Below are 46,933 nucleotides of genomic sequence, written 5' to 3'. Positions count from 1 at the left end.
GTTCCTTATCGTTCGGGAAGCTTTTTGATTTTACATCGCTGATGTAGTTTTTAAAAGCGCCGTTCATTTGCTCATATAAATTAGAATACTGGCGTAAAAAACGCGGCTTAAAATCGTTGTTGATACCCAGCATATCATGTATTACCAAAACCTGGCCATCGCATTGGCCGGCACCTATACCTATAATAGGTATTTGTACACTTTGGCTAACTTCTGTTGCCAGTTTGGCCGGTATTTTTTCAAGTACAATGGCAAAGCAGCCAAGCTCCTGTAACTTAAGCGCATCTTCACGCAGTTTCTGGGCCTCAACTTCTTCCTTGGCGCGTACGGTATAGGTGCCAAATTTATAGATAGATTGCGGCGTTAAGCCTAAGTGGCCCATTACCGGGATGCCCGCTGTAAGTATACGGCTGATAGATTCGGCTATTTCTACGCCTCCTTCCATTTTAACGGCATGCGCACCAGACTCTTTCATGATCCGGATAGACGAGTTAAGCGCCTCTTTGGAATTACCCTGGTATGATCCGAAAGGTAAATCGACAACAACCAAGGCGCGTTTGGCCGCACGGACCACTGATGATGCATGGTAGATCATCTGGTCGAGCGTTATCGGCAGCGTGGTTTCGTGCCCGGCCATCACGTTTGAGGCCGAATCACCCACCAGGATGATGTCCATACCGGCTTCATCTACAATGGTAGCCATCGAGTAATCGTAGGCGGTAAGCATGGCAATTTTTTCGCCACGGTTTTTCATCTCCTGCAGAATGTGCGTGGTGATCCTTTTTACTTCTTTGTTTACAGACATAGTTAAATGTGTTAAAGAAAGCGCAAAGGTAATTTTTTTTATTTCGGATTTCGGATGTTCAATTTCGGATTTAGTAAGGCTAAATGAAGGTTAATTCAAAATAAAAATTCTAAAATAAAAAAATCCGAAATCCCAATTCCGAAATCCGAAATATTCTTGTACTTTTGCACCGTGAATCCGGAAGTTCCTTACTTCAATATTTCTATCAGTTTTCACGGGGCTTTGAACCAGGCGATCCGATTTAATAATCCATTCAATTTTTTTGCTAAATGACGCACTTCACCAAATTACCGGCAGTACTTTTATTGGCTGATGGCACCGTATTTTACGGTAAAGCCGCTGGAAAGATAGGTACTACTACCGGCGAGATCTGTTTTAACACAGGGATGACCGGCTACCAGGAAATTTTTACCGACCCATCCTACTTTGGGCAAATAATGGTTGCAACCAATGCGCACATTGGTAATTATGGCATAGCCGATATCGAAGTTGAATCGGGTAATATCCAGATTGCAGGTTTGGTTTGTAAAAACTATAACATTGCTTACAGCCGTAAGCAAGCTAACGAATCTATCCAGGATTACTTCCAGGCACAAAATATTGTGGGCATCAGCGATGTGGATACCCGCCAGATAGTACGCCATATCCGCGATAAGGGAGCCATGAACGCAATCATCTCATCAGAGATATTGGATATCGAAGAATTGAAAGCCAAACTGGCCGAAGTGCCTTCGATGGACGGGCTGGAGTTATCGTCGCAGGTATCAACCACCGAAACTTATACTTTTGGTAACGAAGATGCCGCCTACCGTGTAGCAGTACTTGATTTGGGTGTAAAGAAAAACATCCTTCGCAATTTTGATGATCGTGATGTTTACGCCAAAGTTTTCCCGGCAAAAACTACTTATGCCGAAATGGAAAATGACTTTGCTCCAAACGGTTATTTTATATCAAATGGACCCGGCGATCCGTCGGCCATGCCTTACGCTATTGATACGGTAAAAGAAATTTTAGCTGCTGATAAACCGATGTTTGGTATTTGCTTAGGCCACCAGTTGCTGGCTTTGGCTAACGATATCCCAACCAAAAAAATGTTTAACGGTCACCGTGGCTTAAACCACCCGGTAAAAAACATCATCATTAACCATTGCGAGGTAACATCGCAAAATCATGGTTTTGGTGTGATACCAGAAGCTGTACGCGCATCTGATAAAGTAGAAATTACCCACGTGAACCTTAACGATCAATCGATAGAAGGTATCCGTGTAAAAGATAAAAAAGCATTCTCGGTACAATACCACCCGGAGTCATCTCCTGGCCCGCATGATTCAAGGTATTTGTTTGATGATTTTATCAACCTGATGAAATAATTCTTTTCAATTTGAAAATTTGAGAATTTGAAGATTTTTGAAAGCCTTTTGAGTGAGAAACTTGAAAGGCTTTTTTGCTGAATTTATGAGCTAATAATCAACCTATGCAAAGTTTTGAAAGGGTTTGGCTTAAGATGATTCAAGCGGGCATTGCTACGCTTCTACTGGTGTACCAATAGCTACCGCGGGCAGTGTAAACATAAACTCGGTACCTACTCCCGGCTGACTGGTTACCCATATTTTGCCGTGGCATTTTTCAACCAGGTCCTTACAAAACAGCATGCCCATGCCGGTGCCCGATTCATTTTTGGTTCCAACCTTACTGTTTACCTTGCCTTTAAACAGCTTATCGCGCTGATCGGCAGGCATGCCTACACCGGTGTCCTTTACCTTTACAATAATCCTTTTGTTATCTTCCATCGTTGCCGAAATCTCTATCGTATCACCCTCACGGCAAAATTTCAGCGCATTGGTGATCAGGTTACGGATAACGATGCGGACGGAGTTTGGATCGGCCCAGGCAGATAAATTGGCAGGGATGCCATCCAACAGGGTAATACCTTTTAATTCGGCTTGCTCATGATAGGTTTCAATTTCTAAACTTACCAGCTCTTTTATCGAAAAGTTTTTTACCGATGCTTCAAAGTTTTCCATCTGGCTATTTATCCAGAACAGTAGGGTATCCAGGAAATCAGAGGTGTATTCCAGTTTTTTTAATACGCCGGGTATCATTTCCAGCAATTCCTCGTGGCTGATGCTATCATCCTGCAACAAGCTGAACAGGCCGCGTAGTGTGCTTAGCGGAGCCCGCAGGTCATGCGCTAAAATGGATATCAGCCGGTCTTTTAAAACATTTAAATCGTTCAGTTTTTCGGCCTGGTCGTCAATATTGGTTTTTTGTTTCAATATCTCGCTGTTACGGTCCTCAAGCAATGCGTTAATTTTTTGTTGTTTTCGTTTTTGCCGGTAATAAATACCCACGGTTACAATCATCCCCACAATGATGATAGAAAATATGGCATTAACCAGCCGCTGGCTTTTTATTTTCTGTTGATATATCAGGTCGCGTTCACGTTGCTGCTGGGCAAGCTGGCGCTTCTTTTCGGCAAAGCCCAATTCATAGTTATATGATGTCAGCTTTTGAATGCTTTCATTATCGTTAATTTGATTTTTAAGGTTGATGTATTCATTTAACATCCGGTTGGCGTCCTCAAATTTGCCAAGACCGGCCATTGCTTTGTTAAGTTGTAAAGCAGAGTTTGAGCGTACCGATATATTGCCAAGCTTAATGGCCTGTGCCTGGCCATCCACGGCGTATTTGTAGGCATTTGTATAATCGCCTAACAAGTTATACACGGTGGCATAACCATTTAAAGCATAGGCCTGGTTATACACAATCTTGTATTTTTGGGCTATCCGTAATGATGTATCCAGGTATGATTTGGCAAGCGGAATTTGATTTTTATGTGCATAACACATGCCCAGATCTGTATAAACCGAACTTAAGCCGTCTTTATCATCCTGCTGTTTGGCGGTTTTTAATGATTTTGATAAATACACGATAGCTTCATCATACTTATGTTGGGCAAGCAGCACTTCGCCAATATTTTCATTAATAGTACCAACAGCCTGTTTGTTGTTGGTGGCCTCAAATACCTGTATGGCCTTTTTAAAATATTCAAGCGCGTTCGGGAACACCTCCATATTTTGCAATACCACCCCAATATCATTATAAATTTCGGCTGATGTTGTTACATAGTTGTTTTTTAAAGCGATAAAAAGACCCTTGTAGTAAAAGTCGAGCGCATTTGAAAGCTGGCCCTTGCTAAAGTAAGTTATCCCTATGTTTTTATAACAATCTGTTAAAGTAGGTTCGTCCTGGTTGCGCAGGCAAATCAGGCGGGCTTTATCTAAATAGGCTAACGCAAGTTTGTATTCGGCCAATTGGTTATACATCCGCCCGTAGGAGATGTATGCTTTGCTAAGGCCTTTATCATTATGTAAGCTTTTGAATATGGCTATCGCTTCGTCAAAATTCTGTTTTGCTTGCTTGGAGTTGCCTTTAAAATAATTTACGTGCCCTGTTTCCAGCAAGCCATCCGCTATGCCTTCGAGGTATTTAATTTTGCGCGATAGCTCAACGCCTTTTTTGCCATAATAGTAAGCGCTATCAGGGTTCGATTTAAAATAGCCCGATGCTATTTTATTGAGTTTATTAATAGTAGCGGTGTCTGGATTTTTTTGATATGCAGACGCGGGCAACAACAGGTTTTTAATACTGTCAACTTCGGGATGCAATTTAGCAAATGCCGGAAGGCTTAAGAATATAAAAAAGACCGCCGATATTAACCCCCGTGTACCATGATTACCTGCAATATGTTTTTTAAATCTCAAGATCAGTAAATAGTTAATGCTTTATACGAAACAAACGGCTTAATTGGTTTGATTTATTTTAATTAATAAATATAGGGTATTTTAGTAGTGGGCTTAATTAATTCACTTTAATTAATTTTAATGCTTTAAAAGGAGCAATGAAAAAGAATATCGACCTCAACTTAAATGCTGACGAAAAGGCAGTACTTAAAAGCCAAAAAATAAAGATAAATGCGCTGGCCGGCTACGCTCCTGATGAAATAGCGGCTATCCTGAAAGCTTCGCCCCAAAGGGCTAAAGAGATTTCTGCGCTGATGGAATTTCAAAGTATCCCATCGTTGGGCATTAACTTTGCATCCGAGCTTATTGAACAGGGCTACTATTCATTAAAGCAGCTTGAAGGTAAAGATCCAGTTGAGCTGTACAACGCATTTGAAAAGCACTGCGGCACCTGGGCCGACCCCTGCGTTGAGGACTCGTACCGTTTATTGGCCCATTATATTTTACACCGCGACGATAGTAAGCGGTGGTGGCATTTCACGGCCGAACGCAAAGCCTACCGCACCCAACACGGCTTCCCTGCCGACAGGCCAACGCGCCCCTGGTACGATTTACCACAATACCCTAAAATGAAACAGTATGCCGATAGCCTGAACAAAGATACAGCTACTGTTAAGTTGTAATTACGTAGTTGCAAGCCCTAAGTCTTGTCGAAAAATCTTTATCCCTAAATGACTTAGAGTTTGAGACTTTCGACTTAAGCTCTAAGTCATTTCAGGACAAGACAGTTTTATCTTAATTCTTGACTCTTATTTCTTGACTCTTTTTTTAATTGTTATTTTTATTTGGATTTATTCTAAATAAGGATTTACTTTGCTCTTGTTCAATGCAGATCAGAGTTCAACTTTTAAAAGAATATTGCATAATGAAGAAGATTTTTTGCCTTTCAATACTGTTCGTTACATTTCAAACCACTTTAATCAAAGCCCAAGCGAAACCGGAGCAGGATAGGAAGGCTATATTGGCCCTGGGTGGCTTTTACAAAGTAACCTTTGACTATGCCGAGACCTTTTCGCCCGATACGGCTTATAAAAACCATGCTCCATATCATGCTGTAGGGTACGAATGGGCGGTAGTGGAGCGGGTATCGCCCAGAAAAATAGTGATCCAGCATATCCTGGTTACCGGCGATTCGTCGGTTATTAAGCACTGGCGCGAAGACTGGGTTTATGAAGAAACTAACCTGCTCAATTTTGATAAAAGCAACTCCTGGAAAAAAGCAAAACTAAATCCTGCTGATGCAAAAGGGCGTTGGGTGCAAAAGGTTTACCAGGTTGATGATAGCCCGCGATATGAAAGCATAGGTACCTGGCTACATGTTGATGGCCGCCACGAATGGCAATCAACATGCGATTCGCCCTTGCCGCGCCGCGAGTTTACCAAACGCAGCGATTATAATGTATTACGCCGGGGCAACCGCATTTATTTAACAGATAAAGGCTGGATGTTTGAGCAGGACAATCAAAAGATAATCCGCAGCGAAAACAGTGACAAGCTGCTGGCCCGCGAGAAAGGCTACGAGGAATTTACTAAAGCAGACGAAAATAAATTTGCCTTTGCCCAAAAATGGTGGGCAAGCCAGCAGCCCTATTGGACAGCCGTTCGGCAGGTGTGGGACGATGTTTATGCCCAACCGGACGCCCTTAAATTAAAAGGAAAAGTTGATGGCAAGCTGTTGTTTGAACGGTTGTTTGAATTGGCAGACCAGTCTGTTAAAGAAAAATGGACGCCGGAGCAAAGTAAAACTGCTGCCCGCAAAGTAATTGAGGTATACGTTGAAAAAACAGTTTAAAATATAAAGTCCTGCTCTGTAGTAATAAACGCCGTGATGGCTTTTTTACAGGGCAGGCACAAATTAAATCAGCTACCTATGTGCGACGCAAAAGTTTTGAGCCAGGTTGGGGCATCGGTTATTAGCCGGTGCCAGGAGTGCCGTTGTATTTTCATCTGGAATAATAATCTTATCCTGAGCTTTACGCCCGAGCAGTTTATACAATTCCGGGATTTTACGATCGAGCTTAATTTTGAGAATTATACCTTCCCCTTTCCCGACGGGCAGGAACGTATGGTAATGCGTACCCCGGTAAATGATGTACAGTTCACCTTCAGCAGTGATGAATGGGAAGATTTTCATGCCGCCATGGAAGAAGCCGCTTACATGCAGGAAGTATACAGCCTGATGGAAGGAGGGGAGTAGATGTGCAAATGATTTGAAAATTTGAGAATTTGAAGATTTGAAAATGAAAAAATCGAAAATAATGAATTAGCAAATCCGAAATGGAAATTCCGAAATCCGAAATCAAAGGTTACACCAGTACGTCCACTTAACTACCAGCTGGCGGTTTTTAACGGTATAGGGCGATGGAATGGAGTTATCCCCATAAACAATAAAAAAATCTGATGCCGGTTTGTAGCGCCATTGCAGGCGTACGTTGGTATTGATGTTTTTTACCTGGCCGTTGTATTGTACATAAGTGGTAAAATATAGGGTGTTGCTTAAGGTGATATCTGCCTTTGGGCCAATCAGCCAAAATTGGGTATCGCCATAAGGCTGGGGCAGGCGCAAATCATTAAATGAGGAGTTTACAAACAGGTTAACATAAGGCTGAAAGCGGTAGCCCAGTTGCGCAATCAGGCTGGTGCGGTATCCATCGTAATAACCGCCGTGTAGGCCCTCTAACAAATAGGTGAATAAGGCCTGCGGCTTTGATGCAAATTGCGCATCAACCGTGTTCCAATGATGTTGCGAGCCGATAGGCAGCGGTGTTTTGCCTGTATTGGTAGGATCAAAAGGCACCAATAATTTGATATAGGTATCAATGCCCGATACCGTAAATGTACTTTTGTTACGCAGCGTCATGATATAGGCTAAGGTGCTTTCATTGTCGGTGCGCTTAAAGTTTTCGTCAAAATAATAGTTGCTGGTTAACTGAATGCCATGGATAAGTACATCGCCGCCCTTGGGGAAAAAATTATGTAATATCAGCGGGCTAATTTTATTATAGCCAACCCTGGGTACGTAGCCAACCCCCGCAGTATAGTTTTTGCCAACATACTCATCCTGTAAATAGGCCGTCCAGTATTTGCTTAGGTACTGCACGTGGGCTGCTGCTACCAGGTCGTGCCCCTTAAGGCCGGGTGTAAATGATTTTAGGCCTAAAAGCTTGCCGGTCCATAAATTGCTTGGCGAGGCCAGGTTGTACTCCACCCCAAAGTTACGGTTATAGGCATTGCCCGGGGTTGATGTCCCTGTAGCATCCTTATTGATAAACATAAAGCCGATGTTTGAACGGCCAAAAACGCGGCGCTGAAGCGTGAGCACGCCATAGTTTTGGGCAGGGGTAAGGGCATCGTTTGATGTTCCGGTTTGTATATCCATCAACCCAACACGCCAGTCTTTATCCAGTTTGCCGGTAAGCCTGGTGCCAAACCTAATGGGGGCATTAAGCCCAATCCTGCGCGAAAAAAACGGCCTTATATCGGCGTAGCCGAAATTGGCAAACAGGTCGCCGTTCTCTAAAAAAAATTGCCTCTTCTCGGGGAAAAACAGTTCGTACCTGTTCAAATTAACCACTTGCTGGTCTACATCAACCTGCGAAAAATCGGGGTTAACGGTAAGGTCGAGGTTAAGGGACGAGGTAAGGCCAATTTTGGCGTCGCCGCCTATTTCTTTTTTCCAGTCGGTTTTGGTTCCGGCGCTATAATCTTTTGAGATGCCGGTGAGCGCGTAAGGAATAATAGAAATGTTGGTGCCGGCATCGGGCGGCAAATCGTCCCAAACCAGCAATCCGGTATAAGCCAGCGAGGCGGTAGGGAACTGCCTTGGTACCGGTGCCCAGCTCGATTTTTCGGTCGTTATCAGGTCGTTGCGGCTAAAGTTGATACCCCATTGGCCAACACCTTTTTTATAACGGATACTTTTAAAGGGAATGGCTGCTTCAAACACCCACTTATCAGGATAGTTTTTTACTACCGATATCCATTTGTTATCCCAGCTCAGGTCAACCTTGCCACCCTCGTACATGGTACCATCCCATTGAGCGCCGGCGGCGTTGGCGCCAAAGCTAAAGCCATCTGTACGGGCATCAAATGGGTCGAGAAAAAATATAAAATTATCGTTCTTTTGAAAAGCGAAATCGCGCTTCAGCGATTCAACCATGTATTCGCCCGGCCCGGCAGTGTAACAAACGGCAATAATGTACAGGTTGTTGTTATCAAAAGTCATCCGCACTTCGGTGGGTACTTTGGCCCGGCTGGTATCCATGGGCGTTACCATAAAAAAGTTGGTAGCCGAATCGGCATTATGCCAGGCCTCGTCCATAACGCCATCTATAGTGATGGGCGCCGTGGTTTTACGAATATGATATTGAAAAGCCGAGTTCTTTTTTTGCGCCAATGCAGCAAATGGCACCCAAGATAAAACCAACAATAATGATATAATTTGAAAGGGCGACAGGTGTTTGCTTGGCTTCAACAGATTTTGGTTTTGTTTGGAAATGCTTAAACACAAACCAGCCTGCATTTTACCGCAGGCTGGTATATTTTTCCGAAAGATAATAATTAAGAGAGAAGAATTAACGTAGAAATAATTTCCTTTTCAATTACCACAAGAGCTTTCTGTCTTGACTCTTGATTCTTTTTTACAAGTTAACTATCATCGCCTTGCCAGCATATTTAACCACTTTATCGGCTTTCGCGGTAACCTCCACATCCGAGCCGTGTGCCCCTTTAACCAACACAATGTTAAATGTGCGGTTTTTCAGCATGCCCTTAAAATGGCCTTTGGTATCAGATATGGTTAGTTTACGGGCTTTATCATTCCAGGTAAAGTTAGTAGTGGCAAAAGCGCCTTTTTCGTAATTGTAGTTTTCGTTTTCGTCTTCGTACAACTTAAAGGTACCATCGGCACCAGGGTAAATCCTTAGCTCGATGTTATTGGCTGGTTTTTCGGTAGCGTACTCCATGTGCGGGCCCATTGGGATGATAGAGCCAGCTTTTACATAAAGCGGCAATATTTCGATTGGTGCGGCAGCGCTGATGGTTTGGCCACCTTCAAGCACTTCGCCAGTCCAAAAGTTGTACCATTTGGTTGCAGCGGGCAGGTAAACCTGGCGGGCTTTGGCTTTTTTATCAGCATTGGCCGATGTATACAATTGCTCGGTAACCGGGTTAACCATCAATGCCGGGCCAAACATAAACTGGTCTGGTATATTGTAAACTTTATCATCGTTCCTGAAATCGAAGGCAAGTGAGCGCATCATGGTATAGTTATCGAGGGTGGTGCGGCCGGCTAACGAGTAGATATAAGGCAACAAACGATAACGCAATTTATCAAAGTTCAGCAGAATGGCTTTAGTATTGTCGTCCCAGTTGTTGCTGAACAAAGCACGTTCCCCTTTACCGTGAATCCTGAAAATGGGGCTGAAAGCGCCAAACTGGAACCAGCGGGTAAACAGCTCGCGTTTATCCGGCTGCGACCAGTCGGCCGCTTTCCAATGCCAATGGTAACCACCAATATCAGATGTCCAGTAGGCAAGCCCCGATGCGCAGGCATTAATTCCCTGCGGAACCTGGTTTTTGAAATCTTTAAAGGTACACTCAATATCGCCGGACCATAAAGTAGCCGCATTGCGCTGCTCGCCTGCAAATGACTGCCTTACCAAAAAGAATGCGCGTTTGCCCGGAATATCCCTGCGCCAGCCTTCATAAACGCCTTTGGTATGTTGTAACGAGTAGGTGTTAAAATAGTCGATCCCCTTGCCTATGCTGAAATTGCTTTGACGGCGGGCATCCTGCAAAGCGCCATTATCAGGCTCGCACTGGTCAATCCACCAGGCATCAAAACCGTAGCGTTTTACCAGGCTATCACGCGCCTGGTCCCAATACAATTCGCGGGCTTTAGGGTTATGGGCATCGTAATAGGTATCAAAAGTGTGGGTAACCACGTTATCCCAGGTAATGTCGGTTAAGCCGCCCATTTTTTCCAACGCATCGTAGTTGGGGGTACCTTTGCCAAATACCGGCCATATCGAGATCATGGCATGGATGTTTGCCTTGTGCAGTTCATCAACCATTTGTTTTGGGTGAGGGTAACGCTCGGGCTTCATCACGTGCGAGCCAATTGGCAATGGATCCCAGTAATACCAGTCCTGTACAATTACGTCAACCGGGATGTGGTTATCGCGGTATTTATCTTTCACAGTCAATATTTCTTTTTCGCTCATGTACCTGTCTTGTGATTGGAAAAGCCCGAAAGCCCACTTGCCAAACATTGGCGCACGGCCGGTTGCAGTACGATACGAATCGATAATATGATCAAAAGAAGGGCCGTAGAAGAAGAAGTAATCTACCTGTTTACCGCTTTCGGATACGTATTTAAATTTGGTATTATCAGCCTCGGCGCCATAAAAGTTTGATGCCGAATAGTTGTCCCAAAGCAAGCCATAACCTTTGGTTGATAACAATACAGGGATGGCGCCGGTAAGGTACTTGATAAGCAACTCCTGGTTGCGGCCTTTATAGTTGATGGATAAAGAATCCAACGGGTGGCAGCCTAAACCGTAAAGCGCCTCGTTTACCGGCGATGTAAATTGTGTGCTTACATTATAGGTACTGATGCCGGCAATAGTTGCGGGTGTTATCGTTTTATTTTCGCTGTCTTCGGCGGTAATTACGTTGCCTTTTAAATCGGTATAAGTGATGGCGTTGGTGGCCTTGTTCACTATAACTTTCATTTTTGCCGTGGTAATGATTACCTCGGTTTTAGTTGCTGTTACCTGGTAGGCAGTAGGTGTTTTCCAGCTGTTAACCACCACCAGGGATGGCTTGGTTTCAAAGGCGTCAAAAATGGTATATTTTACTTCGATAATATCGGCACTGCGCACAAGCACCTTCATCAGGCCTTTATCTAAAGAAAAGGTAACGCCATCGGTCCCTTTTTTAAAGGATTTAACGGTGGCGTTTGCATTAAGTGTGGCCATAGCGCCTGCCAGCAAAATAAACAATGCAATCGATTGTTTTATTTTTGCATTTAAGGTGGGTAACATTTTAAACATATTGAACAGCAGTAAATTAGTTTATAATAAGTGTAGGAATAACACCTGTTTTGAAAACGTGAATATAGGTACTTTTTTTAATTGAAGAAAAAATATTTGCAGTAAGGCGAAGACTCACCCGCCAGCCCCGCCGTTGGCGGACGGCACCCTCTCTCCCATTATGCCTGTAGTCTCCAGACTACAGGCATAATGGGAGAGAGGGTATTAAAGTAATGTTGTTCTTCATCGCGTTGGACTGAACTACTGTAGTTTTAAACTACAGGCATATTGGCTCGAAATCAGAGACTTCGAACAGCGGAGGGTATTTGTTGATAGCTAAAACATTTTAGCATTTGTGATGCCGATGGAGGTGCCAGACATAAATATTCAGCTATTCAAGCCCCTCTTTACGCGCAGCGAAGAGAGGGTGACGAGCGCAGCGATGTCGGGTGAGTATTAACCCGCGTTCAAAGCCGATATCTGTTGGTAGCTAAAACATTTTAGCATTCTTGATAGCTATGCTGAGTTTTTAACTCAATCGTATAAGCAGGCTCAAAGCTTCTGCAAACACCACGTAGTCATGCACCGAAGGTTTTGTACATTGGTTGTTTTTATCGGCTCGTAAAGCGTACCGTTTAACGCAAAGCCGTAGCGCAGCAGGATCTGTTCATCTACCAGGAAACGTTCAGAGCCGTCGGGGAGCAGGAAACGGTTATTGTTATCAACAGGCTTCACCAGGTTTTCAATCCCGATATCTGATGCCAGCCTGGCAAAAAAGTAACCGCCGGGTTTAAGCACCCGCCAAAGCGAGTGTACCATGTTGTCGAAGTGTTCGATGCTTTTTGCAAAATGTAAAACCGCGCTGCAAATCACCAGGTCGAAAGTGTTATCGGGATAAGGCAGGTCTTCAACACCCGATACCGCGAAGTTTGACAGGGGATTAGCCGGCGCTAACGTGGCCGATAATTGCTTAACCGCATCAACAGCCGCCTCGCTTTGATCAACTCCGTAAACGTCAAACCCGTTTTGTAAAAAGTAAACCAGGTTTCGGCCGCCGCCGCAGCCGGCATCCAATACGGTTTTGCAGTCATCAAACCGGCCTTTCAATAACTGATCGAACAGGTAAATATCAATATTGCCAAACGTTTGCTGAAGCTGATTTTGCATGGCGAAAATTAAGAATAATATGAAAATTACTTAACTTTAATTATGGCTACAGATATGTCAATCTTCATGCAGTTTATGCGTGGTTTTTTACTGCCATTGCCCGGTGTTACCGAAAAAATGTGCTTTGAAGATCCGGCCTTTTATGTAAATAGTAAAATTTTCACCAGTGTAAAATTAGGAAAAGAGCTTTTGGGTATCCACACCACCGAACGTGAAAAGTGGATGGAGCGCGATCCTCACACATTCTTTATTACTCCGCATTATCTCAATTACAAATACATGCTAATATGCCTTGAAACGGTATCTCCGGATGACGTGAAAAACCTGTTGATAACCGCCTATCTTGCCCGGGCAACAAAAAAACTGGTAAAGGAATATGAAGCAATGATATCAGCCGGGTAAATACTGCTTTTAGCTTAACTTGTTACCAAAACACAACGCCGATTTAGCGTTAAAACAACTACTTTTGCCTACCTACTTGACTATATGATAAAATTGTACCTGAGCTGCTTTCTCGTCCTCGCTATAACTATAAATGCCGCCGCCCAAACTCAAAAAACGGTAACAAAAGATACAACACACCTTAAAACCGCAATTGTGCGTGGTTACCTGAGCGAACAGCCTGTGTTAAGTGTGCCCGCTTCGGTAAGTGTATTGGGTGCTGCACAACTAAAATTACAGCCCGATAATTCATTTGTTACGGCGTTAAACACGGTTCCGGGTATCCGGGCCGAGGAGCGGTCGCCGGGGAGCTACCGTTTATCCATCCGCGGGAGCCTGTTACGGTCGCCGTTTGGGGTTAGGGACGTAAAAATTTATTTTGATGAAATTCCCTTAACGGATGCCGGGGGCAATACTTACCTGAATGCTATTGATATAGGCAGCATAGGCAGTATCGAAATACTAAAAGGCCCCGATGGCAGTTTGTTCGGTGCCAACTCGGGCGGAGTAGTTCTGCTAAGTTCCATTAACCGCTATAATGATAGTAGTTACTTAACGGCGGGCGTAAATACCGGCAGCTATGGCTTATTCCATGAAAAGGTTACGCTTCAGCAGCGGTCGGGGGCAAATTTGCTTAATATCAGCCAAAGTTTTCAAACCTATCATGGTTACCGGCAACATAGCGATACGCACCGCAATTATATTCAACTTGCTGATAAATGGAACTATAGCGGTAAAAATGAGTTAAAAGTGCTGGGTTTATACTCCAACCTGGCCTACCAAACGCCGGGAGGTTTAAACCTGGTGCAGTTTACCGCCAACCCTACTTTGGCACGCCAGCCAACACCTACTTTGCCGGGTGCAATACAACAGCAAATTGGTATTACCACTAAACTGTATTTAGGCGGATTGAGCAACGAATACCATTTAAGCGACAGGATCAGGAACGTACTATCTGTTTTTGGCAGCCATGTTGATTTTGCCAACCCATTTATTACCAATTATGAGCAGCGCAGCGAGAATACTTATGGTTTGCGTACTTATTTTGAACTGGCCGGCAATCACCAGGAAAACCTGGACTGGAAAGCCGACCTGGGGATAGAGTGGCAACAAACCAATTCACAGATCAGCAATTACGGCAATAAAAAGGGGGTAAAGGATACTACCCAAACCAGCGATAACATTCATACCAATCAGCATTTTATTTTTGGACGGTACTCGGCAGATATATTTAAACGCCTGCACGCAGAAGCCGCGCTGAGCCTGAATTGGTACGATTATGATTTTAAAAATATTTACCCGCTTAACCAAAGCGGTTTTACCAACCGTAATTTTACGCCGCAGTTAATGCCAAGGCTGGCCTTAAGCTATCAGCTTACCAATAACTTCATCTGGCGGGCATCAGTAAGCCGCGGCTACTCTACACCAACCACTGCCGAGGTGCGGCCTACCGATAATATTGTAAATACCAGCCTGCAAGCCCAAACCGGCTGGAACTATGAAACCGGTTTCCGCCTGCGCAACCAGGACGAGACTTTGCTGCTTGATGCATCCGTGTTTTATTACCGCATCAGCAATGCCATTGTACGCCGTTTAAATGCCGACGAGACGGAGCACTACATTAATGCCGGTGGTACCAATCAGCCTGGTTTTGAGCTGTCATTTACGGATTGGATCATCCGCCAGAATAGTACTCATTTTATCCGCGGTCTGCAGTTTAATGAATCATATACTTACAGTGGGTTTACTTTCCGCGATTACACGGTTACCAGCACCAGCTATTCGGGCAACAGGTTAACGGGGGTGCCAAGGCATGTGTTTGTATCCAGCCTACAGCTCAAATTCCCGGCAGATCTTTCGTTGTTTGCGCAACATAACTACACTTCAAAAATTCCGCTGAATGATGCAAATACGGTATACGCCGGGCATTATAACCTGTTACAGGCCAGGGTTAGCTGGCAACCGACAATCGGTCGTAAAACACGGTTAGAGATTTTTGCTGCCGCGGATAACATCCTGAACCAAAAATACAGCCTCGGCAATGATTTAAATGCAGTAGGGAACAGGTATTATAATGCTTCGTCCTTAAGGAATTATAATGTGGGGATGAATATCAGGCTGTGATTTCACCGATGGAAGATGATTTCGTGGTTTTTGTCTGAACTCGGATTAAACAGATTTGTCAGATTTTTTGGATTTTGATTTTGCGCGGTCATGCATGGCAATTCTGGTAATCCTTTAATCCTAAAAATCACGGTTCAGATGAAATCCGTGTTTTTTATCTGAACCATGAATTCTCAGGTAATTTTAAAAAATTGGTTCGCGTAACGAATTCAGAACATTTTCAAATCCTCAAATTTTCAAATCTTCAAATAATTCATCTGCACATCTGAAATCTGCACATCCGGCAGCTTAAATGATCCCCATCCTGTTAGAATCGAATTTGATGAGTACGAAAAGGAGGATGGTAAAACTTAATAAGGATGAGCCGCCGTAACTTATGAATGGTAGTGGAATACCTATAACGGGTACTATCCCTATCGTCATCCCAATATTGATCACTACGTGAAAAAAGAGCACCGATGCCACGCCATAACCATAGATGCGCGAAAATGGCGATCGCTGTCGCTCGGCAATAAAGATAACCCGGAGAATGAGGAAAATATAAAGGCCTAATAATGCAAGTGAGCCCGCAAAACCCCATTCCTCACCTATGGTGCAAAAAATAAAATCGGTACTTTGTTCAGGCACAAACGAGTATTTGGTTTGGGTGCCATGTAAATAGCCCTTACCCCACATTTTACCCGAGCCTATGGCAATTTTTGATTGGTTTACATTATACCCTTTGCCCCGTAAATCGGTAGTGATGCCCAAAATGATGTTGATACGGTCTGTTTGGTGGGGTTTTAATACACTGGTGTAGATGAATTTTACGCTGAAAATAAAGGTGATGGAGATAGCAAGCCCTATCAGCATCGTACTGATGAGTTTGCGGTTACGCCTGAATAAAAAGATAACCAGGGCAGTAAAGGCCACCAGGGCAATGACGATATGCAGGGGATTAAACAGCAGGGCCACCACAAAAAGCGTAATCAGCAAACCGGTTACGATGAGAAAGTACGGTGATAAGCCTTCCCGGTAGAGTACAAAGATAAGCGAACAAAATACCAGTGTTGAGCCTGTATCCGGCTGCAGCATAATCAACATCATCGGTAAGCCAATGATAGCTCCCGCCGCCATAAATGATTTTGGATCGGTAACGCGGATATTCGGCCCGCTCAGGTACCGGGCCAATAACAGGCATGTAGCAAATTTGGCAAACTCCGCCGGTTGTAGCCTGAAACCCCCACCAATGTTTATCCAGGCCCGGTTACCGCCAACATTACGGCCAACAACCAGTACAACAATTAACAAAAGTACTGTTACAACATAGAAAGCCGGAGACAGGGCACTGAAAAAGCGACTTTCTAATAGCAGGATGATCATGCCAATTACTACAGCCACAATGATGTATATAAATTGCTTGCCATAATTGGTGGCGCCATCTATTATACTTGGATGCCTTTCATCAAAAACGGCAGCATGAATGTTGAACCAGCCTATGGTACACAGGATAAGGTATAGGAACACCGTAACCCAATCAACATTAAAAAAGAAGCTGCGCTGATTTGTATTGTTGTTGTTCATGCTATTTGCCAGCCCCCCTGCCTGCTAATAAATTGCCCCAGCTATTCGGTTTGTTATTGTTTGCCGTTTTTAAACGTGCTGCCTTTTTTATGGAATCGGCCTTGAATTTTTTTATCGAGTCGGCTTTTACCGCGCGGATACTATCGCGCATGCGTTCCTTCTTCAAGTCCATGGCGTAAAGTGTCAAATCGGGCATGCGGTTGGCATTGGCAAAATAATCAACCGTAATGCCCGATTCGCGTGGTGATATTTTGCCGCGTAAATATTTTTCGACAATAAAACTGGCAATAGGGGCGGCCCAGTGCGCACCCTCGCCCGAGTTTTCTACAACAACAGCAATGGCTATTTTAGGGTTCTCGCGGGGCGCAAAGGCCACAAACACTGAGTTAGCCTCGCCGCGCGGATTTTGCGCAGTACCCGTTTTACCGCACATGATAATGCCCGGAATTTTTGACCGGCGGGCGGTTCCATCTTCCACCACAGCCTGCATTCCGTTAATAACCGGCTCAAAGTATTGTGAATCTATACCCACATAGTTTCTTTTGGTATACTCGGCCTTAATTACGTTTTCGGTACCAATGGCTTTAATAAGGTGTGGTTTGTAAAAAAAACCATGGTTGGCAATGGTACACTCCAGGTTGGCCATTTGTAATGGGGTTGCCAATAGCTCGCCCTGGCCTATAGCTAAAGAAATGATGGTGCTGGCACGCCATCCACCTTTTTTATAAACGTTGTCGTAATGTAGGGGCGTTGGCACGTTTCCGCGACTTTCGGCAGGCATATCAAGGTCCAGCCGGGCGCCCAAACCAAATTTCATCACGTTGGCCCTCCATTTTGTAAATTCGGCTTCGGTATATTTTGCTCCGCTGCGTTCCAATATCCGTTGAAACACCATCGAAAAATAACCATTGCATGATTCGGCTACGGCCCTGCCCATGTTAACTGAACCGTGAGCTTCGCCATTGTTACATGGTACCAGCCGGTTGCCAGCCCTGTAATGCCCGGTACAATAATAAGTTTCGGAAGGGGAGATGATGTTTTCCTGTAAAGCTATCAAAGCGCTTAACGGCTTAAATGATGAGCCTGGCGGATACTGAGCCTGTATAGGCCTGATGAAAAACGGCTTATACGGATTATTATACATTTTAGCAGCGTTGTTACCACGCTCGCGCCCAACCATCAGGTTAGGGTCGTAACTCGGGCTGCTTACATAGGCCAGTATCTCGCCGCTTGATGGTTCAATCGCTACAATACTGCCCAGCTTATTTTGCATCAGCTGCTCGCCGAGTTTTTGTAATTCGATATCTAACGAGGAGGTTAGCCGCTCGCCCGTGCGGGCCACCGTATCAAAAGCGCCATTGGCGAAAGAGCCTTTTTGTGCCCCACGCGAATCAACCATCATGTTTTTAACACCACGCTGTCCGCGTAAAACATTTTCGTAAGCTTTCTCCACACCGGTTATACCAATATAATCGCCCAGTCGATAATAACCGTTTGAGCGTTTGATATCGCGGTCCTGTGCCTCACCAATGTAACCTAAAAATTGCGCTGCAACCGAATCGGGATAAGTACGTACTGTACGGGGTAATGCATAAAAGCCGGTAAAGTCGTTTATTTTTTCCTGTATCGAAGCAAAGCGTTCGGCCGATATTTGTTTTTCAAAAGGGGAGTCTTTATTAGGCGAATATTTAATGGCCTTTATCCAGCGCTTGTTAAAGCCGTCCTTATCAATGCCCAACAGGTTACAAAATGCAACGGTATCAAAGGGTTTTACATCTTTGGGTGTTACCATGATATCGTAAATAGGCACATTTTGTACCAGTATTTTGCCATTCCTATCTAAAATAGGACCGCGGGCAGGATATTGGATAAAACTACGGATAACGTTTTTGGTAGCGTAAATAGCGTAGCGGTCGTCAACTATCTGGATATAGTAAAGCCTGGCCAGCAGCGTTAAAATTATAGCTACAAAAATACCGGTGATGACGTAGCGACGCTCGAAAAAATTATTCATTTACGTTCTTTCCTTTTGAAAAATAGCAGGCCCGAAACAAGTATCAAAAATACCGTAAATATTGAACTTAAAACAACACGGCTTAGTGTGTATTGTATTTCAGAAAACCGGAATACTTCCAGGGTTAGCAGGAAAAAATGATGGGCAAAAGTAAGTATCACCGCATAAGTGAAAAACCACCTGAACCCCATAATGCTCAGGGTTGGTTCAGGCTCGTTGTCAAACCCTTCTTTTTGCACGGTTATGTTGATGAAAAGGATGCGAACAAGTGCCAGCACAACGCAGGCCGAAGCATGCAGGCCGGGCGTATCATAAAAGGCATCTACCGTAAGTCCTAACAGGAATGATAATACAAACAGCAGCACATTCGGTATTTCGAAAGGCAGCAGCAGTATAAAAAGGATATAAAAGTACGGGGTAGACAGGTTGTAAAAAGTGATGTTTTTAAGCAGGAATGCCTGCATAAACACCAATAACAGAAAGCGGATTACATTGATGATGATAGTGCGGCCCATTATTTAATTGCTGCGGCCTCCAGTCCGGCTTGTTCCTGTGCGTATTTGTTAACTACCACGTATATGTATTGCAGTTTGGTAAAATCAACTGATAGGCCAACCTCTACATTAAGCAGCAAGCCGCCTTCTTTGGCATGCAGGTTGGTTACCTTACCAAAAGGGATCCCCGTTGGGAAAAGCGAATAACCCGATGTTACTACCATTTCGCCCATGGTGGGTTTGGCATCATTTTGCAGGCTTAGCAAACCCTTACGCGGATTAAGATCGTTTCCCCATATAAATGAGCCAACAGATTTATCTTTTACCAGCATAGCGCTAAACTGGCTTTTTGAATGCAGCAATGATTTTACAATAGCATAGTGGTCTGTTACGTCGGCTATCATACCCACCACACCGGCGCCGCAAATTACACCCATATCTTTGGTTATGCCATCCCTGCTGCCCTTGTTTATGGTGATGTAATTATTGGATTGATTGGTTGAGTTATTGATAACACGCGCTACCAGGTAAGTGTACTGTTGTTTGTAAACAGTATCAGTAACTTTATGCTCTTCGGTAGTATCAACATAAAATGATGTTTTAAGCATTCCCCGTAACCTTGCGTTTTCACGTGCAAGGCTGTCGTTTACATCCTTTAAAGATAAATATCCCTTAAACTCGCTTACCTGCCCGAATAAACTGCCGGTAACCTGGTTTTGCGAACTGATAAAAGTAGCCTTTTGAAAAGAGTTGTATTTGATGTAGATAAGCAACGCGCTCACCTCAAAAATCAGGAATAAAAAAAACGCGTTATACTTAGTGATAAATATCAAGAGGTTACGCATCGGCTTTTCAGATTGGAGATAGAATCAAGAGTCAAGAATTAAGAGTCAAGATAAAAAAAACAAACGTAGCTGTCTTAATTCCTGACTCTTAATTCTTGATTCTCCTTTACTGCATTAAAAATTTAAAATTACCTATGTTTTTAAGGGCGGTTCCTGTGCCACGTACTACGGCGCGTAGTGGGTCTTCGGCTACGTGAACTGGTAGTTTGGTTTTGGCTGCCACACGTTTATCAAGGCCGCGCAATAGGGCACCACCACCGGTTAGGTAAATACCAGTCTGGTAAATATCTGCCGAAAGTTCGGGCGGGGTAATTTCCAGCGCTTTTAATATCGCTTCTTCTATTTTGGAGATAGATTTATCAAGGCAATGTGCAATTTCGGTATACGATACCATGATCTGTTTTGGCACGCCGGTCATCAAATCACGACCTTGTACTGCAAAATCAGCCGGTGGATCTGCCAGCTCGGGCAGTGCTGCACCAACTTCAATTTTAATTTTCTCGGCAGTACGGTCGCCAATCATGATGTTGTGCTGCCTGCGGATGTATTGAACAATATCCGAGTCGAAGTTATCACCTGCAACGCGGATTGACTGATCGCAAACGATACCCGATAAAGCGATAACCGCAATTTCGGTAGTACCACCACCAATATCAATGATCATGTTGCCCATAGGCTCTTCCACATCAATACCAATACCTACCGCGGCAGCCATTGGCTCATGTATCAGGTAAACCTCTTTGGCGCCTGCAATCTCGGCCGAGTCGCGCACCGCGCGTTTCTCAACCTCGGTAATACCCGATGGGATACAGATAACCATACGTAACGATGGGAAGAACCATCCTTTACCCTGGTTTATCATWTTGATCATACCGCGTATCATGTGTTCGGCAGMGTTAAAGTCGGCAATTACACCATCTTTAAGCGGGCGAACGGTACGGATATTATCATGTGTTTTACCCTCCATTTGCATGGCCTGGCGCCCAATGGCAATAACCTTGTTGGTAGTCCTGTCGAACGCCACGATGGACGGTTCGTCAACAACAACTTTATCATTATGTATAATGAGGGTATTGGCAGTACCCAAATCAATAGCAATTTCCTGTGTAAAAAAGTTAAATAAACCCATCTAATGTTTCCCTTGAAATAATCTGCAAAGTTTATAAAAATACGCTTAATAAAATTACATACTTGCAATTAAAAGCGTTAAAAATTAATATTTATTGTTTAGGAAGTTGATTTAGTTGGATTGGGTTGATTATGTTGATTAAGTTAAATACACTCCGCACTTTTCTTAACCACTCACCTAATCAACTCAATCAACCATTCACTTTTTTTTCAAACATTAATGCTTAAAATGACGCACTCCTGTTGTCACCATCGAGATGTTTTTTTCATCGCACATGGCTACAGATAGTTTATCGTTTATTGATCCGCCTGGTTGTAGTACCGCGGTAACGCCCGCTTCGGCAGCCAGTTCCACACAATCAGGGAACGGGAAAAACGCGTCGGACGCCATTACTGCACCATTCAGATCGAAGCCGAAGCTATTGGCTTTAATAACCGCCTGCTTCAATGAATCAACCCTTGAGGTTTGCCCAACGCCACTTGACATCAGCTGCCCATTTTTGGCAAATATGATGGTGTTTGATTTGGTATGTTTTACTACTTTATTGGCAAAAAACAAATCTTTCAATTCCTGCTCTGTTGGTTTGCGGTTGGTAACCGGGGTCATTTGTGCCGGGCCTTCAATAACCGCGTCTTTATCCTGCTCAATAACACCGTTTAGCAAGGTTTTAAACTGCTTAACCGGTAATTCAACCGGTTGGCGAACTAAAATAATGCGGTTCTTTTTAGCCTGTAATATTTGTACTGCTTCGTCTGTATAGGCAGGTGCAATCAGCACTTCGTAAAATATCTTGTCAATCTCGGTAGCGGTAGCGGCGTCTATCTCATCGTTAGCGATAATTACACCACCAAAAGCCGAAACCGGATCGCAAGCCAATGAATCAACCCAAGCCTGGTGAATGGTGCTACGTGATGCTATCCCGCAGGCATTGGTATGTTTTAATATGGCGATGGTTGGCTCGCCGGTAAATTCGTCAATTAACGCAACGGCGGCGTCAACATCTACCAGGTTGTTGTATGAAAGCTCTTTACCGTTCAGTTTGTTAAACATGGCATCCAGGTTACCATAAAATGTACCTTTCTGGTGCGGGTTTTCGCCGTAACGTAAGGTTTGGCTGGTAAGGATGCTTTGCTTAAACACAGGCAGCGGCTCTTCCTGGTTAAAGTATTGGAAAATGTGTGTATCGTAGTTTGAAGTAATGTTGAATGCCTTTTGCGCAAATGATTTACGCTGATCGATAGTGGTAACGCCATCCTGTGTTTTCAGGATGTCTTCCAGTATGCCGTAGTCGTCTTTTGAAGCAACGATGGTAACATCTTTAAAGTTTTTTGCACCGGCACGAATCAGGGAAATACCACCGATATCAATTTTTTCGATCACATCTTCGGCACCTGCGCCAGATTGTACAGTTTCTTCAAACGGATAAAGATCTACGATAACCAAATCCAACTCAGGGATTTCGTATTCGGCCAGTTGTTTTTCATCGCTATCAAAGCTGCGGCGGGCCAAAATGCCACCAAACACCTTAGGGTGCAGGGTTTTAACACGACCGCCTAATATAGACGGGTACGAGGTAAGGTCTTCAACTGGTATCACATTTACCCCTAAATTGCGGATAAAGGTTTCGGTACCACCGGTAGAATATATATTAACACCAAGGCGATTTAACTCGAGAATTATTGGCTCTAAATTGTCTTTGTAGTAAACAGAAATTAAAGCGTTTTTTATTTGAACAGACTGGCTCATTTACAGTGATTTTTTGAGCCGCAAAGGTAGTGAATTAGTAGCAAGTAGTTAGCATAAAAATAGTATTAAGTATCAAGTATCAAGTATCAAGTATCAAGACAAAAGAAAAAATATCGTATAAAATTACTGATTCAGACAGTACCTTAAGGAAAGTATTTTGCTATGCTAATACCTTAGCTTTAATGGTTAAATATCTTTCAGAGTAAACCCGAAACAATCTTGATACTTGATACTAACTACTTGATACTAAAAACGGCTTTTCCAACTTTCGTACTTATTAACTAACTTCACCGCCCGAAATAGTACATAAATGAAATTATTAGAAGGAAAAACCGCACTTATCACCGGTGCATCAAAAGGAATAGGCCGTAAAATAGCCGAAAAATTTGCCGAGCACGGCGCTAATGTAGCTTTTACTTACCTGTCGTCTGTTGAAAAAGGACAGGCGTTAGAACAGGAATTGCAAAGCTTTGGCACACAGGTTAAAGGCTATCGCTCCGATGCCTCCAAATTTGATGAAGCCGAAAAATTGATAGCCGATATTATTGCCGATTTTGGTACCCTTCATATTGTGGTTAATAACGCCGGTATCACCAAAGATGGTTTACTGATGCGCATGACCGAAGAAGCCTGGGACGAAGTGATGAATGTTAACCTGAAATCTATCTTCAACGTAACCAAAGCAGCTTCAAAAATCATGATGAAAAACCGTAACGGTGTGTTCATCAACATGAGCTCGGTTGTAGGTGTGCAGGGTAACGCCGGGCAGGGTAACTATGCCGCTTCAAAAGCCGGTATCATTGGTTTCTCCAAATCAATGGCTAAAGAATTAGGCTCACGTAATATCCGCACCAACGTTGTTGCGCCTGGTTTTATCAAAACCGAAATGACCGAAGTGTTAGACCCTAAAGTTGTTGAAGGCTGGGCGGCAGCAATCCCGCTTAAACGCGCCGGGGCAACTGAAGATGTAGCCAATGCCTGTGTTTTCCTGGCGTCAGATATGGCAACCTATATCACCGGGCAGGTTATTCCGGTTGATGGGGGGATGCTTTAGTATTAAGTCAAAATTCAAAAAAGTAAAAAGTAAAAAAGCCTTTGAGGTTTGAGACTTACGAAGTTTTTAAAACTTCGTAAGTCTGGTTTAGGCGGCTGTCTTGTCTGCTATGCCCGGGTTCCAATGAACCAATAACATTTAAACATTTTCTGATCGTTTTTTAGCATTCGCGCTATTTCTGCAATACCTATTGCTTACATTAGTATGCAATTACAATCGATTGCGGATTGGTTTAAATTTCTTAAACTTATAGTTTCTCACCACTATGAAAAAAACTTTAGCGCTTGCGCTTGGCTGCCTGGTTTTGGCTGGCCTTACTTCTTTTAATCCCGATAACGGCTGGGTTAAGCTTATGGATAAAAAGATGAGCAAATGGACTATTTACCAAAGCTACCGGTTAACCTATCCCTACAAAGGTGAAGCACCTAAAGGTGCCGATGGTAAAACGCTGCCGCCTATTGGTTACGATAAAAATGAAGGCAATTTATTTTCGGTCGAGATGCAGCATGGCGAACCTGTATTGCACATCACCGGCGAGATATATGGTTGTATTTATACTAAACAGGAATTTCAAAATTATCGCCTCAGGCTGAAAACTAAATTCGGCACCAAAAAATGGGAACCACGTTTAAATGAACCTATGGATTCGGGTTTGTTATACCATTCGCAGGGCGAGTGCGGGGCCGACTATTTTCATGCCTGGATGTTATCGCAGGAATTCCAGGTGATGGAAGGCGGCATTGGCGACTACTGGAACGTAGGCACTGCACATGCCACTGTGAGGGCCGGCAAGCCCGACGGTGTGCCTAATTACGTGTTTAATAAAAATGCGGATAAGGTTTTCATGGGCGTAGGCGCCCCTAACCAGGGCTTTTGCCAGCGCCAGCAAAACTTTGAAAACCCCAAAGGCGAATGGAACACCATGGAGTTGATTTGCTACGGCGATAAAAGTGTTTACATTGTAAACGGCCATGTGGTAAATGCCCTATCTAACCTGGGCTACCAGGACGGTAAGGAAAGCAAACCCCTAACCAAAGGCAAACTCCAGCTGCAAAGCGAAGCCGCCGAAGTTTATTTTAAAGATATCGAGATTAAAAGCATCGATAAAATGCCGGAGGAGTATGCGGGGTTGTTTTAGCTGTCTGAATCAGAATTTTCAGAATTATTAAATTAGCAGAATGTGTTTTTTAATTCTGAGCATTCTTAAATCCTGAAAATTCTGATTCTGACATTATACCCTCAAAAACGTCTTCTTCTGATACAAATAATATAAAAACAGCCACTTCACCATCACAAAGGTAATGGCCATGGCCACGGCGTTAAACGGATCGCCTATGAGCTGGCCTATCCAGCCAAAAAAGCCGTTGTTGGTATAACTCCATTTAATGAAGTGGCCCGATACGTAAATCAGGATGGAGTTCATGCCTATCACCCTAAAATAAAACGACCATTTTTGGTAGCCCAACACATCAATAATATAGTAAAAGAAAGCCATCAGCAATAAGCTTAAACCGCCTACCTGCATTACAAACGAACTGGTCCACAGGTTTTTGTTGATAGGGAAATCGAGGTTCCAAACCTGGGCTATGATCAGGAAAGCCACACCGGCGATGGCAAGGATGGCTACTTTTTTCATTTGTGCAAGGCCTGTTTTTTTAAGGATGGTACCGGTGATAATACCCAATAGCCCGGTACTGATAGCCGGGATGGTCGAGAACAATCCTTCGGGGTCATGAATGCCTAAATATAGTTTTCCTGGCAGGATAACCCTATCCATGTAGGATGCAAAATTGCCCTGCATGGTTAAATCGCCATGCGGATAGCCCGGTGCCGATGTGAATTTTAACAGCAGCCAATAACCTATAATGAATACCCAAAACCAAACCATCTGCATGCGCTCGCTGCTGTACAGGTAAATAATATTGGCAAACATGTAGGCTATGCCTATGCGGCCTAGTACGCTTGCAAAGCGGATTTCACTAACAGGCATAATTTTTAAGCCATTGTTTACCACCAGGCCCAGCAACACCAATATGAACGCCCGTTTTATAACGCGCAATACCAGTTGCTGCCTGCTTTTGCCTTTCTCCAGTTCGCGGCCCACCGAAAATGGAGTTGATACACCTGCCATGAACAGGAATAAAGGGAATATCAGATCGTATAAATGAAAGCCGTTCCAGTCGGGATGAGTAAACTGGTTGGCAATGGAGCCCCAGAATGGCGAGCCCGTAGCCTTGGCCATGGTATGGAATATCTCTTCGCCACCCATTATCCAAAACATATCAAATCCGCGCAGTGCATCCAACGAGAAAAGCCTGGTAGGCGCCGAGTTGATACTATCGGGCGCGGTATCGCCTGTAACGGTTTTTGCTTTGGCACTCATTATTTTACGGTTTATTGTGATGAACTAAAGATAGGAAAAATTAGATATGAGATTTGGGATATGAGAAAAAGAAGTAGTGAGTAGTAGTTGAGTGAGCAGTTTTTAATAACAAACCATCCATCGGCGACAGCTACCAATGAACCAATGAACCAAACTTTAAGTCTCATATCTCAAATCTCACCTCTCAAATCTGTTTTACGTTGCCGCTTTAAGTCTCATATCTCAAATCTCACATCTCAAATCTAAAAAGTACCTTTGCCGGATGTTAGAGATCGTATATCGGGATGAATACCTTATTGCTGTTAATAAGCCGCATGGCCTGTTGGTACACCGGTCGCCCATTGCGGCAGAGGCCACGGAGTTTGCCCTGCAGATACTGCGCGATCAAATAGGGCAGAAGGTTAACCCGGTACACCGGATAGACAGGAAAACGGGTGGCATTTTACTTTTCGCCCTGGATAAGCAGGTGGAGATAGCCATGCAACAGGCTTTTATGGATAACAAGGTGCAAAAAAAATACCTGGCCATTGTGCGCGGGCATACAGTTGATACCGAGGATATTGATTACCCGCTACGCAAAGAGAACGGAACTTTGCAGGACGCATTTACCACATACACCACGCTTAAACGTGCCGAGCTTGATGTGCCGTTTGGTGCACACCCCACCTCCAGGTACTCCATGGTAGAAGCTGTACCAACCACGGGGCGCATGCACCAGTTGCGAAAACATTTTGCCCACATATTTCACCCCATTATTGGCGATCGTACGCATGGCTGTAACAAGCAGAATAAGTTTTTTACCGAAACCTGGGATATGAACACCATGTTGCTCCACGCATCGCACCTGCAATTTAGCCACCCGGTTACGGGCTTGCAAATCACTATAAACGCCGGTTTTCAGCCCGAATTTGCAAGAGTGATGGAAATAATGGGCTGGTAAGTTTTTTAGCTAAATAAAGTAAACAAAATGGGCTTGTATTTGTAGGTTATGCAAATACATTAAACATGACAAAGCCTGTAGATTATACATTATATACATCAAATGGCGACCGCTTGATTACCATTAACCCGGTAACCCAACCCGCAACGGGTGGCTACATACAAGCTACCGGTGTTTTTGGATTGAACGAGGGCACGGTTGATTTAGGCGACATTGTTTTTGACGATAACATGAACCAATGGGAGTACAGCGGCATGGGCGACCTTACCCACCTGCAAGCCGAAGAAATTGCAAGTTTTATTAAAAGCTACCACGAGCCCAACGCCGAAGACAGGGAGTTTGATGAGCATAGTATAAGGTAACGATGGATAGTCTTAAGTCGGAAGTCTTAAGTCTGAAGTTCAAAGTCGAAAATGACAATTCAGACTTCAGACTTAGGATTCTTGCAAGTTTTATCAAAAACTACCACGCGCCTAGCGCCGAAGACAGGGAACAACGGATAGTCTTTAGTCGGAAGTCTTAAGTTATAAGTCTGAATTCTCATTTCTGACTTCAGACTTAGAACTTAAGACTTAGGGCTTAGGACTTGAGACTTTATTTTAGTTCAAGCTATGCTCAATATCCCCGGCCTTCAACAGGCACTCTTTTACCGTACCAACAATATCGGCAAGGCTAAAGGGTTTGGCCACAAAGGCATCAGAGCCATAATTGCCCAATGACTCCAGCACCCGTGGGTAAGCCGAAACCATAACTACCGGTATGTGGGCCGTGAGCGGGTTGGTTTTTAGCATATGGCAAAGTTCGCCGCCGTTTATGCCAAAAAGGATATAATCTAATATCACCAGGTCGGCGTTAAAGGCTATGGCCGATTTGCATATGTCATCGGTGTAATTTAAAATTTCAATCTCGTAACCCTCCATCTCGAGCACGTCTTTCATCACCTCAAGGATATCTTCGCTATCATCGAGTATCAAGATTTTTTTAGACATTTTTTATATAATTGGTACTCTCAATAACGTGGCAGATTTAGGTTTTGTTTTTTGCAGTTACAACCTGGGGTTGTAATGTTTTGAATTACAGCTAAATATTTTTTTTGGTAACAGTCTTCTTACATTACGCCGACAATTTTACGCATGCGCGCCTCCAAACAGGCTTACGTTACTTTAAGGGCGGTTATTAAAGCGTTTACAGTTTGCAATACCTTATCAAGGCTTGCGGGGGTGTTGGTAACCTTGGCTATCATAATGCCGCCTTCTATCAGCGCAATCATTGCCAGGGCTGTGCCGCTTAAATCAGCATCGGGCTTAAACTCGCCTGCGTCGATACCAGCCCGGACCAGGTTTTCTATCGATTTTTGCCAGCGGAGCACAGCCTGGGCAGCCTTATCTTTTAACATAGGGTTGGTATCGTCGGCATCAACGGCAGTATTCAAAATGGGGCAGCCACCCGCCGGGAATGTAGCCCTGGTGAAGCTGTGGTACACCTGGGCATAAACAAGCAGCTTATCGTAATAAGTACCGGCCTTTTGAATGCGGTCCTGGATCTGTTTTCTCAGGATAGCCGAGTTATGATCAAATGCTGCGGCGGCAACTTCCTCTTTATTGGCAAAGTTTCCGTAAATGCTCCCTTTGGTAAGGCCTGTAGCATCCGTCAAATCAGACAGCGAAGTGCCGGCATATCCTTTTTTATTGAAGATGGGCGCGGTGGTTTCTACGATAAACTTGCGGGTGCGTTCGGCTTTTGATAATTCCTTTTCCATGATACAAATATACCGGTTGGTATTTGAATTGTTGAAATTTTTGAGTGTGAGTTGTTTTTATATAGATTATCGAATAGAAAATCATGTCAGCTTTAAGCCTTCTGCCTTCTGTTTTTAGCACATATATAATCCGGATCAATGATCGCTCACCAAAACCACCGGCCCTGCCTGTTTTTTACGATCGAGCACCAGCAGCAATAACGGCATCGCCAACACAAATAACAGCCCTACAAAAATATAGGCATCCAGGTAACTCATCAGGAATGATTGCCTGTCTATCCCGTTATTTACTACAGCCATCGCTTTGTGCTGCGCCTCCATCAGGGTGCCGCTTTTGGCTGCAAAGTATTGGGTTAGCCCATTGATACGCTGTGTAGCCTGCGGATTATATATGCTGATGTTAGAGATAAGATCGTTACGGTGCGATCCAAAACGATGGGCCACATAAGTATTGATCATAGCGATACCGAACGAGCCGCCAAGCTGCCGCATCATATTGTTTAATGCCGATCCCTGCGGAACATCTTTGGCATCCAACCCGGATACTGCCAATGCTGTGAGTGGAACGGTTAAAAAAGCCAGCCCCAAAGCCCTGAATATAAGTATCCTGGCGAGGTTTCCGGGTGTTGCTTCGAGGTTTAAGCCCGACATCAGGAAGCTGAACATTATAAACAACACAAAACCGATGGTAATAATTATTAGTGGCGATACGCCCCGTTTAAGCAGGGTAGCCGAAAACAGCAGGCCAAAAATGGCTAATATAGCACCCGGCAACAAGGTAAGCCCCGTTATGGTAGGCGGGAAGAGTAATACCCGCTGTGCCAGCACCGGTGTTAAAAACACCGATGTAAACAGGCCTACACCTGTTACTGCGGTTAGTACTGCTGCAACGGCCAGCGATTTGCTTTTAAGCACCCGCAAATCGATAACCGGGTTGGGGATGGTAAGTTCCCACCAGATAAAAGTGAGAATGCTGAACACGGCAATAACGGTTAACGCAACGATATAACCTGCAGAAAACCAATCGTCAGTTTCCCCCCGCTCAAGTACAGTTTGGAGCGAGCCAACGCCTATAATCAATAAAAGGATGCCCCACCAGTCGACGGCCCTTGGTGTTACTTTTATCTCGGGTTCGGTAACCAATAAGATGCTGGATACCGCTACGGCGATGCCGATAGGGATATTGATAAAAAATATCCAGGGCCAGGAGTAGTTTTCGGTGATGAAACCGCCGAGGGTAGGGCCGATGGTTGGGCCTAAAAATACCCCCACGCCAAATAAAGCGCTGGCAATACCCGCACGGGCTTTGCCATAAACCTCAAAAACGATTGCCTGCGATACCGATAACAGCGCACCGCCGCCAATGCCCTGCAAAAAACGAAACAGCACCAATGTCCAGATATTTGACGCCACCCCGCACATGGCCGAAAAAAAGGTAAAGGCGATAATGGAGCCTATATAATAATTGCGCCTGCCCAGCCTGGTGGCTAAAAAGCTGGTCATGGGAATTACGATGATATTGGCAATGGCGTAAGCAGTGATAACCCAGGAAGTATCTTCCAGCGTTGATCCCAAATTACCGCTCATGTGCGATAAGGCAACATTGACTATCGAGGTATCAATGAGCTCCATCATAGCGGCGGTAATAACGGTGATGATGAGAATGCTTTTTTTCATGGCAGGGTTGGGTAAATACCATATAATATACCAAGTGGTATATTATATGGTAAATTTTTTAAACGGGCTATTATTCCCTTGGTAAATTAATCACCCTTAAAGCTTCATCGGGGTTGGATAGGTATAGCCTGTAAAATTGTTCGGTATTGGCTACACGGATCTCGTAGGTATCGCTTGCTAATGCGGCCAAAAACTCCTCGGCAACCTGGGCTGGGGGGATACCATTTTTACCACCAATTTCGGCCGAGAATTCGGTATCAACCAGCGGCGGCATCAGTTCAAATACTTTAACACTGGTATCTGCTAATACTAAGCGTAAGGCGCGGGTGTAAGCGTGTAAAGCAGCTTTGGTAGCGCCATAAGTGGCAAGGCTGGTACTTGGCGCAAAAGCTACTATCGATGATACGTTTACAATAGCCGCACCAGGTTGCTTTTTGAGCGATGGCAGCAGTTTTTCGTTCAGGCGGATAACCGACAGGTAGTTGGTCAGCATTTCTTCGCCGGCTTTTTCAAAGGTATTGGTATCGGTAAGCAGGTTATTAAGGTTTGCTGCGCCTGCGTTGTTGATCACGATGTTCAGTTCGGGGAAATCGGTAGTTAGTTTGGCTACCAGTTTTTCTACATCTTCGGCGTTGGATACATCGGCGGTTATTGCGCTCACATTTGGTAATTGGGCCACAGCTTTTTGCAAGCGGGCCTGGTTGCGGCCAATGATGATAACATGATTATCGGCTGATAATTTTTTTGCTAACTCAAAACCTATGCCGGCACTGCCGCCGGTAATGAGTATGGTGTTTTTTGAAGTTTTCATTGTTTTGCGTTGAGTGATTAAATTCAACACGACAAAAATATACCAATCGGTATATTTATACAATAGGTAATCTTCATCTTTGTGTCATCATTATCAGATGGCTTTTTTAGCGGTTATACCTTGCGTTTTTTAAAGCTGCAAAACAGGAAGTTTTGTTTGGTGGCAAAAGGGGTAGTATGGTCTTCGGTAAAACAGGTTACCTTTTCAAAATGCTCATCAAATATGGCTTGCAATTGTTGTTCTGCGTATTGTTTAATAGCTAACCCGCTGCATTTTTCGGGCCCGTTTTCAGAAAATGTTCCGATAACTAAATAATTGCCGACTGCTTTTGCGGCAATATTTAAGTAGCTGGCAATTTGATCCTGCGTTGTCAGGAAGTGGAAGGCCGCCCGGTCGTGCCAAAGGGTGTAGGTTTCGGTGGGTTCAAAATTGGTAACATCGCAAACTATCCAGGTAACCTGGCTGCTTTTTTCGCCAAGCCGAGCCTTGGCTTTGGCTAAGGCTGCTTCGGAAATATCCAACACGGTAATGTTGGTGTAACCCTCCTGCAGCAGGAAATCAACCAGTTTGCTGTCACCGCCACCGATGTCGATTATCCTGTCGGTTTTTGCTAAATCGAAATCGCGAATAAAATTAAGCGAGGTTTGCGGTACGGCTTGCGTCCAGCTTACCTGGTCGGGATTTTTGGTGTGATATACTTGTTCCCAATGTTCTTTTTTATCTGCTTCCATAAACGAGGTTATAGTGTCATGCCAATGATAAATTGACGGATGGCCTTTAGCCCAAAGTTTTAAGTTCTAAGTCAAAAAAAATTCAACTTTTGACTTACGACTTAGTACTGTTGACTTAACACTGGTTTGGCCGAACGAAGTTCCTGATAAATATCTGAAACGTAAAAATTGATTCTGTGCCGGGTTGTATGGTTAACCAATTTTAATTATTTTAATATCGTGCTGGTTTAATTTACCCCCGGCGCGGGATCCGGGCGATGGCAGAGCCGGGAGTTTTAAAACGTAAAATACCCGATTTTTCAGACTGCTTTTTCTGAACTTTTGCGAAAAAAATCTTCGTTTTACTTTTGTATCAATAAATATACTTTTTGTGTGAATAAATATCACATTTGTTGCGAAAAAGTGTGAATTTATTACCTTGTTTTTACCTGTTTGTGTATGAATAAAGCGCGGTTTTGATATAAAAAAGGAAGCGCGTAAATTTGTACTGTTTACCAGCGAAAAGAATAATAAAAATCGAATAATCCATTAACCCATAAATTTCGGCCCAGACAAAATGCGTTAGGGATCGTCGCGGATACCGGCTTGTGTACAAGGCCCGTGCAGTATGAGCAGAGAGCCCGGCCGCAGGCAACGCCGGGGAAAGAATCAGGAAGTTAGATTCAAGAATCAAGACGAAGACAATAAAAAAAGCATGCCGTCAATCAACCGGCAGGCTTAATTAAAAATATATAACCAGGTAATTAAGGGCTAAGGGAGGATAAAAACCGACAGGCTGCGTGGGCCGTGGGCGCCAATAACCAGCGATTGTTCAATATCGGCAGTTTTTGATGGGCCGGAGATGAATGCTCCATAGCCATACGTTGCGCTGCCAATTTTTTCATAAGCCTGCGCCATAGTCGGCACTAAGTTAGTTTTACTGATTACTACCGCCAGGTGCTGGGCAATAAAGGGCAGCACCCTGACGGTCATATCCTCTTCTGTGAGCCATAATGCCCCGTTTTCTGCAACGCCAAGGCCCGACCGGAGGATGCATAACTCCACATCGGCAAAACTGTGGGATAATTCGTGTTTTACATCGGCAACATAGGTGTATTCATTCAATTCCTTAATGCCTGAGATGATTTTTACACCGGGTTTAAACTCCTTGTGAAGGATGTTCTGGATGGCCGCATAGTCGGCCACTTCGTATACAAAACTACCCCCTGCACTGCCGATGGTTTTGTATTTTTCAACCAGGTTGTCGTTAGTGGATGTCAGGGTGCTTAAAACCTCAAGGCCGGGTAAATCTGCCTGGCTAAACTGGTTTGCATTTACGGCTGCTAATATGTTTTGGCGGCTGCTCATTTCTTGTTTTCCTTTCTTTTGGCATACCATTCGCCAAATGACTGTTCGGGTGCTTTGGGCATTTCGCGGTGTTTGTACCATGGGTTTGCGCCATTATTAACAGAGAAAGGCGCGTATTTGAACGTAAAGCGACCCATTTTGCCCGCCGCGCGGTAAATTGTGGGCGATGATAAGGTGAAAGCCATGCCTTTCATGGCTAAAGTTTTTGCTTTGGGCGTGTAGCCTGCCTTAACAATTACCTGCCGCCATTTGTATAGCTGGTCGTGAATATCAATTTTAACCGGGCACACATTGCTGCATGAGCCGCATAGGGTAGAAGCAAAGGGCAGGTCGGCATATTTTTCCATATCGAGGTTGGGCGCCAGGATGCTACCTATAGGGCCGGCAACCGCGGTATGGTAACTGTGGCCACCGCTTTTGCGATATACGGGGCAGGTATTCATACAGGCCCCGCAACGGATACATTTTAACGAATTGCGAAAATCTTCGCGACCCAACTGGATGCTGCGGCCGTTATCAACTATCACCATATGTATTTCCTTGCCATCCTGCGGTTTGCTGAAATGGCTGGAGTAAGTGGTAATAGGCTGCCCGGTGGCGCTGCGGGTAAGCAGGCGTAAAAATACGCCAAGGTGCTTGCGCTCGGGAATTATCTTTTCGATACCCATGGATGCAATATGGATTTCGGCCAGGTGGGCGCCCATATCGGCGTTGCCCTCGTTGGTGCATATTACAAACTCGCCGGTTTCGGCAATAGCAAAATTAACCCCGGTAAGAGCCGCGCGGCGGGTCAGGAACACTTCGCGAAGGTGCTGACGGGCAGTTTCGGTTAATATTTTAGGATCTGATTCGCCTTTGGCCGAGCCTAAATGCTGGTGAAAAATGTCGCCTATTTCTTCCTTTTTCTTGTGGATACAGGGTAATACAATATGGCTTGGCGGTTCGCCGGCCAGCTGCACAATGCGTTCGCCCAGGTCGGAGTCGATAACATCTATACCTTGTTTTAACAGGTATTCATTAAGGTGACACTCCTCGGTAAGCATCGATTTGCTTTTTACCATGCGGCTGATGCCGCGTTTCTCCAGCAGGGTATAAATGATTTTGTTATGCTCTTCGGCATTAGCAGCCCAATGTACTATTATACCGTTGTTGATGGCCTTGGCCTCAAACTGCTCCAGGTAGGTGCTTAGGTTTGATAGTACGTTGTTTTTGATTTGCGAGGCGGTTTCGCGCAGCAATTCCCACTCGGGCAGTTTATGCGCGGCAATATCGCGCTTGGCGCGCACCCACCACAGTGTTTCGTCATGCCAGTCAACCCGTGGCTCGTCGCGGTTAAATATAGCGGCTAATTGCGGATGATCTTTTGTTGCGGTGCTGCTCATTTAGATAGTGTGGTTTAAAATTTCGGCAACATGAATTACTTTAACATTGCTGTTTTGGCGGCGCAGGATGCCTTCCAGGTGCATCAGGCAGCTCAAATCGGCCGAGGTGATGTATTGGGCCCCGTGTTCAATATGGTCGTCTACACGGTCTTTACCCATTTTGGATGATACGGCTTCTTCCACCACGCAAAAGGTACCGCCAAAGCCACAGCAATCATCGGCCCGGCTTAGCGGAACAAGCTCCAGGCCTTTAACCATGCCCAGCAATTGGCCCGGCTTGCTAAAAGGTTCGGCAACCAGTTCTGTCATTTGCGAAATTCGCAACCCACGCAAACCATGGCAGCTTTGGTGCATACCTACTTTGTAGGGGAAGCTGGCTTCCAGGCTTTTTACCTGTAATATATCTACCAAAAATTCGGTAAGCTCAAAAACGCGTTTACGGATTTCTGCGGCTTTATCTTCGTTTTCGTGTGAATGCAGGTGTTCTTTAATATGCAGCGTGCAACTACCGGACGGACAAACAATATAATCGTAACCGGCAAAATTATCGATGAATAAATTATTGCAACCGCCGGTAAGATGCTCATAGCCGCTGTTGGCCATAGGTTGCCCGCAGCAGGTTTGATTTTTAGGGTAATGAACTTCGCAACCCAGCTTTTCCAGCAGTTCAAGGGTGGCAATAGCCGCCTGGGGGTAAAACTGGTCGACATAGCAGGGAACAAATAAAGCTACCTTCATTTTTGTGTTTATTTCAATTGGTTAAAGCAATATTAACGCTTATCATTTGCATAACTATCCTTAGGTATCTGCAAAGTATAGTTGTATATTAAAGTACCCAAAATACAGTTATAACAGGCAACTGTTATTCAGTTTTTTTTGCAAAAGGCTGGGGGAGATTGGCGTATTTGGGTAGCGGAATAATCCATGAGATAGAAGAAAAGTGAATTTAAAGCTTAAGCGGGCAATCTTATTAACACGCAATGCCCTCTTTACTCCATCACCTGGCGTTGCGCCTTCTGCATCTGATGTCTTTTTGTTTCTGTTCGTCAACCAATCCAACTACCCCAAGGTTAGCGCAACCTAATTCGCGGATATTTACCTCGCTTAAGCTCTGCTGAAAACTGAAACCGTCCGACCCACAAACTGGATGCTCACGGGAGCGATGCAGTTTTTATTTTATACTGCTGATTTTTAAAGAGATAATGATTTATTAAAAAATATTCTACTATCCCTATAGGATTTATATAAATAATGTTTTATGTTTGCATCGTCAACAAAGACAAATCGTTCTTTATTTTAACTTATCAAGAAAGACTGAGGGAAAGGCCCAAAGACGTCTTAGCAACCTATACATCCGCATAATGTAAAAGGTGCTAATTCCTGCTCCATTCAACGGAGAAAGATAACATACCATCTTCGCCCCCTGCCAATCTAATAAGTGATTTTATAGTTTTTTTAAGTCGCGTGACCGAGAGGATAGGTGGGGGTCTGCAAAGCCCTAAACGGCAGTTCGAATCTGCCCGCGACGTCTATTTTAGCTTAAAGCTAAAGGCGTAAAGCAAAAAGCTTTTTTGGCGCGTTGTCAGGCTTTAAGCCTTAGGCTTTCTGCTTTTAGCTTCTCTACAAATTTCCTATCGAATATCTTGTCGAGATAGCTTAAAGCTAAAGGCGTAAAGCAAAAAGCTTTTTTGGCGCGTTGTCAGGCTTTAAGCCTTAGGCTTTCTGCTTTTAGCTTCTCTACAAATTTCCTATCGAATATCTTGTCGAGATCCTGAGGTAAGGATATTTCTTATTCACATCAGGATAATCACGATAGTTTCCTTCCAGCCGGAAATAACCCGATTCGGCAGCTATGGAGAGGCCTTTGATAAACATATAGCTTACTTCGTTACTAAAAGTGTGCAAAAAATAATGCGATTTATTGCCATCTATTGTCACCATCCAGCCTCCCCGGTAATTTGCACTGTATGATAATTTATTTAAAAGCTTTATGGTACCGCCCCCGTTAACAGAGAAGCCTGGCCCATAATCATAATTACGGCTATTGTATATGTATTGATCGGGTACGGCGGCCAATAGGATAGGGCCGGCCCCGAGACTGCCGGTTATTTTTACGTCATGCGTTAGCTTAAGCTCCGAGAATAGATTAAATTTTACGCTTTGTGCTCCGTAAAAAAACGCCTGGTTGCGGATGTAATCATAGTTTGCTGATAATATCACCAGGTTCTCCATTTTATCCTGGTCAACCACAGAAATGTCCCATCCGGTAAGTGATCCATATACACTTATCACATTAACCGAGCTGCTATCGTCCTTACCAAACTCGGCAGTTATAGATATATTGCTGAACGGCTTCCTGAAGCCCTCATTGGGTACACCATACAATAATGAGGCCCGGCCGAACCAGCCAAAGCGACCATGTTCAAACGGGCTTACGGATTTTGAATTAAATATCCGTCCTCCAAGATCAAATTCAGCGCCTATTTTTGATGAGTCTCGCTCGGTGCTATTGCCATAAACTTTGCCCCAGGTGCCATCTAAAATGCGGTTTAATCCGCGCATGGGGTTAATAATTAATCCTGCTACTTCGCTGGCCTGCCTTTTAAAACCCCGCTGGCGGTTGTTTACAATACGGCTGGATAGGCGAAAAGTCATCTCGCCCAACACTATGCCGCCAAAACTGGTGTTTATAAAATCGTTAGGGGCGGGTGCCTGGTTTTCGGCGAAGGTTTCCCAAAGGTAGCTGCCCGCCATGGTAGCTGGTACCGATTGCCAGAAGCTAAAGCCATTGCTTCGGAACGCACTATAAAACAAACTGCCGTGATAAGGGTGCCCAAACTGATTAGTTTGGAAAGGATCGTTATCAAACTCCCAGTTGCCGGGGTTAAGGTTGTGGCTAACGCTTTTCCAATTTATACGGGCGTAATCCTTATTGGCTACATATCGATCAAAAATCCAGGGCGTAATTTCGGCTATACCCAATTCGGCTACCGCACGGCCAAACCTGCGTTTTACGGAAGTATCCCGAACATCCCGGTAATAGCGTAGTTTCACTTCGGGCTTTTGATCGAATATATTGTTTTGGGCAAAAAGCCTGGAGGCGATACAGAAAAATATAAAGCTTATTAATAATGTTTTTTTTGAAGGGTAAAGATCAGCTAAGCTCATATAAAGGTTATCAGGAGGTGGAAAAAACTATTATCCAAAAGCGCTTAGTTATGAAATTGTTTTGATAGATGTTATAATAATGTTAAATGTTTGTTTTGAAATGGGTTATGATGAAAGTTAAGAACGGTTGAGGAAGAGGACAATCAGCAAAAACTACTTAATTACTTACAAAATACATGACATCAACTTACAAAATACATAGCATCAACTTACAATTTACATAAGATCAGCCGGAAATTTATGCTCGCATTTTGTTGAGATAGCCGGCGCATTTGCGTTTCGCAAAAAAAGCTTCGTGTCTTTTTAAATCGAATAAGGGACTTGTATTGGCCAACAACAGGCACAGATATTTGGATGTTTATAAGTTGCACGATCAATATAGTGTTAACCATGATCAAATATAAAACATTGACTATTAGCTATTTGTAAAAAATATATTTGAAATGTGTTAAGTTATGTTAACCCAATTAGATGCGCTTGCCCTGGTTAACTATCTCCAAAATCAACAGGAAACTCAAAAAATATTATCTTTAAGCGCTTAACCTGCATTAAGCCCAATCAAAACCAATATCCATTTAAATCATGAAAATTTTCAACATCGTATTTGTTGTGTTGTTTGTCATTTTTGCGGCCCTGCAATATAATGACCCCGATCCTTACATTTGGGTGCCTATTTACCTTTACAGCGCCTGGTTTTGCTTTAAAGCTTCGCAAAAAAAGTTTTACCCGGTTTGGTATGCAGTTGGCATATTCCTTTATCTGGCTTATGCTACCTATAAAATATTTGATGCCAATGGCCTGATAGACTGGTTTACCCAACACCACTCCGAAAGCCTGGTAGAAAGCATGAAGGCTGAAAAACCATGGATAGAAGAAACCCGGGAGTTTTTTGGTTTGCTGATATGCGTTGCCGTACTGGGCATCAACTGGGTTTACGGGAACAGGTTAAAAAAGAAGGCATAGTATTTATGCGCTTCAATCAGATCAACTTCCAAATAGAAGGGCTACAAATACGATAACCCGTTATATCCGCCGTGAATATAATACACCGGTTCAAAATTATGCTCGTCGGGGGCAAGTTCGCAGCTTACCTGCATGGTGGTAAAGGTTACATCGCCAAAAATATTGGCAATGGCGGTATCAGCGGCATCGCGGCCGGTGGCAATTTTTATAAGGCCATTTAACGGCACCAGTTTGGTGGCATCAAAAAGTATCCATTTGCCGCCCAGGTAAGCTTCAAAACAAGCATGAAAGTCGGCAGGGTATAAGTGATAGGCATATCCTGTGAAATAGCGAGCCGGAATGGTTAAAGCGCGGCAAAGGGCAATACCCAGGTGAGCAAAATCGCGGCAAACGCCAACCTGTTCGGTTACAGTGTCAAATGCCGATGTTTGCGAATTGCTGTACCCGCTTAAATATTGCACATTATTGTGAATCCAGTCGGTAAGGGTAACTACTTTCTCAAACGGATTGGTGATGTGGCCAAACAGATTATGCGATAGCCGGTACAATTTATCCGACTGGCAATAACGGCTTGGGTTTAAATAAGGCAGCACCGATGAATCGAGCTGGGCCACCAACGTTTCCTGTTGTTGAGAATAGTCGGTAAGCTCATAAAAATTGTCAACCAGCGCGTTGTATGTAACTTTAATAGTCCCCGGCTGATATACCTCGAAGCGCATCAACCGGTTTTCGCCCTGGGCAGATATGATCTCCTCAATTTTAACGTAAGGGTCAACCGTAAACTCCTCATTCAGTACAGTTTGGTTGGGTGTACGTAATGCATGTATGTTTAATATCAATGTGCCCGGCGCCCGTACTACATATTCCATTTGGGTAAACACATTGAATTTCATTGATCAGCTTTCGGTTTTAATTTCTTCTAATTTGTTAAAGGTCGTATCCATCCAGTCTTCAGATATATGTTCTAAAGCCAGTTTCAGTTCTTCGGCCCATTGGGCCGAGATATATTCCAGGTCTTTCTTTTCGTATCGTTGCTGGATAATGTCGAAACTATCCTTTTTATAAACAGCAACGTCAATCGGGAAATCCACATTATTGGAGCTTACCCTTGTTGAATCGAACGAAAGAAAACCAGTTTTAAGGGCCAGTTTCAGGCTGCTGTCTTCGGTAAGGATGCGGTTTAATATCGCCTTGCCATGGCCCGAATTTCCTATAACTACATAAGGCGCACCCTGCCCAAGTTCAACCCAGTTTCCTTCGGGGTACAGCAAAAAAAGCTTGTGCTCGTCGTCGTCTTTTAGCTGTCCGCCTATAATGGTGTTCAGGTCAAACCTGAAACCCGCGGCTTCTAATGATGCCTTGTCTTCGGCAATTACCCGCTTTACCTGCTCGCCAAAGGCGTTTACAGCTTTGTACATTTTGTTAAACTCCTTGGTTTCCAGCAATTCGTTAAAATAAACAATTGCCTTATCCCTTGCCGACCGTAGACCGCTGGTCATAATAAAAAGCGAAAAATGATCTTTTTGTTCTATGGTGATCTTCTTTTTTACAGTGGTATCTGTACCAGAGGTTATGCGGGTATCGGCAATAGCCAATAAACCCTCTTTAACCTTAATTCCGAGGCAATAAGTCATTTTTATACAGTGCGATTTGTTCCAAAATTTAAGATAGCCAAAGTAGCGAAAAGAATCGGGGAAAATAGAATCAAGAGGCAATCAACGAGAGCCAAGAGTCAAGAATCAAGAGCCAAGACTATTAAAAAGTTGCAAGTAGTTAAAACAAGTAGCAAGTAGTTAGTATCAAGTATCAAGATTTTTTTGGATGTTTAACAAAAAAGCCGCCGTTTCCTTATGAAAACAGGCGGCGTCACGGAACAGAAAAAAGTCTTAACTCTTGACTCTTTTTAAAGTATGTAAAACTGAGCCGGTTTTTGCGGTTGTTTACTTATCACCGCGTCGATGTCATGAGGTAACTCATCCTTCATCATCTGTTTCAGGTTTTTTTCGATGGTGCGGCTAATTGTTGTTGTGGGTGTATCGGTAGGTTTGTTTTCAAACGGATCCTGCAGGTGGATAGCCATTTTTTCGATCAGGAAAAAGGCCGATGATATGGCTATTACCAGTGGCACCTGGAAAATTCCGAAAAACTCCATCAGGCTGAAAGGCAGCAGCAACACAAAAAACATAACCAGCCAGTGAATGTATACACTATAGGTAACCGGGAAAACGGTATTCTTAATACGCTCGCAGCCACCCATCGAATTCATAAAGTTGGTGAGTGTGTTATCAAGGGCCACTTGCTGGTACTCATTTATCCAGCCCAACTTATACAGTGTGCGCAGGTCATGACCCTGCAACTCGTTTATTGCAAGCGGAATATGATCGAGCTTTTTGATGTTTTTTACATCATCGTCGGTTAGGTAGGCCTCCAGGTTATCTTTTGCGTTTTGACCGCGCAGGTGGCAGCTTAAACTATAGCACCAGGCCATTTGCCTGCGGATGATGCGCTCTTTTAACGCCCATTTTTGTTCGCCATCATGGCTGCTATCCACAAAGGTTAACACCTGGCGTGCAAAAGTGCGGCAGTCATTTACAATACCTCCCCAAAGAATGCGGGCCTCCCACCACCGGTCGTAAGCCTGGTTTGACCGAAAGGCCAGCAGGAGCGAAATGATGGTACCCAAAATAGTAGGCACCGTTAGCGGAATAGAGACATCTTTGAAGTTATAGTATTGGTGAACACAATAGATGGTAATGGCGTACACAGCCACCATCAAAACTTCCTTTTTTATTTTACCAAATACGTAGCTTACCGGTATATTTTCTTTTAATAACATAGGTGTGAGATTTTTAATTATGATTCATGTTCAGTTAAAACAGGCTCCTCTATAACCACATCGGCCAAAGTGCCGGACGTTTTAGGCAGCTTTATTAGGGCTGTATCGCATTTATCAAAAAGCATTTGCGGAGCTATGCTGTTTTTAAAAAGCAACTCGTAATTGTCATGTGGGGGCACAATGGCGTCAACTTCATGAGCCTCAAGGAAATTATTGAAAACTGCAACCGTGCTGCCATAAAAAAAAGTGATAGCAATATTGTTGATGACATGGCTATACTTGTTTTCGATATCGCGGCACCTGATATAAAAATTATCCGGAATTTGCCGGTACTCTACGCTGCGCCGCGATAGCATCAGCAATTCACTCATGTTATCGGTAATTTTAAGCATATGTACCAACACAATGCTTACCTTTTCGGGGTAAAAAACCTGGGCCAAAGCAGGAATATACTGAATAGACTGCTGGGTAAAATCGGTAGGGATTAATAACGTTTTCATGGTAATTTTAATTAATGGTGAAACCTTGTATGTTTTGTTTGATACAAGTGTAGCAGCCAATAATTAGGAGGATATAAGAAAGTTATTAGAAATTGATTAGAGTTTAGCCCCGTAGCCTCACCTAAAGTCCTCTCCAAAGGAGAGGACTTTTGATTTGCATATTCGAGAATCGTTTAACCCATTACTTTTTAAGAACCCTCTCCTTTGGAGAGGGCAGGGTGAGGCTCTACAGGCAAAAATACCTTAATCTCGGTACCTACCCCAACCTCCGAGCTGATGCCCAGGCTTCCTTTGTGCAGGCGGATGATGTTAAGCGTTAAGGGCAAGCCAACGCCATGGCCTTCGTACTCGTGGGCGTTTGAGGCGCGGAAAAAAGGCTCGAATATATGCTGAAGCTCGGTTTGGGGGATGCCGATGCCCTGGTCTTTAATAGCAATAATCACTCTTTTATTTTCGGCTAACAGGCTAACTGTTACAGGCCGGTTATTGGAGTATTTGCAAGCGTTGCTGATAATGTTGTTAATGGCCAGCCGCAGCAAATTGCTGTTGCCTTTTACGTAAAGCAAGCTTTCATCGGCAGGTAAGTTTTCAAGATCGATATAGATATTGCTCTCGGGGTTTATTCGTTTAACAGATTCGGATGCGGTAAGCAACAGCTCATCCATCCTGATGCTTTCCCAGTTTTGCCTTTTGCCATCAAAGCCCGATTGTGCCAGCGTAAGCAGGCTGTTCAGGATCTGGCCTAGTTTTTCCGATTCGGCATACACCGTATTTAAAACCCCGCGTTGCTGGCTGTTCAGGTCCTGTTTGTTTAAAGCCAGCTCAAGCTCAGATGATATGATGGTTAGCGGCGTGCGTAACTCGTGCGATGCATTGCTTACAAAGTTGTTTTGTGTTTCAAAAGCAGTTTCAAGCCGGTTGAGCATATCATTAAACGTGAGCGATAACTCGGCTATCTCGTCTTTGCCGGTCAGTTCGTCCAGCCGGAAATGCAGGTTATTGGCGGTGATGTTTTTTACATTGTTGATAATTCGCCTCACCGGCTGAAAGGTGTAAAAGGAAAAAATCTTGCCCACAAAATATACCAATATCATGGCCAGCAAAAAACCATATAACAATATTTTTTGAAGGTCTTTTAGTTCCTGGAAACCAGCTGGGTTTGATGCCGATACAATAACAACATAGCCTGCATTGCCTTTTTTGAACAGCGAGCCTGCATAAAAAGTGTTATCATGCCTGTAATGGGCCTGGCCTGTCAGTAATATATCGTCGATAAAAACCTGGGCAATGCCGGCACTTGCCCGCACTTTATTGCCGTTGCTTACCGCTAAAAAATACTCTTTTTCCGAATCCAGCTTCTCCAGGTATTTGTTGCGCACCTCTAAAGTAGCTTTACTTTTGGCGCCTGGCGACAGCTGTACTTCCGCCGCTATGTTTACGCGGGCTTCCAGCCGTTTATAAAAATCATCAAAGTTGAATTTGTAAACAAGGTAAAATATGGATGCATTAAGCAGTATAAGTATACCGCCCGACAGCATCAGGAATAACAATGTTATTTTACTTTGTATCTTCATCGGTATCGCCCTCTTTCATCAGGTAACCCATACCAAACACTGTATGGATAAGGTTGGGGCCACCGTTTTTCTCCAGCTTTTTACGCAGATAGTTTATGTAAACATCTACCACATTGGTGCCCATATTAAAATCAATATCCCAAACATTTTCCAGGATTTGGATGCGGGATAATACCTTTTTTTGATTTTTTACAAAATATTCAAGCAACCGGTATTCGGTTGCTGTAAGTTTTAATGTCTCGTTGTTGCGGTAAGCTATTTTTGATTCGGTATTGAGCAGCAGGTTGCCTATTGTATAGGTGTTATTTGCTGATGTTTCGCTTCCGCTGCGGCGCAGCAGCGTACGAAGGCGGGCGGCGAGTTCGGCAATTTTAAATGGTTTTACCATGTAATCATCTGCGCCGCTATCCAGGCCGCTTACAATATTCTCGGTAGAATCGAGCGCCGTGAGCATAATAATGGGCATCATTTTTTTTTGCTGCCTGATGCGTTTGCAAACCTGTATGCCATCCATTACTGGCAGCATTACATCAAGTATAACCAGGTCAAAATCATGATCGAGCGCCATTTGTAAACCCGTTGCACCATTAGCTGCAACGCTTACTTCAAAACCATAATCGGTGAGGCCGCGCTTAATTACCGATACCACATTTGGTTCATCCTCAACTAATAGTATCCCCATAAAACAAACAATGTATTTAAGTGCTGGGTTGCCAAAATAAATAAATAATTTAGCGGTTGACTAATTATTGAAATATAAACCTATAATTGTATTCCATTTTCGGGCTTTTTAAATTACCACCGGGTTGCGAATTTTATTTGCATACCTTGGTTTACATAGCAGATACTAAAATATACCCATAACCGGGTATATAAAATTAAAGAAACAGTAGACATATTAGCAACCCTATGGCCCAATTTATTAAGATCCAACTTTCAGTAATTTGCTATAACTGCGTAATATGCGGAAGCCGCCCGGTAATTGAACAAGCTAAAGGCAGCAAATTTATAGTGCGGTGCCCTAAAGACATTGCACACTACCAAACCCAACCAGGACTAGTTGATATAGATGACTGGAATAAGAACAACCGGGCACAGGATAGCGACGATAAATTGAAAGTAGTGGCTAATTAAGCCTTCCCCGATAAATAGTTAACGCTAAAACCAATAATTTCTTTGATATACAGGCTCCACTTGCTTAAAACTTCGGCACTGGGCATTAACTCAAAAAGCGACCATTGCACATCACCTGAAATTACATTGCAGGAATATGGAATTACATCAACATGTTGGCCGTTAAATATTTGCATAGCCCGGCGCATATGAAAGGCTGAGGTTACCAGCAGGTAAGGCCCCTGTTGCTTATTTTTCAGTAGCAGCGCTTTGGTTAATGATGCATTTTCGACCGTATTACGCGCGTGGTTCTCTATTAGTATACAACTGTCTGGAATCTGAAGTATCCGCAGTTGCTGCTGCACAAAGTAACCTTCTCTAAAAGCGTCCGGAACAAGGTTGCTGTTTCCTCCCGATATCACTATTTTTTTTACCTGGCCGCTTCGTTGTAATAAAATGCCCTGTATAAACCTGTCGGCAGCCCAGTTAAATACGCCTTTACCTTGTTTGTTTTCACTTACAAAACCACCTAAAATTATGGCTGCCCCGTATGTTTTGCCTGGCGGCAGTTTAACAGGAGCTATATCCCATGCCCTGGCCAGTAGGTTTAAAAACAAAGGGGCCGAAAATATCCATAATAACACCACTCCCCAGGTAAGGCACCTGCGTTTCAATTTAGGCCTTTTTGTTATAGCGGCTATCAGCAACAAAACAAAAACATACAAAACCGGCAACAGTAAAAAAGATAGTACCTTGGATAGGATAAAAAACATAGCAGGAGTAAAAATAGGTAAAAAGAGACAATCAGGAAATTACAATTAAAGCAATAACTACACGTTTGCCTATTGGGAGTTGTTTATAACAGACATTAAACTATTTGTAGTTATTTAACTCTCACTATCGGTGCTACGTAACAAACTGGCACCATCATTGTCATATGATTACTAAACAAAACATTAAAAATATGGGCTTTATAAAAATACTTGCCGTTGGTGCAGCAGTTGCCTATGGCATAAATTACGTTACAAAAAAAGGACCTGATGGAAAATCAATCATCGATAACCTGGCCGAAGAGGCACCTGAATGGTTTGACCGTGCAAAAAAATATGGCGAGCTTACTTTAGAACAAATTGCCGTGCGTGCGCAAAACTACAGGGATAATACGCGATATTAGGTGGTCATTTCGCTGCGCTGTCATTGGTCATTGTCGCTACGCTTGTCATTAGTCATTTCGCTTTGCTGTCATTGTCGCTACGCTTGTCATTAGTCATTTCGCTATGCTGTCATTAGTCATTGTCGCTTCGCTTGTCATTAGTCGTTTCGCTTCGCTGTTATTGGTCATTGGTGGATTTATTTGAATTTTTTAAAACAACGACAGCCAATTAAACTTGGCCCTAAATGACCAATGACCAATGACCAATGACCAATGACCAATGACCAATGACCAATGACCAATGACCAATGACCAATGACCAATGACCAATGACCAATGACCAATGACCAATGACCAATGACCAATGACCAATGACC

The 46,933-nt window shown here is 43.7% G+C and carries 41 protein-coding genes, 1 tRNA gene, 1 pseudogene and 1 riboswitch; of the genes and pseudogenes, 14 read left to right on the top strand and 29 right to left on the bottom strand.

Annotation, left to right across the window (positions count from 1 at the left end; genetic code table 11):
- Positions 1 to 805 (bottom strand): 3-methyl-2-oxobutanoate hydroxymethyltransferase (panB, locus tag AC1DV1_RS26665; RefSeq protein WP_477366144.1); only part of this gene is annotated, 805 nt, incomplete at its 3' end.
- A gap of 269 nt (positions 806 to 1,074) precedes the next feature.
- Here panB and carA point away from each other — a divergent pair.
- Positions 1,075 to 2,175, top strand: a complete 1,101-nt coding sequence (gene carA / locus AC1DV1_RS26660; RefSeq protein WP_477366141.1) for a glutamine-hydrolyzing carbamoyl-phosphate synthase small subunit — start codon at positions 1,075 to 1,077, stop codon at positions 2,173 to 2,175.
- A 153-nt stretch (positions 2,176 to 2,328) separates the two neighbouring features.
- Here carA and AC1DV1_RS26655 read toward each other — a convergent pair whose 3' ends face one another.
- A complete protein-coding gene (locus AC1DV1_RS26655) occupies positions 2,329 to 4,569 on the bottom strand; it encodes a tetratricopeptide repeat-containing sensor histidine kinase (RefSeq protein WP_477366138.1) in 2,241 nt (746 codons plus the stop codon).
- Positions 4,570 to 4,706: 137 nt separating this feature from the next.
- Here AC1DV1_RS26655 and AC1DV1_RS26650 point away from each other — a divergent pair, with 137 nt between their 5' ends.
- From AC1DV1_RS26650 to AC1DV1_RS26640, 3 genes are all read left to right on the top strand, one after another.
- Positions 4,707 to 5,231: a helix-hairpin-helix domain-containing protein gene (locus AC1DV1_RS26650; RefSeq protein ID WP_477366135.1), complete on the top strand. Its 525-nt coding sequence runs from the start codon at positions 4,707 to 4,709 to the stop codon at positions 5,229 to 5,231.
- A 242-nt stretch (positions 5,232 to 5,473) separates the two neighbouring features.
- A complete protein-coding gene (locus AC1DV1_RS26645; protein WP_477366132.1) occupies positions 5,474 to 6,400 on the top strand; it encodes a DUF6607 family protein in 927 nt (308 codons plus the stop codon).
- Between the two features lie 78 nt (positions 6,401 to 6,478).
- Positions 6,479 to 6,805 (top strand): DUF6686 family protein, encoded by a 327-nt coding sequence (locus AC1DV1_RS26640; protein ID WP_477366129.1) that lies wholly within the window; start codon positions 6,479 to 6,481, stop codon positions 6,803 to 6,805.
- Positions 6,806 to 6,907: 102 nt separating this feature from the next.
- Here AC1DV1_RS26640 and AC1DV1_RS26635 read toward each other — a convergent pair whose 3' ends face one another.
- The 3 genes from AC1DV1_RS26635 to AC1DV1_RS26625 form a co-directional block, all read right to left on the bottom strand.
- Positions 6,908 to 9,082 carry a carbohydrate binding family 9 domain-containing protein gene (locus AC1DV1_RS26635; RefSeq protein ID WP_477366126.1) on the bottom strand — a complete coding sequence of 725 codons (2,175 nt, stop codon included), beginning with the start codon at positions 9,080 to 9,082 and terminating at the stop codon, positions 6,908 to 6,910.
- 166 nt (positions 9,083 to 9,248) lie between these two features.
- The gene (locus tag AC1DV1_RS26630) at positions 9,249 to 11,654 is read right to left on the bottom strand and encodes a glycoside hydrolase family 31 protein (RefSeq protein ID WP_477366123.1); all 2,406 of its coding nucleotides are present in this window, start codon (positions 11,652 to 11,654) and stop codon (positions 9,249 to 9,251) included.
- Positions 11,655 to 12,194: 540 nt separating this feature from the next.
- Positions 12,195 to 12,809, bottom strand: coding sequence for a class I SAM-dependent methyltransferase (locus AC1DV1_RS26625; protein ID WP_477366120.1), 615 nt, complete (start codon positions 12,807 to 12,809; stop codon positions 12,195 to 12,197).
- 42 nt (positions 12,810 to 12,851) lie between these two features.
- Here AC1DV1_RS26625 and AC1DV1_RS26620 point away from each other — a divergent pair, with 42 nt between their 5' ends.
- Both AC1DV1_RS26620 and AC1DV1_RS26615 read left to right on the top strand, forming a co-directional pair.
- Positions 12,852 to 13,211, top strand: a complete 360-nt coding sequence (locus tag AC1DV1_RS26620) for an MmcQ/YjbR family DNA-binding protein (RefSeq protein WP_477366117.1) — start codon at positions 12,852 to 12,854, stop codon at positions 13,209 to 13,211.
- An 84-nt stretch (positions 13,212 to 13,295) separates the two neighbouring features.
- The gene (locus AC1DV1_RS26615) at positions 13,296 to 15,374 is read left to right on the top strand and encodes a TonB-dependent receptor (RefSeq protein ID WP_477366114.1); all 2,079 of its coding nucleotides are present in this window, start codon (positions 13,296 to 13,298) and stop codon (positions 15,372 to 15,374) included.
- A gap of 288 nt (positions 15,375 to 15,662) precedes the next feature.
- On the opposite strand, the gene rodA is transcribed toward AC1DV1_RS26615, so the two are convergent.
- The 6 genes from rodA to purH form a co-directional block, all read right to left on the bottom strand.
- On the bottom strand, positions 15,663 to 16,937 hold the full coding sequence (gene rodA, locus AC1DV1_RS26610) for a rod shape-determining protein RodA (RefSeq protein ID WP_477366111.1): 1,275 nt from the start codon (positions 16,935 to 16,937) through the stop codon (positions 15,663 to 15,665).
- Position 16,938: 1 nt separating this feature from the next.
- The gene (mrdA, locus tag AC1DV1_RS26605; protein ID WP_477366108.1) at positions 16,939 to 18,951 is read right to left on the bottom strand and encodes a penicillin-binding protein 2; all 2,013 of its coding nucleotides are present in this window, start codon (positions 18,949 to 18,951) and stop codon (positions 16,939 to 16,941) included.
- Entirely contained in the window at positions 18,948 to 19,466 is a 519-nt protein-coding gene (locus AC1DV1_RS26600; RefSeq protein ID WP_147052586.1) for a rod shape-determining protein MreD, read from the bottom strand. Before AC1DV1_RS26600 ends, mrdA begins: the two co-directional genes overlap by 4 nt.
- Entirely contained in the window at positions 19,466 to 20,290 is an 825-nt protein-coding gene (gene mreC / locus AC1DV1_RS26595; protein ID WP_477366105.1) for a rod shape-determining protein MreC, read from the bottom strand. Before mreC ends, AC1DV1_RS26600 begins: the two co-directional genes overlap by 1 nt.
- A gap of 106 nt (positions 20,291 to 20,396) precedes the next feature.
- Positions 20,397 to 21,419 (bottom strand): rod shape-determining protein, encoded by a 1,023-nt coding sequence (locus AC1DV1_RS26590; protein WP_477366102.1) that lies wholly within the window; start codon positions 21,417 to 21,419, stop codon positions 20,397 to 20,399.
- A gap of 216 nt (positions 21,420 to 21,635) precedes the next feature.
- Entirely contained in the window at positions 21,636 to 23,165 is a 1,530-nt protein-coding gene (gene purH / locus AC1DV1_RS26585; protein WP_477366099.1) for a bifunctional phosphoribosylaminoimidazolecarboxamide formyltransferase/IMP cyclohydrolase, read from the bottom strand.
- A gap of 310 nt (positions 23,166 to 23,475) precedes the next feature.
- On the opposite strand from purH, the gene fabG reads away from it, so the two are divergent.
- Both fabG and AC1DV1_RS26575 read left to right on the top strand, forming a co-directional pair.
- Positions 23,476 to 24,219 (top strand): 3-oxoacyl-[acyl-carrier-protein] reductase, encoded by a 744-nt coding sequence (gene fabG, locus AC1DV1_RS26580; protein ID WP_439698931.1) that lies wholly within the window; start codon positions 23,476 to 23,478, stop codon positions 24,217 to 24,219.
- 265 nt (positions 24,220 to 24,484) lie between these two features.
- Positions 24,485 to 25,357, top strand: a complete 873-nt coding sequence (locus tag AC1DV1_RS26575; RefSeq protein WP_477366096.1) for a 3-keto-disaccharide hydrolase — start codon at positions 24,485 to 24,487, stop codon at positions 25,355 to 25,357.
- 93 nt (positions 25,358 to 25,450) lie between these two features.
- Here the strand turns inward: AC1DV1_RS26575 and AC1DV1_RS26570 are convergent, their stop codons facing one another.
- The gene (locus AC1DV1_RS26570; RefSeq protein ID WP_477366093.1) at positions 25,451 to 26,602 is read right to left on the bottom strand and encodes an acyltransferase family protein; all 1,152 of its coding nucleotides are present in this window, start codon (positions 26,600 to 26,602) and stop codon (positions 25,451 to 25,453) included.
- A 262-nt stretch (positions 26,603 to 26,864) separates the two neighbouring features.
- Here AC1DV1_RS26570 and AC1DV1_RS26565 point away from each other — a divergent pair, with 262 nt between their 5' ends.
- Positions 26,865 to 27,542: a pseudouridine synthase gene (locus tag AC1DV1_RS26565; RefSeq protein ID WP_477366090.1), complete on the top strand. Its 678-nt coding sequence runs from the start codon at positions 26,865 to 26,867 to the stop codon at positions 27,540 to 27,542.
- Between the two features lie 65 nt (positions 27,543 to 27,607).
- Positions 27,608 to 27,904, top strand: coding sequence for a hypothetical protein (locus AC1DV1_RS26560; RefSeq protein ID WP_477366087.1), 297 nt, complete (start codon positions 27,608 to 27,610; stop codon positions 27,902 to 27,904).
- Positions 27,905 to 28,141: 237 nt separating this feature from the next.
- On the opposite strand, the gene AC1DV1_RS26555 is transcribed toward AC1DV1_RS26560, so the two are convergent.
- The 8 genes from AC1DV1_RS26555 to AC1DV1_RS26520 form a co-directional block, all read right to left on the bottom strand.
- Complete coding sequence (locus AC1DV1_RS26555; protein ID WP_477366083.1) at positions 28,142 to 28,531, bottom strand: response regulator; 390 nt, start codon at positions 28,529 to 28,531, stop codon at positions 28,142 to 28,144.
- 164 nt (positions 28,532 to 28,695) lie between these two features.
- Complete coding sequence (locus AC1DV1_RS26550) at positions 28,696 to 29,301, bottom strand: TetR/AcrR family transcriptional regulator (protein WP_477366080.1); 606 nt, start codon at positions 29,299 to 29,301, stop codon at positions 28,696 to 28,698.
- A gap of 135 nt (positions 29,302 to 29,436) precedes the next feature.
- Complete coding sequence (locus tag AC1DV1_RS26545) at positions 29,437 to 30,978, bottom strand: DHA2 family efflux MFS transporter permease subunit (protein ID WP_477366077.1); 1,542 nt, start codon at positions 30,976 to 30,978, stop codon at positions 29,437 to 29,439.
- A gap of 70 nt (positions 30,979 to 31,048) precedes the next feature.
- Positions 31,049 to 31,789 (bottom strand): SDR family oxidoreductase, encoded by a 741-nt coding sequence (locus AC1DV1_RS26540; protein ID WP_477366074.1) that lies wholly within the window; start codon positions 31,787 to 31,789, stop codon positions 31,049 to 31,051.
- Between the two features lie 113 nt (positions 31,790 to 31,902).
- Entirely contained in the window at positions 31,903 to 32,520 is a 618-nt protein-coding gene (locus AC1DV1_RS26535; RefSeq protein WP_477366071.1) for a class I SAM-dependent methyltransferase, read from the bottom strand.
- Between the two features lie 750 nt (positions 32,521 to 33,270).
- Positions 33,271 to 33,867 carry a LutC/YkgG family protein gene (locus AC1DV1_RS26530; protein ID WP_477366068.1) on the bottom strand — a complete coding sequence of 199 codons (597 nt, stop codon included), beginning with the start codon at positions 33,865 to 33,867 and terminating at the stop codon, positions 33,271 to 33,273.
- Positions 33,864 to 35,249, bottom strand: coding sequence for a lactate utilization protein B (locus AC1DV1_RS26525; protein ID WP_477366066.1), 1,386 nt, complete (start codon positions 35,247 to 35,249; stop codon positions 33,864 to 33,866). The genes AC1DV1_RS26530 and AC1DV1_RS26525 overlap by 4 nt, the downstream gene beginning before the upstream one ends.
- On the bottom strand, positions 35,250 to 35,987 hold the full coding sequence (locus tag AC1DV1_RS26520) for a (Fe-S)-binding protein (RefSeq protein ID WP_477366064.1): 738 nt from the start codon (positions 35,985 to 35,987) through the stop codon (positions 35,250 to 35,252). It abuts the gene before it with no gap.
- 560 nt (positions 35,988 to 36,547) lie between these two features.
- A riboswitch (SAM riboswitch) is annotated at positions 36,548 to 36,658 on the top strand.
- A 49-nt stretch (positions 36,659 to 36,707) separates the two neighbouring features.
- Here AC1DV1_RS26520 and AC1DV1_RS26515 point away from each other — a divergent pair.
- Positions 36,708 to 36,778, top strand: a tRNA-Cys gene (locus tag AC1DV1_RS26515).
- Positions 36,779 to 36,986: 208 nt separating this feature from the next.
- Here the strand turns inward: AC1DV1_RS26515 and AC1DV1_RS26510 are convergent.
- Positions 36,987 to 38,417 carry a DUF3943 domain-containing protein gene (locus tag AC1DV1_RS26510; RefSeq protein ID WP_477366062.1) on the bottom strand — a complete coding sequence of 477 codons (1,431 nt, stop codon included), beginning with the start codon at positions 38,415 to 38,417 and terminating at the stop codon, positions 36,987 to 36,989.
- A 582-nt stretch (positions 38,418 to 38,999) separates the two neighbouring features.
- Between AC1DV1_RS26510 and AC1DV1_RS26505 the strand changes: the two genes are divergently transcribed.
- Complete coding sequence (locus tag AC1DV1_RS26505) at positions 39,000 to 39,380, top strand: transmembrane 220 family protein (RefSeq protein ID WP_477366059.1); 381 nt, start codon at positions 39,000 to 39,002, stop codon at positions 39,378 to 39,380.
- 41 nt (positions 39,381 to 39,421) lie between these two features.
- On the opposite strand, the gene AC1DV1_RS26500 is transcribed toward AC1DV1_RS26505, so the two are convergent.
- The 6 genes from AC1DV1_RS26500 to AC1DV1_RS26475 all read right to left on the bottom strand — a co-directional run bounded on the left by AC1DV1_RS26500 (position 39,422) and on the right by AC1DV1_RS26475 (position 44,972).
- Positions 39,422 to 40,273: a transglutaminase-like domain-containing protein gene (locus AC1DV1_RS26500; protein ID WP_477366056.1), complete on the bottom strand. Its 852-nt coding sequence runs from the start codon at positions 40,271 to 40,273 to the stop codon at positions 39,422 to 39,424.
- A 3-nt stretch (positions 40,274 to 40,276) separates the two neighbouring features.
- Entirely contained in the window at positions 40,277 to 41,014 is a 738-nt protein-coding gene (locus tag AC1DV1_RS26495; RefSeq protein ID WP_439696392.1) for a proteasome-type protease, read from the bottom strand.
- Positions 41,015 to 41,283: 269 nt separating this feature from the next.
- On the bottom strand, positions 41,284 to 42,216 hold the full coding sequence (locus tag AC1DV1_RS26490) for a bestrophin family protein (RefSeq protein WP_477366053.1): 933 nt from the start codon (positions 42,214 to 42,216) through the stop codon (positions 41,284 to 41,286).
- 17 nt (positions 42,217 to 42,233) lie between these two features.
- Positions 42,234 to 42,716, bottom strand: coding sequence for a hypothetical protein (locus tag AC1DV1_RS26485; RefSeq protein ID WP_477366050.1), 483 nt, complete (start codon positions 42,714 to 42,716; stop codon positions 42,234 to 42,236).
- Between the two features lie 188 nt (positions 42,717 to 42,904).
- The gene (locus tag AC1DV1_RS26480) at positions 42,905 to 44,290 is read right to left on the bottom strand and encodes a sensor histidine kinase (RefSeq protein WP_477366047.1); all 1,386 of its coding nucleotides are present in this window, start codon (positions 44,288 to 44,290) and stop codon (positions 42,905 to 42,907) included.
- Positions 44,274 to 44,972: a response regulator transcription factor gene (locus AC1DV1_RS26475; RefSeq protein WP_477366044.1), complete on the bottom strand. Its 699-nt coding sequence runs from the start codon at positions 44,970 to 44,972 to the stop codon at positions 44,274 to 44,276. Before AC1DV1_RS26475 ends, AC1DV1_RS26480 begins: the two co-directional genes overlap by 17 nt.
- A 227-nt stretch (positions 44,973 to 45,199) precedes the next feature.
- On the opposite strand from AC1DV1_RS26475, the gene AC1DV1_RS26470 reads away from it, so the two are divergent.
- Positions 45,200 to 45,424 carry a hypothetical protein gene (locus AC1DV1_RS26470; RefSeq protein WP_477366041.1) on the top strand — a complete coding sequence of 75 codons (225 nt, stop codon included), beginning with the start codon at positions 45,200 to 45,202 and terminating at the stop codon, positions 45,422 to 45,424.
- Here AC1DV1_RS26470 and AC1DV1_RS26465 read toward each other — a convergent pair.
- Entirely contained in the window at positions 45,421 to 46,176 is a 756-nt protein-coding gene (locus AC1DV1_RS26465; protein ID WP_477366038.1) for a YdcF family protein, read from the bottom strand. The two genes, AC1DV1_RS26470 and AC1DV1_RS26465, sit on opposite strands and share 4 nt — an antisense overlap.
- Before the next feature lie 164 nt (positions 46,177 to 46,340).
- Here AC1DV1_RS26465 and AC1DV1_RS26460 point away from each other — a divergent pair, with 164 nt between their 5' ends.
- Positions 46,341 to 46,577, top strand: coding sequence for a YtxH domain-containing protein (locus AC1DV1_RS26460; RefSeq protein WP_477366035.1), 237 nt, complete (start codon positions 46,341 to 46,343; stop codon positions 46,575 to 46,577).
- A 176-nt stretch (positions 46,578 to 46,753) separates the two neighbouring features.
- On the opposite strand, the pseudogene AC1DV1_RS26455 reads toward AC1DV1_RS26460, so the two are convergent.
- Positions 46,754 to 46,933 (bottom strand): annotated as a pseudogene (locus tag AC1DV1_RS26455) (hypothetical protein); the annotation flags it as partial.

The sequence above is a fragment of the Mucilaginibacter sp. P4_D1 genome, from assembly GCF_056401935.1.
Note: the sequence above shows the minus strand (reverse complement) of the source record. Positions and strands in the feature narration are given on the sequence as shown.

What these genes read in the sequence shown, in the direction of transcription:
- carA (WP_477366141.1), top strand. Translation starts at nt 1,075, where the DNA reads ATGACGCACTTCACCAAATTACCGGCAGTACTTTTATTGGCTGATGGC.
- AC1DV1_RS26650 (WP_477366135.1), top strand. Translation starts at nt 4,707, where the DNA reads ATGAAAAAGAATATCGACCTCAACTTAAATGCTGACGAAAAGGCAGTA.
- AC1DV1_RS26645 (WP_477366132.1), top strand. Translation starts at nt 5,474, where the DNA reads ATGAAGAAGATTTTTTGCCTTTCAATACTGTTCGTTACATTTCAAACC.
- AC1DV1_RS26640 (WP_477366129.1), top strand. Translation starts at nt 6,479, where the DNA reads ATGTGCGACGCAAAAGTTTTGAGCCAGGTTGGGGCATCGGTTATTAGC.
- AC1DV1_RS26630 (WP_477366123.1), bottom strand. Translation starts at nt 11,654, where the DNA reads ATGTTACCCACCTTAAATGCAAAAATAAAACAATCGATTGCATTGTTT.
- AC1DV1_RS26625 (WP_477366120.1), bottom strand. Translation starts at nt 12,809, where the DNA reads ATGCAAAATCAGCTTCAGCAAACGTTTGGCAATATTGATATTTACCTG.
- AC1DV1_RS26620 (WP_477366117.1), top strand. Translation starts at nt 12,852, where the DNA reads ATGGCTACAGATATGTCAATCTTCATGCAGTTTATGCGTGGTTTTTTA.
- AC1DV1_RS26615 (WP_477366114.1), top strand. Translation starts at nt 13,296, where the DNA reads ATGATAAAATTGTACCTGAGCTGCTTTCTCGTCCTCGCTATAACTATA.
- rodA (WP_477366111.1), bottom strand. Translation starts at nt 16,937, where the DNA reads ATGAACAACAACAATACAAATCAGCGCAGCTTCTTTTTTAATGTTGAT.
- mrdA (WP_477366108.1), bottom strand. Translation starts at nt 18,951, where the DNA reads ATGAATAATTTTTTCGAGCGTCGCTACGTCATCACCGGTATTTTTGTA.
- AC1DV1_RS26600 (WP_147052586.1), bottom strand. Translation starts at nt 19,466, where the DNA reads ATGGGCCGCACTATCATCATCAATGTAATCCGCTTTCTGTTATTGGTG.
- mreC (WP_477366105.1), bottom strand. Translation starts at nt 20,290, where the DNA reads ATGCGTAACCTCTTGATATTTATCACTAAGTATAACGCGTTTTTTTTA.
- purH (WP_477366099.1), bottom strand. Translation starts at nt 23,165, where the DNA reads ATGAGCCAGTCTGTTCAAATAAAAAACGCTTTAATTTCTGTTTACTAC.
- fabG (WP_439698931.1), top strand. Translation starts at nt 23,476, where the DNA reads ATGAAATTATTAGAAGGAAAAACCGCACTTATCACCGGTGCATCAAAA.
- AC1DV1_RS26575 (WP_477366096.1), top strand. Translation starts at nt 24,485, where the DNA reads ATGAAAAAAACTTTAGCGCTTGCGCTTGGCTGCCTGGTTTTGGCTGGC.
- AC1DV1_RS26570 (WP_477366093.1), bottom strand. Translation starts at nt 26,602, where the DNA reads ATGAGTGCCAAAGCAAAAACCGTTACAGGCGATACCGCGCCCGATAGT.
- AC1DV1_RS26565 (WP_477366090.1), top strand. Translation starts at nt 26,865, where the DNA reads ATGTTAGAGATCGTATATCGGGATGAATACCTTATTGCTGTTAATAAG.
- AC1DV1_RS26560 (WP_477366087.1), top strand. Translation starts at nt 27,608, where the DNA reads ATGACAAAGCCTGTAGATTATACATTATATACATCAAATGGCGACCGC.
- AC1DV1_RS26555 (WP_477366083.1), bottom strand. Translation starts at nt 28,531, where the DNA reads ATGTCTAAAAAAATCTTGATACTCGATGATAGCGAAGATATCCTTGAG.
- AC1DV1_RS26550 (WP_477366080.1), bottom strand. Translation starts at nt 29,301, where the DNA reads ATGGAAAAGGAATTATCAAAAGCCGAACGCACCCGCAAGTTTATCGTA.
- AC1DV1_RS26545 (WP_477366077.1), bottom strand. Translation starts at nt 30,978, where the DNA reads ATGAAAAAAAGCATTCTCATCATCACCGTTATTACCGCCGCTATGATG.
- AC1DV1_RS26540 (WP_477366074.1), bottom strand. Translation starts at nt 31,789, where the DNA reads ATGAAAACTTCAAAAAACACCATACTCATTACCGGCGGCAGTGCCGGC.
- AC1DV1_RS26535 (WP_477366071.1), bottom strand. Translation starts at nt 32,520, where the DNA reads ATGGAAGCAGATAAAAAAGAACATTGGGAACAAGTATATCACACCAAA.
- AC1DV1_RS26530 (WP_477366068.1), bottom strand. Translation starts at nt 33,867, where the DNA reads ATGAGCAGCCGCCAAAACATATTAGCAGCCGTAAATGCAAACCAGTTT.
- AC1DV1_RS26525 (WP_477366066.1), bottom strand. Translation starts at nt 35,249, where the DNA reads ATGAGCAGCACCGCAACAAAAGATCATCCGCAATTAGCCGCTATATTT.
- AC1DV1_RS26520 (WP_477366064.1), bottom strand. Translation starts at nt 35,987, where the DNA reads ATGAAGGTAGCTTTATTTGTTCCCTGCTATGTCGACCAGTTTTACCCC.
- AC1DV1_RS26510 (WP_477366062.1), bottom strand. Translation starts at nt 38,417, where the DNA reads ATGAGCTTAGCTGATCTTTACCCTTCAAAAAAAACATTATTAATAAGC.
- AC1DV1_RS26505 (WP_477366059.1), top strand. Translation starts at nt 39,000, where the DNA reads ATGAAAATTTTCAACATCGTATTTGTTGTGTTGTTTGTCATTTTTGCG.
- AC1DV1_RS26500 (WP_477366056.1), bottom strand. Translation starts at nt 40,273, where the DNA reads ATGAAATTCAATGTGTTTACCCAAATGGAATATGTAGTACGGGCGCCG.
- AC1DV1_RS26495 (WP_439696392.1), bottom strand. Translation starts at nt 41,014, where the DNA reads ATGACTTATTGCCTCGGAATTAAGGTTAAAGAGGGTTTATTGGCTATT.
- AC1DV1_RS26490 (WP_477366053.1), bottom strand. Translation starts at nt 42,216, where the DNA reads ATGTTATTAAAAGAAAATATACCGGTAAGCTACGTATTTGGTAAAATA.
- AC1DV1_RS26485 (WP_477366050.1), bottom strand. Translation starts at nt 42,716, where the DNA reads ATGAAAACGTTATTAATCCCTACCGATTTTACCCAGCAGTCTATTCAG.
- AC1DV1_RS26480 (WP_477366047.1), bottom strand. Translation starts at nt 44,290, where the DNA reads ATGAAGATACAAAGTAAAATAACATTGTTATTCCTGATGCTGTCGGGC.
- AC1DV1_RS26475 (WP_477366044.1), bottom strand. Translation starts at nt 44,972, where the DNA reads ATGGGGATACTATTAGTTGAGGATGAACCAAATGTGGTATCGGTAATT.
- AC1DV1_RS26470 (WP_477366041.1), top strand. Translation starts at nt 45,200, where the DNA reads ATGGCCCAATTTATTAAGATCCAACTTTCAGTAATTTGCTATAACTGC.
- AC1DV1_RS26465 (WP_477366038.1), bottom strand. Translation starts at nt 46,176, where the DNA reads ATGTTTTTTATCCTATCCAAGGTACTATCTTTTTTACTGTTGCCGGTT.
- AC1DV1_RS26460 (WP_477366035.1), top strand. Translation starts at nt 46,341, where the DNA reads ATGATTACTAAACAAAACATTAAAAATATGGGCTTTATAAAAATACTT.